The 57,671-nt window shown below is 48.8% G+C and carries 54 protein-coding genes and 3 pseudogenes (2 of these 57 only partly in view); 47 read left to right on the forward strand and 10 right to left on the reverse strand.

Annotated features, from left to right (window positions below):
• The 4 genes from ACTHSN_RS00780 to ACTHSN_RS00795 all read left to right on the forward strand — a co-directional run.
• Positions 1-900, forward strand: the 3' portion of a protein-coding gene (locus ACTHSN_RS00780; RefSeq protein WP_049331560.1) for a Glu/Leu/Phe/Val family dehydrogenase. 366 nt of this gene lie to the left of the window's left edge; only the last 900 of its 1,266 coding nucleotides appear in the window; its start codon lies beyond the left edge, outside the window; it ends in the stop codon at positions 898-900.
• A 160-nt stretch (positions 901-1,060) separates the two neighbouring features.
• Positions 1,061-1,876, forward strand: coding sequence for an FKBP-type peptidyl-prolyl cis-trans isomerase (locus tag ACTHSN_RS00785; RefSeq protein ID WP_107792402.1), 816 nt, complete (start codon positions 1,061-1,063; stop codon positions 1,874-1,876).
• Positions 1,877-1,972: 96 nt separating this feature from the next.
• Complete coding sequence (gene purN / locus ACTHSN_RS00790) at positions 1,973-2,599, forward strand: phosphoribosylglycinamide formyltransferase (protein ID WP_107792403.1); 627 nt, start codon at positions 1,973-1,975, stop codon at positions 2,597-2,599.
• A gap of 30 nt (positions 2,600-2,629) precedes the next feature.
• Positions 2,630-3,298: a DUF3108 domain-containing protein gene (locus tag ACTHSN_RS00795; RefSeq protein ID WP_107792404.1), complete on the forward strand. Its 669-nt coding sequence runs from the start codon at positions 2,630-2,632 to the stop codon at positions 3,296-3,298.
• Positions 3,299-3,355: 57 nt separating this feature from the next.
• On the opposite strand, the gene ACTHSN_RS00800 is transcribed toward ACTHSN_RS00795, so the two are convergent.
• A complete protein-coding gene (locus tag ACTHSN_RS00800; RefSeq protein WP_070461398.1) occupies positions 3,356-4,849 on the reverse strand; it encodes an Rne/Rng family ribonuclease in 1,494 nt (497 codons plus the stop codon).
• 237 nt (positions 4,850-5,086) lie between these two features.
• Between ACTHSN_RS00800 and grxC the strand changes: the two genes are divergently transcribed.
• The 4 genes from grxC to recG all read left to right on the forward strand — a co-directional run bounded on the left by grxC (position 5,087) and on the right by recG (position 11,396).
• The gene (gene grxC, locus ACTHSN_RS00805; protein WP_003684090.1) at positions 5,087-5,344 is read left to right on the forward strand and encodes a glutaredoxin 3; all 258 of its coding nucleotides are present in this window, start codon (positions 5,087-5,089) and stop codon (positions 5,342-5,344) included.
• 21 nt (positions 5,345-5,365) lie between these two features.
• Positions 5,366-5,800 (forward strand): protein-export chaperone SecB, encoded by a 435-nt coding sequence (secB, locus tag ACTHSN_RS00810; protein ID WP_070461399.1) that lies wholly within the window; start codon positions 5,366-5,368, stop codon positions 5,798-5,800.
• Between the two features lie 262 nt (positions 5,801-6,062).
• Positions 6,063-9,107: a TonB-dependent siderophore receptor gene (locus ACTHSN_RS00815; RefSeq protein ID WP_070461510.1), complete on the forward strand. Its 3,045-nt coding sequence runs from the start codon at positions 6,063-6,065 to the stop codon at positions 9,105-9,107.
• 249 nt (positions 9,108-9,356) lie between these two features.
• Positions 9,357-11,396, forward strand: a complete 2,040-nt coding sequence (gene recG, locus ACTHSN_RS00820; protein WP_440365028.1) for an ATP-dependent DNA helicase RecG — start codon at positions 9,357-9,359, stop codon at positions 11,394-11,396.
• Between the two features lie 64 nt (positions 11,397-11,460).
• Here the strand turns inward: recG and gdhA are convergent, their stop codons facing one another.
• Positions 11,461-12,795 (reverse strand): NADP-specific glutamate dehydrogenase, encoded by a 1,335-nt coding sequence (gene gdhA, locus ACTHSN_RS00825; protein ID WP_003745850.1) that lies wholly within the window; start codon positions 12,793-12,795, stop codon positions 11,461-11,463.
• A 414-nt stretch (positions 12,796-13,209) separates the two neighbouring features.
• On the opposite strand from gdhA, the gene ACTHSN_RS00830 reads away from it, so the two are divergent.
• Entirely contained in the window at positions 13,210-14,004 is a 795-nt protein-coding gene (locus ACTHSN_RS00830) for a thymidylate synthase (RefSeq protein WP_296186757.1), read from the forward strand.
• A gap of 59 nt (positions 14,005-14,063) precedes the next feature.
• Here the strand turns inward: ACTHSN_RS00830 and ACTHSN_RS00835 are convergent, their stop codons facing one another.
• Positions 14,064-15,503: a transferrin-binding protein-like solute binding protein gene (locus ACTHSN_RS00835; protein WP_440365010.1), complete on the reverse strand. Its 1,440-nt coding sequence runs from the start codon at positions 15,501-15,503 to the stop codon at positions 14,064-14,066.
• A gap of 361 nt (positions 15,504-15,864) precedes the next feature.
• Here ACTHSN_RS00835 and smc point away from each other — a divergent pair, with 361 nt between their 5' ends.
• On the forward strand, positions 15,865-19,350 hold the full coding sequence (smc, locus tag ACTHSN_RS00840) for a chromosome segregation protein SMC (protein ID WP_070461402.1): 3,486 nt from the start codon (positions 15,865-15,867) through the stop codon (positions 19,348-19,350).
• A 93-nt stretch (positions 19,351-19,443) separates the two neighbouring features.
• Here the strand turns inward: smc and ACTHSN_RS00845 are convergent, their stop codons facing one another.
• From ACTHSN_RS00845 to pmbA, 3 genes are all read right to left on the reverse strand, one after another.
• On the reverse strand, positions 19,444-19,953 hold the full coding sequence (locus tag ACTHSN_RS00845) for a cold-shock protein (RefSeq protein ID WP_070461403.1): 510 nt from the start codon (positions 19,951-19,953) through the stop codon (positions 19,444-19,446).
• 153 nt (positions 19,954-20,106) lie between these two features.
• The gene (locus tag ACTHSN_RS00850; RefSeq protein ID WP_070461404.1) at positions 20,107-21,276 is read right to left on the reverse strand and encodes a glycosyltransferase; all 1,170 of its coding nucleotides are present in this window, start codon (positions 21,274-21,276) and stop codon (positions 20,107-20,109) included.
• Between the two features lie 87 nt (positions 21,277-21,363).
• Entirely contained in the window at positions 21,364-22,695 is a 1,332-nt protein-coding gene (gene pmbA, locus ACTHSN_RS00855) for a metalloprotease PmbA (RefSeq protein ID WP_070461405.1), read from the reverse strand.
• A gap of 124 nt (positions 22,696-22,819) precedes the next feature.
• Here pmbA and yjgA point away from each other — a divergent pair, with 124 nt between their 5' ends.
• From yjgA to ACTHSN_RS00875, 4 genes are all read left to right on the forward strand, one after another.
• A complete protein-coding gene (gene yjgA / locus ACTHSN_RS00860; RefSeq protein WP_070461406.1) occupies positions 22,820-23,353 on the forward strand; it encodes a ribosome biogenesis factor YjgA in 534 nt (177 codons plus the stop codon).
• A gap of 71 nt (positions 23,354-23,424) precedes the next feature.
• Positions 23,425-24,135 carry a hypothetical protein gene (locus ACTHSN_RS00865; protein WP_070607903.1) on the forward strand — a complete coding sequence of 237 codons (711 nt, stop codon included), beginning with the start codon at positions 23,425-23,427 and terminating at the stop codon, positions 24,133-24,135.
• A gap of 102 nt (positions 24,136-24,237) precedes the next feature.
• Positions 24,238-25,938 (forward strand): single-stranded-DNA-specific exonuclease RecJ, encoded by a 1,701-nt coding sequence (gene recJ, locus ACTHSN_RS00870; protein ID WP_070461407.1) that lies wholly within the window; start codon positions 24,238-24,240, stop codon positions 25,936-25,938.
• 18 nt (positions 25,939-25,956) lie between these two features.
• Complete coding sequence (locus ACTHSN_RS00875; protein WP_070461408.1) at positions 25,957-26,892, forward strand: DMT family transporter; 936 nt, start codon at positions 25,957-25,959, stop codon at positions 26,890-26,892.
• A 94-nt stretch (positions 26,893-26,986) separates the two neighbouring features.
• On the opposite strand, the gene ACTHSN_RS00880 is transcribed toward ACTHSN_RS00875, so the two are convergent.
• Complete coding sequence (locus tag ACTHSN_RS00880) at positions 26,987-28,468, reverse strand: aldehyde dehydrogenase family protein (protein WP_070461409.1); 1,482 nt, start codon at positions 28,466-28,468, stop codon at positions 26,987-26,989.
• 340 nt (positions 28,469-28,808) lie between these two features.
• On the opposite strand from ACTHSN_RS00880, the gene adhP reads away from it, so the two are divergent.
• Complete coding sequence (adhP, locus tag ACTHSN_RS00885) at positions 28,809-29,852, forward strand: alcohol dehydrogenase AdhP (protein ID WP_199900394.1); 1,044 nt, start codon at positions 28,809-28,811, stop codon at positions 29,850-29,852.
• Positions 29,853-29,921: 69 nt separating this feature from the next.
• Here adhP and ACTHSN_RS00890 read toward each other — a convergent pair whose 3' ends face one another.
• On the reverse strand, positions 29,922-30,845 hold the full coding sequence (locus ACTHSN_RS00890; RefSeq protein ID WP_107768833.1) for an RluA family pseudouridine synthase: 924 nt from the start codon (positions 30,843-30,845) through the stop codon (positions 29,922-29,924).
• Between the two features lie 211 nt (positions 30,846-31,056).
• Here ACTHSN_RS00890 and ACTHSN_RS00895 point away from each other — a divergent pair, with 211 nt between their 5' ends.
• The gene (locus ACTHSN_RS00895) at positions 31,057-31,359 is read left to right on the forward strand and encodes a hypothetical protein (RefSeq protein ID WP_107768832.1); all 303 of its coding nucleotides are present in this window, start codon (positions 31,057-31,059) and stop codon (positions 31,357-31,359) included.
• Between the two features lie 55 nt (positions 31,360-31,414).
• On the opposite strand, the gene ACTHSN_RS00900 is transcribed toward ACTHSN_RS00895, so the two are convergent.
• A complete protein-coding gene (locus ACTHSN_RS00900; protein ID WP_225905490.1) occupies positions 31,415-31,858 on the reverse strand; it encodes a hypothetical protein in 444 nt (147 codons plus the stop codon).
• A 29-nt stretch (positions 31,859-31,887) separates the two neighbouring features.
• Between ACTHSN_RS00900 and ACTHSN_RS00905 the strand changes: the two are divergent.
• From ACTHSN_RS00905 to ACTHSN_RS01040, 28 genes and pseudogenes are all read left to right on the forward strand, one after another.
• Positions 31,888-32,184, forward strand: a pseudogene (locus tag ACTHSN_RS00905) (hypothetical protein); the annotation flags it as partial.
• Between the two features lie 15 nt (positions 32,185-32,199).
• Positions 32,200-32,442, forward strand: a pseudogene (locus ACTHSN_RS00910) (class IIb bacteriocin, lactobin A/cerein 7B family); the annotation flags it as partial.
• Positions 32,443-32,709: 267 nt separating this feature from the next.
• On the forward strand, positions 32,710-32,997 hold the full coding sequence (locus ACTHSN_RS00915; protein WP_070461413.1) for a hypothetical protein: 288 nt from the start codon (positions 32,710-32,712) through the stop codon (positions 32,995-32,997).
• A gap of 293 nt (positions 32,998-33,290) precedes the next feature.
• Positions 33,291-33,518 (forward strand): hypothetical protein, encoded by a 228-nt coding sequence (locus ACTHSN_RS00920; protein ID WP_070461414.1) that lies wholly within the window; start codon positions 33,291-33,293, stop codon positions 33,516-33,518.
• Positions 33,519-33,631: 113 nt separating this feature from the next.
• Entirely contained in the window at positions 33,632-33,910 is a 279-nt protein-coding gene (locus tag ACTHSN_RS00925) for a hypothetical protein (RefSeq protein WP_070461415.1), read from the forward strand.
• Positions 33,911-34,490: 580 nt separating this feature from the next.
• A pseudogene (locus tag ACTHSN_RS00930) lies at positions 34,491-34,759 on the forward strand (hypothetical protein).
• 138 nt (positions 34,760-34,897) lie between these two features.
• Positions 34,898-35,554, forward strand: coding sequence for a C39 family peptidase (locus tag ACTHSN_RS00935; protein ID WP_070461513.1), 657 nt, complete (start codon positions 34,898-34,900; stop codon positions 35,552-35,554).
• Between the two features lie 117 nt (positions 35,555-35,671).
• On the forward strand, positions 35,672-36,967 hold the full coding sequence (gene hisS / locus ACTHSN_RS00940) for a histidine--tRNA ligase (RefSeq protein WP_440365011.1): 1,296 nt from the start codon (positions 35,672-35,674) through the stop codon (positions 36,965-36,967).
• Positions 36,968-37,597 (forward strand): YfgM family protein, encoded by a 630-nt coding sequence (locus ACTHSN_RS00945; protein WP_070461416.1) that lies wholly within the window; start codon positions 36,968-36,970, stop codon positions 37,595-37,597. It begins immediately after the preceding gene.
• Positions 37,598-37,738: 141 nt separating this feature from the next.
• Positions 37,739-39,196: a ribosome biogenesis GTPase Der gene (gene der, locus ACTHSN_RS00950; protein ID WP_070461417.1), complete on the forward strand. Its 1,458-nt coding sequence runs from the start codon at positions 37,739-37,741 to the stop codon at positions 39,194-39,196.
• A gap of 297 nt (positions 39,197-39,493) precedes the next feature.
• The gene (hfq, locus tag ACTHSN_RS00955; protein WP_036493792.1) at positions 39,494-39,790 is read left to right on the forward strand and encodes an RNA chaperone Hfq; all 297 of its coding nucleotides are present in this window, start codon (positions 39,494-39,496) and stop codon (positions 39,788-39,790) included.
• Between the two features lie 78 nt (positions 39,791-39,868).
• Entirely contained in the window at positions 39,869-40,438 is a 570-nt protein-coding gene (locus tag ACTHSN_RS00960) for a tRNA (mnm(5)s(2)U34)-methyltransferase (protein WP_070461418.1), read from the forward strand.
• Positions 40,439-40,493: 55 nt separating this feature from the next.
• Positions 40,494-40,868 carry a SirB2 family protein gene (locus ACTHSN_RS00965; RefSeq protein WP_003681989.1) on the forward strand — a complete coding sequence of 125 codons (375 nt, stop codon included), beginning with the start codon at positions 40,494-40,496 and terminating at the stop codon, positions 40,866-40,868.
• 15 nt (positions 40,869-40,883) lie between these two features.
• Positions 40,884-41,372 carry a 2-amino-4-hydroxy-6-hydroxymethyldihydropteridine diphosphokinase gene (folK, locus tag ACTHSN_RS00970; protein WP_070461419.1) on the forward strand — a complete coding sequence of 163 codons (489 nt, stop codon included), beginning with the start codon at positions 40,884-40,886 and terminating at the stop codon, positions 41,370-41,372.
• A 97-nt stretch (positions 41,373-41,469) separates the two neighbouring features.
• Positions 41,470-42,105, forward strand: a complete 636-nt coding sequence (locus tag ACTHSN_RS00975) for a deoxynucleoside kinase (RefSeq protein WP_070645075.1) — start codon at positions 41,470-41,472, stop codon at positions 42,103-42,105.
• A gap of 36 nt (positions 42,106-42,141) precedes the next feature.
• Positions 42,142-42,585: a peroxiredoxin gene (locus tag ACTHSN_RS00980; RefSeq protein ID WP_049335498.1), complete on the forward strand. Its 444-nt coding sequence runs from the start codon at positions 42,142-42,144 to the stop codon at positions 42,583-42,585.
• Positions 42,586-42,660: 75 nt separating this feature from the next.
• The gene (gene xerD, locus ACTHSN_RS00985) at positions 42,661-43,539 is read left to right on the forward strand and encodes a site-specific tyrosine recombinase XerD (protein ID WP_079453676.1); all 879 of its coding nucleotides are present in this window, start codon (positions 42,661-42,663) and stop codon (positions 43,537-43,539) included.
• A gap of 227 nt (positions 43,540-43,766) precedes the next feature.
• Positions 43,767-43,967 carry a (2Fe-2S)-binding protein gene (locus tag ACTHSN_RS00990; RefSeq protein WP_003681978.1) on the forward strand — a complete coding sequence of 67 codons (201 nt, stop codon included), beginning with the start codon at positions 43,767-43,769 and terminating at the stop codon, positions 43,965-43,967.
• 131 nt (positions 43,968-44,098) lie between these two features.
• Complete coding sequence (locus ACTHSN_RS00995) at positions 44,099-44,332, forward strand: glutaredoxin family protein (RefSeq protein ID WP_070461515.1); 234 nt, start codon at positions 44,099-44,101, stop codon at positions 44,330-44,332.
• Between the two features lie 69 nt (positions 44,333-44,401).
• On the forward strand, positions 44,402-45,010 hold the full coding sequence (gene scpB, locus ACTHSN_RS01000) for an SMC-Scp complex subunit ScpB (RefSeq protein WP_004519443.1): 609 nt from the start codon (positions 44,402-44,404) through the stop codon (positions 45,008-45,010).
• A 288-nt stretch (positions 45,011-45,298) separates the two neighbouring features.
• Complete coding sequence (recN, locus tag ACTHSN_RS01005) at positions 45,299-46,960, forward strand: DNA repair protein RecN (RefSeq protein WP_070461420.1); 1,662 nt, start codon at positions 45,299-45,301, stop codon at positions 46,958-46,960.
• Between the two features lie 115 nt (positions 46,961-47,075).
• Entirely contained in the window at positions 47,076-48,032 is a 957-nt protein-coding gene (gshB, locus tag ACTHSN_RS01010; RefSeq protein ID WP_070461421.1) for a glutathione synthase, read from the forward strand.
• A gap of 68 nt (positions 48,033-48,100) precedes the next feature.
• Entirely contained in the window at positions 48,101-48,484 is a 384-nt protein-coding gene (locus ACTHSN_RS01015; protein ID WP_070461422.1) for a diacylglycerol kinase, read from the forward strand.
• 131 nt (positions 48,485-48,615) lie between these two features.
• Positions 48,616-49,095, forward strand: coding sequence for a copper chaperone PCu(A)C (locus ACTHSN_RS01020; protein WP_070461423.1), 480 nt, complete (start codon positions 48,616-48,618; stop codon positions 49,093-49,095).
• Between the two features lie 126 nt (positions 49,096-49,221).
• Positions 49,222-50,325: a tRNA 2-thiouridine(34) synthase MnmA gene (gene mnmA / locus ACTHSN_RS01025; protein WP_070461424.1), complete on the forward strand. Its 1,104-nt coding sequence runs from the start codon at positions 49,222-49,224 to the stop codon at positions 50,323-50,325.
• A gap of 93 nt (positions 50,326-50,418) precedes the next feature.
• On the forward strand, positions 50,419-52,074 hold the full coding sequence (locus tag ACTHSN_RS01030) for an AMP-binding protein (RefSeq protein WP_070461425.1): 1,656 nt from the start codon (positions 50,419-50,421) through the stop codon (positions 52,072-52,074).
• A 124-nt stretch (positions 52,075-52,198) separates the two neighbouring features.
• On the forward strand, positions 52,199-53,833 hold the full coding sequence (locus tag ACTHSN_RS01035; protein WP_049348005.1) for a CTP synthase: 1,635 nt from the start codon (positions 52,199-52,201) through the stop codon (positions 53,831-53,833).
• A 392-nt stretch (positions 53,834-54,225) separates the two neighbouring features.
• Positions 54,226-55,341, forward strand: coding sequence for a porin (locus tag ACTHSN_RS01040; protein ID WP_070461426.1), 1,116 nt, complete (start codon positions 54,226-54,228; stop codon positions 55,339-55,341).
• A 63-nt stretch (positions 55,342-55,404) separates the two neighbouring features.
• Here the strand turns inward: ACTHSN_RS01040 and ACTHSN_RS01045 are convergent, their stop codons facing one another.
• Entirely contained in the window at positions 55,405-56,016 is a 612-nt protein-coding gene (locus ACTHSN_RS01045; RefSeq protein WP_070461427.1) for a CNP1-like family protein, read from the reverse strand.
• A gap of 109 nt (positions 56,017-56,125) precedes the next feature.
• Here ACTHSN_RS01045 and ACTHSN_RS01050 point away from each other — a divergent pair, with 109 nt between their 5' ends.
• From ACTHSN_RS01050 to pyrC, 3 genes are all read left to right on the forward strand, one after another.
• The gene (locus ACTHSN_RS01050) at positions 56,126-56,350 is read left to right on the forward strand and encodes a sulfurtransferase TusA family protein (RefSeq protein ID WP_003681929.1); all 225 of its coding nucleotides are present in this window, start codon (positions 56,126-56,128) and stop codon (positions 56,348-56,350) included.
• Positions 56,351-56,362: 12 nt separating this feature from the next.
• On the forward strand, positions 56,363-56,956 hold the full coding sequence (locus ACTHSN_RS01055; RefSeq protein WP_070461428.1) for an NMCC_0638 family (lipo)protein: 594 nt from the start codon (positions 56,363-56,365) through the stop codon (positions 56,954-56,956).
• A 95-nt stretch (positions 56,957-57,051) separates the two neighbouring features.
• A protein-coding gene (gene pyrC, locus ACTHSN_RS01060; RefSeq protein ID WP_440365012.1) for a dihydroorotase crosses the window boundary here: on the forward strand, positions 57,052-57,671 show its 5' portion. Its footprint extends 415 nt past the window's final position; only the first 620 of its 1,035 coding nucleotides appear in the window; its start codon is at positions 57,052-57,054; its stop codon lies beyond the right edge, outside the window.

Consider the following 57,671-nt stretch of genomic DNA (forward strand, 5'->3'; position numbering starts at 1 on the left):
GAAGCAGAATTAGAACGCATTGCCCGCGCTTATTCCGAAGCCATTTCTCCGCTGATCGGCGAGAAAATCGATATTCCTGCACCTGATGTGAACACCAACGGCAAAATCATGTCTTGGATGGTTGATGCCTATGAAAACGTGGTAAAACATTCCGCACCGGGCGTATTCACCGGTAAACCGGTTGAGTTTGGCGGCTCTTTGGCGCGTACCGAAGCCACCGGTTACGGCGTAAACTTCGCCGCCGTCCAAGCTTTGGAAAAACTGGGCAAAGACGTGAAGGGTGCCACTTACGCCATTCAAGGTTTCGGTAATGTGGGCTACCACACCGGTTACTATGCACACAAAGCCGGTGCGAAAATCGTTGCCGTTTCTACCGTTGACGTTGCCATCTACAACGAAAACGGCTTGGATATGGAAGCAATCATCAAAGAATTCCAAACCAAAGGTTTCATCACCAACGAAGCCGGCTACGGCAAAGAAATCAGCAATGCCGAACTTTTGGCTTTGGAAGTGGACGTACTCGCCCCTTGCGCGCTGGAAAACCAACTGACTTCTGAAAACGCTGGTAAAGTCCGCGCGAAAATCGTGGTTGAAGGTGCAAACGGCCCGACTACTCCAGAAGCCGACGTTATCCTGCGTCAAAATGGCGTATTGGTTGTTCCTGATATTTTGGCAAACTGCGGCGGCGTGGTGGTATCCTATTTTGAATGGGTACAAAACCTGCAAGGCTACTACTGGGAGTTTGACGAAGTTCAAGAGAAAGAAACCGTTGTCCTGCGCCGTGCGTTCCGCGATATTTGGAACTTGGCTCAAGAATACGATGTCGACCTGCGTACCGCTTCTTACATGATGAGTATCCGTCGTGTTGAAAAAGCAATGAAGCTGCGCGGCTGGTATTAATCGTTTGAGCGATAGCTAAGAGCAGGCCGTCTGAAATCTGTTTTCAGACGGCCTTAATGTTTTTGATAAGAGCCTTTACAAATTTTAATCCACCTTGATTCCATTTCAATCAAACTCAGCTATAATCCCCTTTTTTGACCTTTCCGGAAAAGACATAATCATGAACAAAACTTTCAAATTCAGCGCATTGGCTTTGTCTGCTTTGTTAGCACTGACTGCTTGCAACCAAAAAGACACTGCCGCTAAAGACGCCCCTGCTGCTTCCGCAGCTTCAAATGCGACTGCAGATGCTTCTGCCATCGGTTCTACTGCCCAACAAGCCAGCTACGCAATGGGTGTGGACATCGGCCGTTCATTGAAACAAATGAAAGACCAAGGTACGGAAATCGATTTGAAAGTCTTCACCGAAGCCATGGAAGCCATGTTTGAAGGCAAAGAAGTTAAAATGACTGAAGCCCAAGCTCAGGAAGTGATGATGAAGTTCCTGCAAGAGCAACAAGAAAAAGCGGCTGCCAAACGTGCTGAAGATGCCAAAGTAAACTTGGAAAAAGGCGAAGCGTTCTTGAAAGAAAACGCGACTAAAGAAGGCGTGAAAACCAGCGCTTCCGGTCTGCAATACAAAATCACCAAAGAAGGCGAAGGCAAAAAACCGACTAAAGACGATGTGGTTACCGTTGAATACGAAGGCCGTCTGATTGATGGTACCGTATTTGACAGTAGCAAAGCCAACGGCGGCCCTGCAAGCTTCCCTGTAAGCCAAGTGATTCCAGGTTGGACTGAAGGTATCCAACTCTTGAAAGAAGGCGGCGAAGCAACATTCTACATCCCGGCCAAACTGGCTTACCGCGAAGTTGGCGCCGGCGATAAAATCGGCCCGAACGCTACTTTGGTATTCGACGTGAAACTGGTTAAAGTCGGCGCGCCTGATGCTGCTGCACAACAACCAGTACAAGTTGACGTACAAAAAGTTCAATAATCCGAATCAAGGCTTACGCCCTTAAACAACGGATAAAAGGCCGTCTGAAAAATTCCGTTTCAGACGGCCTTTGTTCCAAACAAACAAGGAATTATGATGAAAAATATCGTCATCCTTATTTCCGGACGCGGTAGCAATATGCAGGCGATTGTGAATGCCAATATTCCCGATGCCAACATTGCAGCCGTATTGAGCAACAGCGAGACCGCTGCCGGATTGGCATGGGCGGCAGAGCGCGGTATTGCCACTGACAGTTTGAACCATAAAAACTTCGACTCGCGTCTGGCATTTGATCAGGCTATGATGGAAAAAATCGATGCCTATCAGCCCGATTTGGTTGTATTGGCGGGCTTTATGCGCATTTTGACTCCCAAATTCTGCGCCCATTATGAAAACCGCCTGATCAATATCCATCCGTCCATCCTGCCTTCTTTCACCGGTCTGCACACCCACGAACGCGCATTGGAAGCAGGTTGCCGAGTGGCAGGCTGCACCATCCATTTTGTGACGCCCGAGCTGGATTGCGGCCCAATTATTTCACAAGGCATTGTTCCTATTTTGGACGGCGATACCGCTGACGACGTTGCCGCACGCGTGTTGACGGTTGAACACCAGCTTTTCCCGCAAGCCGTTGCCGACTTTGTTGCAGGCCGTCTGAAAATCGAAGGCAACCGCGTTTTGAATGCACAACGCAATGCCGCCGGTCAAAGCCTGTTGGCTTAATTAAAACACGATACACACAAGGAAAACATCATGAATCCGATTAAAACAACCCTGCTGACACTTTCCCTGCTCACTGTCTCCATCGGCGCACAAGCCGCTGAATTGCCGCAATCTGCCGTTTTGCAATACTCAGGCAGCTACGGTATTCCTGCGACCATGACCTTCATACACAGCGGCAACCAATACAAAATCGTCTCTACCATCAAAGTACCGCTTTACAATATCCGCTTTGAATCAGGCGGCAGCATCAACGGCACGACCTTGAATCCGTCTTACTACAAAGATGTACGCGGCGGTAAATTGTATGCCGAGGCCAAATTCTCCGGCGGCAACATCACTTATGGTAAAGCAGGTGATTTGAAAACCGAAAAATCCGGCCCGGCCATGGACTTGTTCACTTTGGCATGGCAACTGGCCGCCAATGACGTGCGCCTGCCGTCAGGTTTGAAAATTACCAACGGTAAAAAACTGTACACCGTCGGCAGCATGAACAAAATCGGCAGCGAAAGCTATAAACTGAACGGCGGTACAACGCCTGTGAGCAAATATCGCGTCCGCCGTGGCGACGATACCGTGACTTACTCGTTTGCTTCCGATATCGACAATATCCCTGCGCAAATCAGTTATACCGATGACGGCAAAACCTACAACTTGAAACTGACTTCCGTCAAAATCAACGGTAAAGTAGTGAAACCGTAATCTTTATTTGCTCAAACAAGAAGGCCGTCTGAAAAGTTTTCAGACGGCCTTTTATCTTTATAGCAACACAATATCGTATTGTTCCTGCGTGTAGGCGGTTTCGACTGCCAGCGAAATCGGCTTGCCGATAAAGTCTATCAACATCGCCAGCGATTGCGATTCTTCGTCTAGGAACAAGTCGATGACATTCGGAGCAGCCAAAATGCGGAAGGCTTGGACATCGTAGCGGCGCGCTTCGCGGACGATTTCGCGTTGGATTTCGTAGCACACGGTTTGCGGCGTTTTCAGACGGCCTCGGCCTTGGCAGGAAGGGCAGGGTTCGCAGAGGATTTGGCTTAAGTTTTCACGCGAGCGTTTACGGGTCAGTTCGACAAGGCCCAGACTGGTAAAGCCGTTGAGGGTGACGCGGGTGCGGTCGAAACTGAGGGCTTTGGCAAGCTCTTGCAGGACGGCTTCGCGGTGGACTTCCTGCGCCATATCGATGAAGTCGATGATGATGATGCCGCCGAGATTGCGCAGGCGAAGTTCGCGGGCGATGGTGTGGCAGGCTTCGAGGTTGGTGCGAAAGATGGTTTCATCAAAATTGCGCGCGCCGACAAAGCCGCCGGTGTTGACATCGATGGTGGTCATGGCTTCGGTGGACTCGATGATGAGGTAGCTGCCGAAGTTGAGGTTGACGCGCGGTTGGAGGGCGCGGGCGATTTCCTGCTCGATGTTGTGGGTTTCAAATAGGGGGCGTTCACCTTTGAACAGCTCGATTCTGCCCAATGCACCTTGAACGTATTGTTCGGCAAAATGGGTCATGCGGCGGTGGTTTTCGGTGGAATCGACCAGGATTTTGTGCGTATCGAGGCTGAACATATCTCGTAATACGCGCAGGCTTAATGGCAAATCTTGATAGAGCAGGGTTTCGGGCGGCTGAATTTTTGCCTGTTTTTGAATGTGTTCCCACACTTTGGTCAGATAGTTGATGTCTGATTGCAGTTGGTCATCGGAGGCGTTTTCAGCATTGGTGCGGATAATATAGCCGTGGCAGGCGTTTTCGGGCAGCAGATTGTTGAGACGCTCCCTCAAACTGCTGCGTTCGGCATCGTCTTCAATGCGTTGGGAAATGCCGATGTGGTCTTCTTGCGGAAGATGGACGAGGAAACGGCCGGCCAGCGAGATTTGTGTAGAAAGGCGCGCGCCTTTTGTATTGATGGGGTCTTTGATGACCTGAACCAAGACGGACTGACCTTCAAAGAGCATGTGTTCGATGCGTTGGGTTTCGTCCGGGTTGCGGCGTTGTTCGAGGACATCGACGATGTGCAGAAACGCGGCGCGTTCCAAACCGATATCGATAAACGCGCTTTGCATGCCGGGAAGGACGCGTTTGACGACGCCCAAATAAATATTGCCGACCAAGCTATGACCGCTGTTGCGCTCGATGTGCAGCTCGCAGATATTGTTCTCTTCCAAAACAGCCACACGCGTTTCTTGCGGCGTGATGTTGACGAGGACAGTTTCGGGCGGACGCACGGCGTCCTTGGGGATGGGGATTCCTGAAAGCATGGGGATACCTGATTTTGAATAGAAAAACTTTTGCGATGTGTTCTTCTCCAAAAAACAAATGGCAAAAGTCATTCTGCGAAAGCGCTTATCATACTTTAATTATGGTTTTTCCGCATCTGCACAAATGTTTATGGTCAGAAGGCCGTCTGAATGTTTTTTACAACCGTACGGCGGGAACACTTGTAAAATAGCACCTATGCCCATATAGTCATGAACATTGGTATTCTGGAAGAAATCATGCAAACCGTTACTGTTTATACCGGTCCATATTGCCCATACTGCACCATGGCGAAAAGGCTGTTGCAGGCGGTGGGTGTGAAAGAAATCAACGAAATCCGCATCGACGGCAATCCGGAAGTTTTTGCCGAAATGCAGCAGCTTTCCGGCCAGCGCAGCGTGCCGCAGATTTTTATCGGCGACACCCATGTCGGTGGCTTTACCGATTTGTACCGCTTGCAGCAGGAAGGCAAGTTGGACGAATTACTGAATCCTTAACCCTTAACTTAGGAAAATAAAATGAGCGAAGAATTGCAACCCGTATTCAGCGTTGAGCGTCTGTATGTAAAAGACTTGTCTTTGGAAGTGCCTCACGCACCACAAATCTTCTTGGAACAAGGCGCGCCTGAAGTGGATATGCGCGTTTCTACCGGCAACACCAAACTGGAAGACGGTTTCTACAGCGTTGACGTTACCGTGACCGTGACTGCCAAACTGAACGAAGAGCGCACCATGTTCTTGAACGAAGTTACCCAAAGCGGCATCTTCCGTTTGGAAAACATTCCTGAGGAAGACGTACAACTGCTGTTGGGCGTTGCTTGTCCGAACATCCTGTTCCCTTACGCACGCGAAGCCATTTCCAACAGCGTAACCCGCGCCGGCTTCCCACCTGTACTGCTTGCTCCGATCAACTTCGAAGCAATCTACCAAGAACAACAGGGAGCTAACGCTTAATCGCGTTATACCTAAATTAAGGCCGTCTGAAACATTGTGTTCAGACGGCCTTTTTTTATCTAAAAATCAGGATATAAGAAAAAATCTATAACAAAAAGTTCATATATTAATGCATCAGGTATATAATGATTCCGCCTATCATTACTATTATATTTTAATTTTATAGATTAAATATCATTTAAAATTAATAAATTATAATTTTTATCAAGTAGGTAAGTAGATTCTATTAATTAAGGAAATAGTTGTGAAACCTGATTTTCAAATGAAAACAATTTGTTTGTTATTAGTACTGCCTTGCCAAACTGTTTTTGCAGATACAGGACATCAAGAAGTTGAACATGTAGATATGGATACGGTCAAGGTCAGTGGCAAACGGCAGGCACAAAGGAATACCGAGCGCAGTCAGTCTTATACAATCGGAACGATGGCAACGGCGACTGGGTTGCGTATTTCAGGCAAGGATACGCCGCAGTCGGTGAGCGTAATGACGCGTCGGCAGCTAGATGATAAAGCAATATATTCTTTAGAAGATGCAATGAAAAACACTACGGGAATCAACGTGGTTCGGGATTCGGGCCTACAAACTCGTTTTTTGTCTCGTGGTTTCTATGTTGATCAGATTGGTGAAGACGGTATTACCACTAATGTGTCTGGACGTTCGGGTTATACGGCAAAAATCGATGTCTCACCCAGTACAGACCTTGCTGTTTATGATCACATTGAGGTTGTCAGAGGTGCAACCGGTCTTACTCAGTCCAATTCAGAACCGGGTGGAACCATTAATTTAATCCGTAAGCGGCCAGCAGCTCTGTTTAAGCATACAGGTGAAATCAGCACTGACCATAGGGGCAGCAAGCGTTTGGCTTTGGATGTATCTGGAAGCTTGAATAATGAACATACGGTACGCGGTAGGCTGGTTGGTGTTCATGAGGACCACCGTTCTTTTAAAGAGGGTGTATGGAACAAGAAAGACATGGTTTATGGCGTGATCGATACGGATTTGAGTGATAACAGTATGCTGACTTTTGGGGGTACTTATCAGAAAAATAAAGATATTCCCGATTTTGCCGGCGTGATTTTACCTTGTGAGGATCAAAAAACTGCGGCCTTCAGCTCCAGTCCGGCCTGTAACAATCCTTTGAAATTGCCACGTAATACTTATTTGGGTGAAACCTCATGGTCACGCCTGAATGCTGATAAATACAATATTTTTTCCGGTTTCAAACATGTCTTTGACAATGGATGGCAACTCAATGCCGAAATTTCTTATACGCGTAATGATTCAGATGCCAAAGTCGGACAATTTTTTCTGAAAAACGAACACGCGGCAGGTATTTCAGCATCTGCGGCAACGGGTTTCCTAACTGAAAAGGGAGAGGTTATCCCTTTTGAGCCTAAAGACAAGGCGTTGGCAAAATTAAAAGAATATCGTGATGGCGTCACGAAAACATATGAAGAGAAAAAAGCAGATTATGTTGCCCATCATTTCGATTCATCTGCTTTTGAACAATATCGCTCCCAAAGGGCGGCAGCACGTCGGGCAGGTTTCGATCAATGTATGCAGGACATTGGTTTGGATTTCCTATGCAACGACTGGCAGGATCCGGGTGTAGAAGTAGATAAAAAAGAGTTTATTGATAAGGAGCTTGCAAAGCAAGGAATTATTAACAATGCAGAAGGCCTGTTTCCCAACCGTCTATACGACTCAGCATACAATCTTCGCCACACATACAACCGCCGTTACAACTTCATGCCGTTGCACTATACCAAACACGATGTGCAATGGGGCTTTAAGCTGGATCTGACAGGTAATTACCGCCTGCTTGGGCGTGAACATGATTTCTTTGTCGGTTATGCGTATAACAATGAAAAAATTCGTTCTGCTTATACGGAAATATATCAAAACCGTTATTTTGTCCGTCCTCAAGGTTATGCAGGTGCAGGCAGTTGCGGCATTCATCCCGATGGTCCGGAGCGTAATCCTTTAGAAAAAGGTATTGTCGAACCAGATTGGCATATTTATAACGAAAAAGGTAATAACAAGATCTATGTGCCGGAATGCAGTGGCGCGCATGTGACCAAATATACTCCTCGTTTGGATGCAGAGGGTAAGCCTGTCTGGACAGTCAACGACAATGGTGAGCGCGTAATGGTGCAAGATCCTGTTTACGAATTGGATGCAAATGGAAACAAAATACAGGAGCGGGATGAAGAGGGAAATTTGAAATGGGCAAACCAATATCTGAAAACGCCGCTGTGGAAAACTGTTCAGGTTGCAGATGATCATGTTCCGGCGTTATACAATTATTCGAAATACCTTAACACGAATAAAACACATTCTTTGACTGTCAGTACCCGCTTTAATGCAACCAACCGTCTGCATCTCTTGGGCGGTATGCACTATACGCGCTATGAAACCACACAAGCCAAAGAAATGCCTGTACGCTATGGCCAGCCTGCTACGGCATTTCAAACTGAGAGCAGTAACAAAATCGACAAAGAACACTACACCTCAAAAATGCAAAGTCATAGGTTCACGCCATATGCAGGCATTACCTACGACCTGACACCGCAACAAAGCTTGTATGCCAGCTATACTAAGATTTTTAAACAACAGGATAACGTTGATGTAACCAGCAAATCCGTTCTTCCACCACTCATCGGGACTAACTATGAAATAGGTTGGAAAGGGTCGTTCTTGCAAGGCCGTCTGAATGCTTCGCTTGCCTTATTTGTTTTACAGCAGAAAAACCGAACCGTTGTCGATTTCGGATTTGTTCCCGATACTAGTCGTAACGGAGGTTCATTCCAAACCATCGCCAAACCTGTGGGTAAGGTTAAGAGCAGCGGTGCAGAACTTGAATTGGCTGGCGAATTGTCGGAAAACTGGCGTATTTTTGTTGGCTACACATATAACAAAAGTAAGTATAAAAATGCTGCAGAAGTCAATGCGGAGCGGTTGGAGAAAAACACGACTGCCGACCCATATAACTTCAGTAACTTCACGCCGGTACATATGTTCCGCCTCGGTACAAGCTACCGCTTGCCTCAAACTAAGTTGACCTTGGGTGGTGGAATATCCGCGCAAAGTCGCACAAGTAGCCTTTACAATATTCGCCAAGGAGGCTACGGACTTATAGATGGCTTTGTTCAATATGACTTTCACAAACACGGCAGAATCAGCCTGATCGGAACGAACCTGGCTGACAGGACGTATTTTGAAAACAACTACAACCGTACGCGAGGTCAAAACAATTTCTATGGCGAACCGCGGACAGTCAAATTGAAATTGGATTGGCATTTCTAGAGCGAATGGATCATTATTTGGTATGTGAACATTATTGGCCAAATTCCTGATAAAAGTATGGATTGAACATCCTTCTTTTTTGAAAGCTGTTTTCTAACAATGGCTGAAGTTGATTCGATAGCCGGCGTATTTTCAAATATTCATTTGTTTCAAGTATTCAGCTTTGAAGGCCGTCTGAAACATTGCGTTCAGACGGCCTTTTTGTTTTCGGATAAAATACAGCAAACTTTAAATCAGCTGCCTTTTAAGATGACGCCCGAAACCCAAAAACAGCTCAAAATTACCGATGTTTCCGCTAAGAAGCTCGAGAAACTCAACCTCCATACCGCATGGGATTTGGTGTTGCACCTGCCGTTGCGTTATGAGGATGAGACGCACATCATGCCGATTAAGGATGCACCAATCGGCGTGCCGTGTCAGGTTGAGGGCGAAGTCATTCATCAGGAAGTGACATTTAAGCCGCGCAAGCAGCTGATTGTCCAAATCGCCGACGGTTCCGGCAGCGTCCTTTTTCTGCGCTTTATCCACTTTTATGCCAGCAACCAGAAACAGATGGCGGTCGGCAAGCGCATCCGCGCCGTGGGCGAAATCAAGCACGGGTTTCACGGCGACGAGATGATTCATCCTAAAATCCGCGATGCCGAGAGCAGCGGTTTGGCAGAAAGCCTTACGCCGATTTATCCGACCGTAAACGGTTTAAATCAACCCACTTTGCGCCGTATTATTCAGACGGCCTTGGACGTTACGCCGTTGCACGACACCTTGCCTGATGCTTTATTAGGCCGTCTGAAATTGCCGCACCTTGCCGAAAGCCTGCGCCTTTTGCATTCGCCGCCGCCAAGCTTCACCATTCATCAACTTTCAGACGGCACGCTGCCTGCATGGCAACGGCTCAAATTTGACGAACTTTTGGCGCAACAGCTTTCTATGCGCTTGGCACGGCAGAAGCGCGTCAGCGGCTCGGCCACGGCATTGGGTGGCGACGGCACATTGACTCAAGCCCTGCGCCACGCTTTGCCGTTTGCCCTGACTGATGCGCAAGAAAGAGTTGTTTCCGAAATCTGCCACGATATGGCGCAAACCCACCCCATGCACCGCCTGCTGCAAGGCGATGTTGGCAGCGGCAAAACCATTGTGGCCGCCTTGTCTGCTTTGACTGCTATCGAATCCGGTGCGCAGGTGGCTGTAATGGCGCCGACCGAAATCCTTGCCGAACAGCACTTCATCAAGTTCAAACAATGGCTTGAGCCTTTAGGGCTTGAAGTCGTTTGGCTTTCCGGCAGTCAGCGCAAAAAAGCCAAAGATGAAGCCAAAGCCAAACTGGCTGACGGCGCTGTCAAAATCGCGGTCGGCACGCACGCTCTGTTTTCAGACGACGTTGAGTTTCAAAACCTAGGTTTGGTGATTGTGGACGAACAACACCGCTTCGGCGTCGCCCAACGCCTCGCCCTCAAAAACAAAGGACGCGACGTACACCAACTGATGATGTCTGCCACCCCCATTCCGCGCACGCTCGCCATGAGTTTCTTCGCAGACCTGGACGTGTCCGTCATCGACGAATTGCCGCCCGGACGCACGCCGATTAAAACCCGTCTTGTTAACAACGTCCGTCGCGCTGAAGTCGAAGGCTTCGTCCTTAATATTTGTCGCAAAGGGCAGCAGGCATACTGGGTTTGTCCGCTGATTGAAGAAAGCGAAACCTTGCAACTGCAAACCGCCACCGAAACCCTCGAGCAGCTTCAGGCAGCCTTGCCCGAACTCAACATCGGCTTGGTACACGGGCGCATGAAAGCCGCCGAAAAAGCCGAAGTCATGGCGGAGTTTGCCGCAGGCCGTCTGAACGTCTTGGTCGCCACCACCGTCATCGAAGTCGGCGTAGATGTGCCCAATGCCGCTCTGATGGTGATCGAACACGCCGAGCGCATGGGCTTGGCGCAGCTGCACCAATTACGCGGGCGGGTAGGGCGTGGCGCGGCAGAAAGCGTGTGCGTCCTCTTGTTTGCCGAACCTTTGAGCGAACTCGCCAAAGCACGGCTGAAAGTCATCTACGAACACACCGACGGCTTTGAAATCGCCCGCCAAGACCTCAACATCCGCGGCCCCGGCGAATTTCTCGGCGCGCGCCAAAGCGGCGTCCCCATGCTGCGCTTCGCCAACCTCGAAGAAGACCTGCACCTCTTGGAACAAGCGCGCGAAATCGCGCCCATGTTAATCGAACAAAACCCCGAAATCGTCGAAGCGCATCTGGCAAGGTGGCTTTCCAGCAGGGAAGGTTATTTGGGCGTATAAAATTTGCATGAAAAGAAAAAGGCCGTCTGAAAACAGACGGCCTTTGGTTTGGCTGGATAGAGGTTTAGAAACCTTGTGCCAACATGGCATCGGCTACTTTGACAAAACCGGCAATGTTCGCACCATTGACATAGTTCACTTTGTCGCCGACTTTGCCGTATTTCAGGCAGGATTCGTGGATGTTGTGCATGATGTCGAACAGGCGTTGGTCGACTTCTTCACGGGTCCAAGACAGGCGGATGGCGTTTTGGCTCATCTCTAAACCTGAAGTCGCTACGCCGCCGGCGTTGGAGGCTTTGCCCGGAGCGTAGAGGATGCCGGCTTTGATAAATTGTTCGACCGCGCCCAAAGTTGACGGCATGTTCGCACCTTCGGCAACCACATAGCAACCGTTTGCCAGCAGGATTTTGGCAGCGTCTGCATCCAATTCGTTTTGGGTGGCGCAAGGCAGGGCGACTTCGGCCGCGATGTTCCACGGTTTTTGGTTTTCAAAGTATTGCAGGCCTTGTTCTTTGGCGTAAGTAGCCACGCGTTCGCGGCGTACTTCTTTCAGCTCGATCAAAGCGGCCAGTTGCGCTTCGGTCATACCGCTGTCAGGGAAGAGGACAAAGCCGTTGGAGTCGGAGACGGTCAATACTTTTGCACCCAGTTGGATGGCTTTTTCGGCAGCGTATTGCGCCACGTTGCCGGAGCCGGAAATCAATACGCGTTTGCCTTCAATGCTGTCGTTGCGGGTTTCCAACATGGCTTGGGCAAAATACACGCAGCCGTAGCCGGTGGCTTCAGGGCGAATCAGGCTGCCGCCCCATTCGAGGCCTTTGCCGGTCAGGACGGAAGCAAATTCGTTGCGGATTTTTTTGTATTGGCCGAACAGATAGCCGATTTCGCGGCCGCCTACGCCGATGTCACCGGCAGGGACGTCGGTGTCGGCGCCGATGTGGCGGTAGAGTTCGGTCATAAAGGCTTGGCAGAAGCGCATTACTTCGGCATCGGATTTGCCTTTAGGATCAAAGTCGGAACCGCCTTTGCCGCCGCCCATAGGCAGGGTGGTCAGCGCGTTTTTGAAGACTTGTTCAAAAGCGAGGAATTTCAACACGCCCAAATCGACGGTCGGGTGGAAGCGCAAGCCGCCTTTGTAAGGGCCGATGGCGGAGCTCATTTGAATGCGGTAGCCGCGGTTGACTTGGACTTGGCCTTTGTCGTCCATCCAAGTGACGCGGAACATAATCACGCGCTCCGGTTCAACAATACGCTCAAGCAGGCTTTGTTGGGTGTATTTCGGGTTTTTCGCCAAAAACGGATCCAAACTCATGAACACTTCTTCAACGGCTTGATGGAAGGGTTCTTGGTTGGGGTTGCGTTGTTTGAGATTGGTAAACAGGGTGTTCAGGTCAGTCATTTTTCTACTCCTATTGAGTGAGATATTTCAATATTTATGTTTTGAAATATAGCTGTAAAAATTTTACTTGCCAAGAAAAATTTTACCTAGATTGTTGACATTATTTTTTTACTAATTTGTAAAAATGGAATTATATTTTAAATTTAATTAAAAATATCTAAAAATATTTCATTAAATAGATTTAAATAAAAATAAAATGCCGAGTAATTAAACTAGGAAATATTGAAAATTTTTTTGTAAAAATTTAATTCAGCTCATGAATTTGTGTAAATTAGAGCTGAATTGTCAACATTGTTAATGAGTGTACTACGCGAATATGGGGAAGGCTGGCCTATTGAAGACAGAGAGGCAGGCCGTCTGAAAATTCGGTACAATACACACGAAATTCCCACAACACATACATTAAGGAAACACATGAAAGCCTATCACGACCTTATGCGCCATGTTCTCGACAATGGTATCGACAAATCCGACCGTACCGGCACCGGCACGCGTTCCGTGTTCGGTTACCAAATGCGTTTTGATTTGAGTGAAGGCTTTCCGTTGTTGACTACCAAAAAATTGCATCTTCGCTCGATTATTCATGAGCTGCTTTGGTTTCTCAAAGGTGATACCAACATCAAATACCTGAAAGAGAACAACGTTTCCATTTGGGACGAATGGGCGGACGAAAACGGCGATTTAGGCCCGGTTTACGGCTACCAATGGCGCAGCTGGCCCGCACCCGACGGCCGCCATATCGACCAAATTGCCAACGTGGTGGAACAAATCAAGAAAAATCCCGACTCGCGCCGTCTGATTGTATCGGCATGGAATCCCGCTTTGGTCGACGAAATGGCCTTGCCGCCTTGCCATGCGCTGTTTCAGTTTTACGTTGCCAACGGCAAACTGTCCTGCCAACTTTACCAACGCAGCGCCGATATCTTCCTTGGCGTACCGTTCAACATCGCCAGCTATGCATTGTTGACCATGATGATGGCGCAAGTGTGCGGACTGGAAGCCGGTGAGTTTATCCATACGTTTGGCGATGCGCATTTGTACAGCAACCATATCGAGCAGGCCCAGCTGCAATTAAGCCGCGATTTCCGAAAACTGCCGACCATGAAAATCAACCCTGAAGTCAAAGACTTGTTTGCCTTCAAATTTGAAGACTTCGAATTGGAAGGCTACGATCCACATCCACATATCAAAGCAGCCGTATCGGTGTAAACCAAGTTAAAAAACAAAAGGCCGTCTGAAACTTCAGACGGCCTTTTGTTTAGGCAGGGTTATTGACGTTTCGCGCCATAGCCACCGATTAAGTGTTCGGTTGCATCTTTGTTTTTTAAGCCGTAAGTGCCGCCGATTTCTGCAGCATTGGGGCCGTAGAATTTGCCGTTCAGGTTGCCGCTTAACTTGTCATCGGCCGTGCTGACTTTACCGGAGAAGAGGTTGCCGTCTTTCCAGCTTGCCGTACCTTTGAAATCGTAGTTTTTATCTGCTTTGGATACGCGCTTACCATTTTCCAAAGTATGGAAGTGTGAGTTTGATGTTTCAAAACGGACACCTTTGAGGCCGAAATCAATGATAGCCATGACATTGGAAGTCAACTGACGATTGTTATTGTCGGTAACCACATAGGCAGTGGAAATACCTTTGTAGGTGGCTGTACCTTTAGCAGGCAGGGTAGTGAAGACAGTCTCATCGCCCAAGCTTTGGTAGCCTTGGTATACATGTCCTTTAGGATCGGTGTAATGCGCGAAGGTTTGATATGTCCAGCCGGCCGCAGAAGGATCATGCAACACAATTTTGGTTTTGTCATCAAAATTGATGACATAGACACCGTCGAATTGTTTGTCAAAAACTAAGCCATCTTGGTCTGGACGGAAATAGGCTAGATTCTTGCTGGCTTTTTCATTCATTTCTGCTAGTTTAGCCCGAACTTCAAGATTTTTAGCGTGTAAGGTATTTAATTCTTCAATTTTAGCTTTAATTTCCTTTATTTTGTCATGATCAACTTGACCAGACTCTGAGTTTTGTTCTTTTTTTAGATTTTCTTTTTCAGCTTCTAACTTCTTATAAAGTTCAACAATACGTTCATCCAAAGTTGATTTGCCGTATGCGAATTCGGTATTTTTCTCTTTGCCCGTTTGTTCGCTGACATCAGTTTGAGTATTGCCTTTTGAATATACTTTGGCAATAACAGAAGCGTAGCTTGTCCATGTAGTTTGGGTTGCGTTGCCATCAGTGGTCTTGTTAAATAACACAACGCCGTCCATTTTGACTTCATCATTGCTGTTAAAGTCAATAGAACTGATCAGGCCATTTTGGTTACGGTCTTGATTGTCTGTTTGGAACATTTTGCCTGCGGCATCTTTGCGGATTTGTACGTTAGGGTTGGATTGCTGTGCACCTTTGGAGGAGATGAAATGTGTGTGCAAAGGCTGGGTAACGTTGGCCGGATCGATTGGATCTTCATCGGTCAGTTTGGCGAGGTTGTCGGCACTGTTGGTAAGCGTAGTAGACGGCGCTTTCGGAGTGTTGACATTGCTGTTATTGTTGGCAGGATTGCCATTATTGCCAGTAGAGTTGCCGGTATTATTGGTAGGAGTCGCGCCGGTGCTTAAAGCAGATGAACCGCCGCCTCCGCCACCACCGCATGCGGACAAGATGGCTGCGCTGATGGCTGTAAAAACGATGGTTTTAAGTTTGGTTTGGATGTTTGACATGAGATTCCCTGTATCGTTATTCGCTTGATGAAAAGGTCGGAGATATCGTTTATCTGATTTTTAAACCTTTAAAGCCCGATAATAACCATAAATCATAAAAAAATAAACAGATTGTTTGCATTTCTGTACAAAAATTAATCAAAGGGCAGGTGGTTGGGCAGGTGTTTTTTTAGTTAATTGTTTTATATGAATTTCTTTTAAATAGTTTAGTGAGTTCAATACTAGTCTGTTTCTTTTTAACAAACTTTTCAGACGGCCTTTTGAAGATAAAAAAGCAGTCGGACTTTATGGATGCTTTTCTCTCAACGGATCAGCGTATTTCCGTTAAAATACGCCTTCTTTTCAGATTCGAAACATTGCCATGCGCCTTACCCACATTAAACTCTCCGGCTTCAAATCTTTTACCGACCCGACCACGATTCATGTTCCGGGGCAGCTTGTTGCGGTTATCGGGCCGAACGGCTGCGGCAAGTCGAATGTGATTGACGCGGTGCGCTGGGTGTTGGGAGAGGCTTCGGCGAAGCAGCTTCGCGGCGAGAGTATGCAGGACGTGATTTTTAACGGTGCGGCAACGCGCCGTCCTGCGCCGAGAGCTTCGGTGGAGCTGGTGTTTGACAACAGCGACCACAGTTTGCAGGGGGCGTGGGGGCAGTATGCAGAGGTGAGCATCAAGCGGCAGCTGACGCGTCAGGGCGAATCGACTTATTTCATCAACAATCAGACCGTGCGCCGCCGCGACATTACCGATTTGTTTCTGGGTACGGGCGTGGGCGCGCGCGGTTATGCCGTTATCGAACAGGGGATGATTTCGCGCATCATCGAAGCGCGGCCGGAGGAGTTGCGCGCCTATATCGAGGAGGCGGCGGGCGTGTCCAAATATAAGGAACGCCGCAAGGAGACGGAAGGTCGTCTGAAAGACACGCGCGAGCATTTGCAGCGTTTGGGCGATTTGCAGAACGAGTTGGCGCGTCAGGTGGAAAAGCTGGAAAAACAAGCGGAAACCGCCGAACGCTACAAATCCCTGACCGCGCAGTTAAACCAACAACAGGATTTGCTTGATTACGCGCAATGGCAGCAATCGCTTGCCGCCGCCGACAAGGCGACCGCGCAGCATCAGTCTTTGCAGGCGCAGCAGGACGAAACCGCCGCGCAGGTTCAGGCGTTAAACGACGAAGTACACGCCTTGCAGACCGCCGAGCAGTCGCAGCAGCAGGCGGTACACGAATTGAGCAACAAACGCGGCGTGTTGCGCGAGCAGATTGCCCGTTTGGAAGAACAAATCCGCCATCAGCAAAACCTGCACCAACGCATCGAACGCGACAAGCAGGCGGCGCAGGCGCAGTTGCAGCGCATCCATCAAGAGCAGCAGCAAATCTGCGTCAAGCTGGAAGAAAACGAGTTATACGTCGAAGAAAAGCAAACCGAATTGGCGGAATGGGCGATGCAGGTTGCTGAACACGAAGAGCGTCTGCCCGAATTGGAAGAAGCCCAAGCCACGCTTAACGCCGCCTTCCAAACCCAGCAGGACGAGGCAAACCGCATCCGCCGCGAACTGGCGTTGAAGCAGCAGCAGCTTGCCCATGCCGAACAAACCGTTGCCAAGCACGAAGAGCGCAAAGGCCGTCTGAAGCAGGAAAACCAAGCCCTGAACCTGCCCGACGAAGCCGAAACCACAGCCGCGCAGGAAGCCGCCGCCTTGTTGCAAAGCCAGCAAGAGCATTACGAAGAGCAAATCATTGCCGCCGAAGAAGCCTTACACGCCGCCCGCGAGGCGTTTCAGACGGCCTCAAACCGCTTCCAAAGCCTGAAGCAGCAACACATCACCTTGCAGGCGCAGCAGCAGGCATTGTCGCAAATCCTGTCGCAACAGCAGGAAGCCGCCGACTTCTGGCAGGCAACCGACCACGCCGCCGCGCCGCAGCTGTGGCAACACATCACCGCGCCCGCCGAGTGGCAGCACGCCTTGTCCGTCATCCTTGCTGAACGCCTGCATGCCCGCGCCGTGCCGCACGGCTTCGTTCCCCCCGCACCTTTGCCGCAGGGGCAGGCGGCATGGCTTTCAGACGACCTCTCCGGCGGCTTCAAAAAATCCCTGCCCGTACAGGCATTGTTGAACCAAATCCAAGCGCAGCCGCCGTTTCAGACGGCATTGCACCACTGGCTCGACGGCGTATTGTGCGCGCCCGATTTGAGCTACGCCCTCGCGCATCAAAGCGATTTGGGCGCCCACCAAATCTGGCTCACGCCCGAAGGCCATCAGGTCGATAAAGTCAGCGTCCTGCTCTATGCCAAACCCGCGCAGGAAAGCCTGATTGCCCAAAAAGCCCGTCTCGACGGCATTGCGTCCGAACTGGAAAACCTCGCCCCCGAACTCTCCGCCGCCGAAGCCTCGTTCAAACAGGCGGAGGCAACCGTGCGCTCGTCCGAAGTGCAACATAAAAACCTGATGCAGCAGCAACAGCAGCATACGCGCCAATACAGCCAAGCGCAGCAACGCGCCGCCGAACTTTTAGCGCGCACCAACCAAGGGCAAATCCGCCGCGAACACATCGAGCGCGAACTGGCGCAGTTGGCGGAAGAGCAGACCGTGTTGCAACATACTTCAGACGGCCTTGCAGACGACATCGTTACCTTGCAAGAGGCCGCCGCTGAACTCGAACACCAGCAGCAAACCACCGCACACAGCCGCCAAGAGCAGCAAGGCCGTCTGAAACAGGCGCAGCTTGCCCTGTTGGAAGCCAACCGACAATACGGGCTGGCGGAAGTCGCCGTTCACAAGCTCAACCAGCAAAAACAAAACTACCAACAGCAAATTGCCCAGCTTGAACAGCAAACATTCGACTGGCAGGAACGCCAGCAAGAGCTTGCCCTCGCCTATGAAACCGAGTTCCAAAACGACGAGCAGCACATCAAGCTTGAAGAATTAAGCGAAGCCGTACAGACCTTGGACGAAGAATATATTGTTGTACAGGAGAAACTCGCGCAGATTCAGGAGCAGGGCAGGGAGCAATACGCTAAAGTGCAAACCCTGCAAACCAAGCTGCCGCAGCTTCAGGCCGCCACCCAAACCGCCCTGTTGCAGCAGCAGGAAGCCCTGATTAACGCCAAACGCTACCATCAAAACCTGACTGAACGCGCCGCCGATTTGGACGCGCTCGAAGCGTTGGCGAAAGAATCACCAAAAGTATTGAACAACAGCATCGGCAGCCTCACCCAGCAAATCGAAGCCCTCGGCGCCGTCAACCTCGCCGCCCTGCAAGAACTCGAAGAAGCGCGCGAACGCGACGGCTACTACCGCAGCCAAAGCGAAGACGTACAGGCCGCTATCGTGCTTTTGGAAGAAGCCATCGCCCAAATCGATGACAAAACCAAAGAGCGTTTCAAAGAAACCTTCGACGCTGTCAACGGCAAAGTCCAAACCTTCTTCCCGACCCTGTTCGGCGGCGGCGAAGCCACCCTCAAGATGATAGGCGACGACCTCCTGACCGCCGGCGTGTCCATCATGGCGCGCCCGCCCGGCAAGAAAAACAGCACCATCCACCTCCTCTCCGGCGGTGAAAAAGCCCTCACCGCCATGAGCCTCGTGTTCGCCCTGTTCAGCCTCAACCCCGCCCCCTTCTGCCTTCTGGACGAAGTCGACGCCCCGCTGGACGACGCCAACACCTCGCGTTTCTGCAATCTGGTCAAAGAAATGTCAGCGCAAACCCAGTTCCTCTACATCTCCCACAACCGCCTGACCATGGAAATGGCAGAGCAGCTCGTCGGCGTAACCATGCAGGAAAAAGGCGTCTCGCGCGTCGTCGCCGTGAACATCAAACAGGCGTTGGAAATGGCGGAGCCGAATTGAGGTAAGAACAAAGGCCGTCTGAAAGAATGAGGAAGAAATCTATAATTTCATCTTCCCATTTTTTCAGACGGCCTTTTTGTATTGGATACAGCGTTATTGTTTTGAAGTATTATCTTTGGAGCGTTGAGGTTGCCCCGAGCGTTGGTTGTTGCCGTTGACGGCATCGCGCCATGCTTTGCGTTCGGCTTCGATTTTGGCGGCTACTTCGTGAACCATGGTTTCTTGTTTTTTGACGACAGGCTCTTCCGGTGTGTTGTCGGAAAAGTGGAGGCCGTACCACAAGACGGCGAAAATGCTGCAGACGAAGATAACGGCAATCAGGCCGACGATAGCTTGTTTGCCGGCGAGGGGTTTTTCAGGGGGAGGGACGAGGACATCGAAGCAGTCGGCGCAATCGAGGGCGAAGCAGACGTTTTCGGCTTCTTTGCGGCCGCGTCGGCCTTCTGTGATGTTGAAGGAGATGTGTTGCCCTTCGGCCGGAAGGCGGGTAAGGGTGGTGAAGGCGGCAAGGGCAAGAAAGATTTCTTGGCCTGTGTCTTCTATGGTAGCGGCTCCGAAGCCGCGCTTGCTGTTCCAGCGAGTAATCGTTCCGTAATAGCGCATAATATATGTGGGATATTATTGTAGGTAACAATTTTTCCTTCGACTGATTTTAAATCAAAAAGTTTAGTTATTGTCTTAAATTTACACTAGATTTGTCTTGTTGGAAGCAGGCAGGCCGTCTGAAGGATTTCAGACGGCCTGTATGGTTTATGCCTATTTATTAAGCACTTTTTGGAAGGTGTCGATCAGGTGTTGCGCAATGGCACGGCTGCCGAATTGTTGCAGGCAATCTTGGCGCAAACGGACGGGATCGTAGTGTGCATGGTTTTCGTAGAGGGTGAGCAAAGCTTTGGTCAGTTCCGGTATGTTTTCAATTGGTACCAACAGGCCATTGTCGGATGTGACGATGGATTGGGGGCCGCCGCAACGTGTGGCGATAACGGGCAAACCTTGCGACAGTGCTTCGATATAGACGACGCCGAAGGTCTCGGTACGGCTGGCGAGGACGAATGCGTTGCTGTGGCGCATGAGATCCAGGGTTTGGTCGGTGGTTAATGCGCCGGTAAAGGTAACGGCGTGGTTGATGCCCAAGTCGCTTGCCAGTTGTTTCAGACGGCCTTCTTCTACGCCGCCGCCGCCGATTTTGAGTTTGAGCTGCGGATAGGTTTTGAGTGCTTCGGCAAAAGCAGGCAGGAGCAGGTCGTGGCCTTTGAGGTGGCGCAGGTGGGAGACGCTGCAGAAGGTGAAGTCTTGATTGTTTTTTTCGGGGAACTCGAAATCCTGTTCAAAATTGCCGCCCAGCATATTGGGCAGGTATTGCCAGTCTGTACCGGCGTAGGTTTTTTCGAGAATGCGGCAGAAATCACGGCTGACGGCGAATCGGGTCGCGCTGTGGCGCACGGCTTCGTGCATGGACGGCCATTGGTTTTTTCGGACAAGGCCGCGTGAAATGGCGCTGCTGTGTTCGGTAATTACATAGGGAATGCCGTATTTTTTGAAGATGGCACAGGCCAAAATGGCGGCATAGTTGACGCAATGGGCGTGAATTACGTCGGGTTTGCCGTTGTCGGCGATATAGGCTTCAAAAGCTTTCATGCCTGCATTGACCCAGCGGATGCGGTCGATGTCGACAACCGGGCAGCGCGGGAAGAAATACATGCTGTCGTAGGCGTAAGTGTTGAGTCCGCCTTGCTGATGGCGGCGCAGGCCGTAGAAGCGCGAGAAGATGGTTTTCGGCTGACTTCTCAAGTAGCGGAACATGGGTACGACCATGCCGATTTTCATGCCTTCACGTTGCAGGGCTTGGGCTTGGAGACGGAAAAAGATTCCGTCCACGTCAGTTTCGGAAGAAGGATACCAAGAGGGGATAACGACAATATGCATGATGTGTTTTTTATGGAAGTAGATAACGGCGAGGCCGTCTGAAAAGAAAAGATATCTTTCAGACGGCCTTTTGTATATTTAGTTCAATCAGTTGCCGGCAACCGTCATTTTAGAAACCAAGATGGAGCCGATTTGATTGGATGAACGGCGTAATGCGTCGTCTGCCACGCCGGTGATGTCGCGGTACATATCCTGCAAACGTCCGGCAATGGTGATTTCCTGAACCGGATAGGCAATGACGCCGTTTTCCACCCAAAAACCGGCCGCGCCGCGCGAGTAGTCGCCGGTAATGCCGTTGACGCCTTGTCCCATCAATTCGGTAACCAGCAAACCTGTTCCCATTTCTTTCAACAGGTCGGCCTGCGTGGCGTGGGTGTGGTTCAGATACAGATTGTGCGCACCGCCGGCGTTGCCCGTTGTCTGCATACCGAGTTTTTTCGCGCTGTAACTGCTGAGGAAATAGCCTTCGACGATACCGTCTTTCACCACAAAACGCGGCTGCGTGGACACGCCCTCGGCATCGAAATAAGTGCTGCGGAACGAGCGCAGGATATGCGGTTCTTCGCGAAGGCTGAGAAATTCGGGAAGCACCTGTTTGCCGATACTGTCAATCAGGAAGCTGCTTTGGCGGTAGAGCGCGCCGCCGCTGAGTGCGCCGATAAGGTGGCCGATTAAGCCGACTGCGACAGTGGTATCAAACAGTACGGGATAGCTGCCGGTCGGAACGCTGCAGCTATTCAGACGGCGTAAAGTCCGTTCGGCTGCAGTTTGGCCGATGAGTTCGGGCGCGTCCATGTCTTCTTGACGGCAGGAAGAATCATACCAATAGTCGCGCTGCATGCCGTGTTCGTCGCTGGCGACCACGCTGCAAGAAATGCTGTGGTGCGTGCTTTGCTGGTGTGCGGCAAAGCCGTGGGTGTTGCCGTAAACATATTGGTAATGGCCGGTATGAACCGATGCGCCTTCGGAATTTTCAATGCGTTTGTCCGTTGACAGAGCGGCCTGTTCGCATTGCTTGGCCAAATCAATGGCGGATTCGGTACTCAAATCCCATTCGTGGTAGCGGTCGAGGTCGCCGATATGGGTTGCCATCAAGGCAGCGTCGGCAAGGCCGGCGCAATCGTCTTCGGCGGTATAGCGTGCAATATCGATGGCGGCTTTGACCGTATCTTGCAGGGCGCGTTCGGAAAAGTCGGCAGTGCTGGCTCGGCCTTTGCGTTGGCCGACATAGACCGTAATGTCTAAAGATTTGTCTTGTTGGAACTCGATTTGTTCGATTTCGCCCAAGCGCACGCTGACGCTTTGACCGAGCGACTCGCTGAAATCGGCTTCGGCCGCGGTGGCGCCGGATTGTTTGGCCAAATCCAGCGTGTGTCCGCACAAGCGCAACAGCTCGTCCGGTGTGTGGTTAAACAGCATAAAAAGGTTTCCTGACAGGGTTTTGCGGCATTTTAACCGTTTCAGACGGCCTCTGCAAAAATCGCACGGAAAGGCCGTCTGAAAACTGATAAAATAGGCAGATTCAGAAAATCAGGGAAACACAATGTTTGAACAAGAAGACGAATGGGTCAGCAAAACCCAAATGAAAAAGCAGATGAACGATTTGCAGGCTTTGGGTATGGAATTGACCAAGCTCTCCAGCGATACGCTGAAAAAAATCGGCTTGGACGAAGAGCTGTTCGAAGCCATTGCCACCTATAAAAAAATCACGTCCAACAGCGCGCTCAAACGCCAAGCCCAATTTATCGGCCGCCTGATGCGCGATACCGACCCTGCGCCCATCGAAGCTTATTTGGCCAAACTGCGCGGCGACAATACGGCACATAATGCCTTTTTGCAACGTGTCGAGCAGGCGCGTACACGACTGTTGGCAGACGATGGCGCGATTACCCAATTTATGGCCGATTTTCCGCAAGCCGACGCCGGCAAATTGCGTACCTTGATCCGCAACACCAAAAAAGAGCAGGAACAAAACAAACCGCCGAAAAACTTCCGCGCGTTGTTCCAAGAAATTAAAGCAGTGATGGAGGCCGGTCAATCCGACGTTTCAGAAGAAGGGAAGGATTGGGAAGAATAAACCTTAAGGCCGTCTGAAAACGGATTGCGGTTTTCAGACGGCCTGTATCGTAATACCGAAGGAGGATGACCATGAAATTTCGCCACTCTGCAATCGCCTTGCTGGTTGGTGTATTGACCCTCAATGGATGTACTACCGATCTTTGGGAAAGAAATAGCCCTTTCCATCAAACCACAACCGAAAAAACCGTCGCTAAAGACAATATTCAAGCATTTGGCGTGGTTGCCCAAGACAATACGCAACTGGAAACAGGCAGCTTGGTCATGATGGGCAAAAAATATTGGTTTGTCGTTAATCCTAAAGATTCGGCCAAGTTGAAGGCAGTTTTGGGCGCTAAGCTGAGTAAACGCTTTCAAATGGTTCAGCAAAACCCAAAACAGGTGTATGAGGCTTTGCCGGTTGAATTGAAATCTCCTGAAGCGCAAACTTTTCGCTCGAATTTCTGCCTGCGTTACGATACTCAAAAAGCTGCCGAGATTGCCAAGTTAAAACAGTTGGCGTTCAAGCCGGTTGAACTCGATGGTAAAACTGTCTACACACGGTGTATTTCTACCGAAGGTCATTATTATGCGACGCCGAAAAATGTTGCCGAAGACCGCCGTTTTGACACTGCCGTCCCGGTCAGAATTTATTATACGGAAACCAAAAAAAGCACCGACGTTTGGAAGTTGACGGGGAATATCCTGAAAACGCCATTTACATTGGCTTTGGACGCAGTCGGCGCAGTGATAGCAGGCTCATATGTCGTAGTCAGTGAAATTATCGATGCTTCACGCAAATAATATCCAAGGCCGTCTGAAAACGGATTGCAGGTTTCAGACGGCCTCCTCCTTAAAATAAATGTTTCAAAAAATTAATTTTTTCTCTATTTAATCCCACACACTATGTCCGTCAAAATTCAAACACGTTCCATTAATCCGACTGTTTTCAACGACTTGCTCACTGCCGGTACCGATCCTTTGATTGCGCGGCTGTGTGCTGCGCGTGATGTGCAAAGTCCGGCCGAGTTGGACGACAAGCTTGCTGCGCTTTTGCCGTATCAATCGCTGACAAACTGTGAAGCCGCCGCCGGACGTTTGGCGGATGCGATTGAGCGTCAGGAAAAAATCCTGATTGTCGCCGACTATGATGCCGACGGCGCAACGGCGTGTTCCGTCGGTATGAGCGGTTTGGCGGCGATGGGGGCGAAAGTGGATTTTCTCGTGCCCAACCGCTTTGAACACGGCTACGGCTTAACGCCCGAACTCGCCGAACTCGCTGCCGAGCAAGGTGTGGATTTGTTGGTGACGGTGGATAACGGTATCGCCAGCATTGCAGGCGTGGCGCGTGCGCAGGAGTTGGGTTTGGATGTGATTGTGACCGACCACCATCTGCCTGCCGAGACCGTGCCCGACTGCATCATCGTCAATCCAAACCAAAAAGGCTGCGGTTTCCAAAGTAAAAGCTTGGCGGGCGTGGGAGTAATTTTTTATGTATTGATGGCTTTGCGTGCCGAGCTGCGCCGCCGCAATTATTTTTCAGACGGCCTGAAAGAGCCGAATCTGGGCGACCTTTTGGATTTGGTCGCACTCGGTACCGTCGCCGACGTCGTCACTCTAGACCACAACAACCGTATCCTCGTGTCTCAAGGGTTGAAACGGATGCGTTTGGGCAAAATGCGCCCCGGCATCCGCGCCTTGTTTGACGTGGCGCGACGAGATTGGCGCAAGGCTCAGCCGTTTGATATGGGCTTTGCGTTGGGACCGCGCATCAACGCGGCCGGACGGCTGGACGATATGTCGGTCGGCATTGCCTGTCTGTTGGCGCGAGATGACACCGAGGCGCAGGAACTGGCGGCTCAGTTAAACAACCTCAATATCGAGCGCCGCGAAATCGAGCAGTCTATGCTGCAAGACGCGCTGAATGCTTTTCCTGAAACCCTGCCTTCAGGTCAGACGACGTTGGTGGCGTATCGCGACGACTTCCATCAAGGCGTGGTCGGCATTGTTGCCAGCCGCCTCAAAGACCGTTTTTATCGTCCGACCATCGTATTTGCGCCTGCCGACAACGGCGAAGTGCGCGGTTCGGGACGCTCCATTCCCAATTTGCACCTGCGCGATGCTTTGGACTTGGTATCCAAACGCCATCCCGATTTGATTTTGAAATTCGGCGGACACGCAATGGCGGCGGGTTTGAGCATACTCGAACACAATATTCCTGCGTTTCAGACGGCCTTTGAAGAAGCCGTACGCGAGATGGTGTGCGAAGACGATTTGTCGCAAACCTTCATCACCGACGGCAGCCTGCCCGCACGCGACATTACGCTGGAACAGGCGCAAAACCTTGCCCGACACGTTTGGGGGCAGGGCTTCGCGCCGCCGAGTTTTACCGATGAATTTCACGTTGTCCGCCAGCAGCCTCTGGGCGCGGAGGGCAAACATAAAAAAGTCTGGCTGCAAAAAGACGGCTACGAATTTGAAGCCATGTTCTGGCGTTGCAGCGAAGACATTCCCGAATACATCCGTACAGTGTACCGTCCCGTTGCCAACGAATGGCGGAATAATCTCGAATTGCAGCTTTATATCGACTACTGGGAAGCCGCGTAAATAAAGGCCGTCTGAAAAATGAAGAAACAAAAAACTTGGCTCGGCTTTTCATTGGCGCTGCTTGCCACCATGACTTGGGGCTCGCTGCCGGTAGCGGCGCAACAGGCCTTAAAAGCCGTCGATGCGCCCACGCTGGTGTGGATACGCTTTTTAGTGGCGTCGCTGGTGTTGTTTGCGTTGTTGGGACTGACCGGCAAGCTGCCGAGGCCGTCTGAATTTTCCAAGCAAACCTTATTTTTATTGGTGCTGGGTATTGTCGGCATTTCCGCCAACTTTGTGCTCGTTGCCATGGGTTTGCACTATATTTCGCCGACAACCACGCAGGTGTTGTGGCAACTCTCGCCCTTTACCATGATTTTGGTCGGCGTTGGCGTGTTTAAAGAAGCCTTTACGCATTGGCAAAAAATCGGCTTGATGCTTTTGCTGACGGGTTTGGTCATGTTTTTCAACGATAAATTCGGCGAACTTTTCAGCTTGGGCAGCTACGCGGTCGGCGTGATGATGGCGGCTTCGGGCAGCATGATTTGGGTGTGCTACGGCGTGGCGCAAAAACTTCTGTCCAAACATTTCAATTCGCAACAAATCCTGCTCATGATTTATTTTTGCAGCAGCTTTGTTTTCCTGCCGTTTGCCGAACCGTCGCAAATCGCCCATATCGGCAATCCGTTTTTATGGGGCTGCTTTATCTATTGCTGCCTGAACACGCTGATCGGCTACGGTTCATTCGGTGAAGCGCTCAACCATTGGGACGCTTCAAAAGTCAGTATCGTTACCACGCTGATACCTGTATTTACCATGATATTTTCCACCATCGGCCATCATCTCGCCCCCGATTATTTTGCCGCTTCGGATATGAATCTCGTCAGCTATGTGGGTGCCATGGTGGTTGTGGCCGGAGCCTTGCTGGCGGTGGCCGGAGAGAAAGTAATGGGGCTTTTTTTGAGAAAGATATGAAGCTTTATTGAGAAACAGAATAAAACAAGGCCGTCTGAAACAGGTTTCAGACGGCCTTTATATTTTCTAAATCAGATTAATGTGGAACGGCGGATTAATAGAAGCCTTCGCGTTCTTCACGGGTGCTGATGTAGATGTTTTTCACTTGGGTGTAGGCGGCGAGCATCATTTTGTGGGTTTCGCGGCCGATACCTGAAGTTTTGTAGCCGCCAAACGGTGCACCGGCAGGCAGGCGGTTGTAGCAGTTTACCCAAACGCGGCCGGTTTCCAATGCATTGGAAACGCGCAGGCAGCGGTTGATGTCGGTACTCCAAACTGCGCCGCCCAAGCCGTATTCGCTGTTGTTGGCCATTTTGATGACTTCTTCTTCGGTTTTGAATTTAATCACGGTGGCAACAGGGCCGAAGATTTCTTCTTGGGCAACACGGGCTTCGTTGCTGCTGGCCTCAATCAAAGTAGGCTCGACAAATTCGCCTTTGCCCAATTCGCCTTCGATTTTTTTACCGCCGGTAATGATGCGGCAACCTTCTTGTTCGCCGATTTTGACGTATTTCAAAATGGTCTCGAGTTGACCGGCATTGACTTGCGAACCCATTTGGGTGTCGTCTTCCCAAGGCAGGCCGACTTTGATTTTTTTGAACTCTTCCGCCAAGGCATTGACGAATTTATCGTAAATACCTTCCTGAACGAAGATACGAGAACCGGCGCAGCAAACTTGGCCTTGGTTGAACAAAATACCTTTTTGCGCGCCTTCGAGGGCTTTGTCGAAAGGCATATCGTCGAAGAAGATGTTGGCGGATTTGCCGCCCAACTCCAAAGTGGACGGAATCAGTAATTCGGCAGCGGCGATGCCGACGCGACGGCCGACTTCGGTTGAGCCGGTAAAGGCCAGTTTGTTGAAGCCTTTGTGGTGCAGCATGTATTCGCCGGATTTGGAACCGCGGCCGGTAATCACGTTCAACACGCCTTTAGGCAGCAGGTGGTTGATTTTTTGAGCGAGGGACAACAGGCTCAATGAAGTGCTGGAAGAAGGGTGGATGACGATGGTACAACCTGCGGCCAATGCCGGAGCGATTTTCCATGCGGCCATCAAGAATGGAAAGTTCCAAGGAATGATTTGGCCGACAACGCCGATCGGTTCGCGCAAAACGATGGACAGGTCTTCGGCGTCAAGCTGGGTCGCAGTGCCTTCTTCGCCGCGGATCACGCTGGCGAAATAGCGGAAATGGTCGGAAGCCAATGGTACGTCGGCGGCGCGAGTTTCGCGGATCGGTTTGCCGTTGTCCAAGGTTTCTTGCAGGGCGAACAATTCGGCGTTTTCGTCAATTACATCGGCGATTTTGTTCAAAATGGCCGCGCGTTCGGTAGTCGTGGTTTTACGCCATGTTTTGAACGCTTCTTGTGCAGCGGCTACGGCAGCATCGACATCAGCATCGGTTGCGTCTGTGAACTTGGCCAACTCATCGCCATTAGCAGGGTTGTAAGAGGATAAAAGTTTGCCTTCGCTACCTTTCGTCCATTCGCCGTTGATTAAAAGACCATATTCTTTATCAAACACATTTAAATCTTTTGCCATAATGCTGTCTCCTTAATGAGTGGGAAGGCGTGTTTCTGCGCCATAAAAACAGCTTATGCTTTTTTCTTTTTAAGTTCAAGTACTAAAAATGAGAATGTTCTCAAAATTTACGTTTGCAATGTTGTTTCATGTAGCAGGCCGTCTGAAAAATAAAGGATTTGATTGAAATGAAATTGCATTTGTTAATGTATTTAAAGATTTATACGGCTTAAATAGATCCTGTTATGATATAACATTATAACTATTTGTTTTTAAAAAGATTATGGGTTGACGGCTTCGGATATGGGGAGTATTCTCATTCATAGCTAAACAGTTTTTCAACACCCTAGGAGACTCTCTCATGAAAATGCATGCTGTGGTAGTAAATAAAGATGTAGCAGGTGATGTAGAAGTTGTTGAACGCGAACTGCGTCCGCTGGAATATGGCGAGGCGTTGGTGGAAGTCGAGTGTTGCGGCGTGTGCCACACCGACTTGCACGTTGCGGCAGGCGATTACGGCGACAAACCGGGTCGCGTGTTGGGACACGAAGGCATCGGTTTGGTTAAAGAAGTTGCCGACGGTGTGAAAAATCTGAAAGTCGGCGACCGTGTCAGCATCGCATGGCTGTTCCAAAGCTGCGGTTCTTGCGAATATTGCAATACCGGCCGCGAAACCTTGTGCCGCTCTGTATTGAACGCAGGCTATACTGCCGACGGCGGCATGGCGACCCACTGTATCGTGAGTGCCGATTACGCGGTCAAAGTCCCTGAGGGCTTGGATCCTGCGCAAGCTTCGAGCATTACTTGTGCCGGTGTGACCACTTATAAAGCGATTAAAGTTTCCGGCGTTCGTCCGGGTCAATGGATTGCGATTTACGGCGCAGGCGGTTTGGGCAACTTGGCGGTTCAATACGCGAAAAAAGTGTTTGGCGCGCACGTTGTTGCCATTGACGTCAACGATGACAAACTGGCTTTTGCCAAAGAAACCGGCGCTGATTTGGTAATCAATGCCGCCAAAGAAGATGCGGCTCAAGTCATCCAAGAAAAAACCGGCGGCGCACACGCAGCCGTGGTAACAGCCGTATCCGCTGCAGCGTTCAATTCAGGCGTTAATTGTGTCCGCGCCGGCGGCCGTGTCGTTGCAGTCGGCTTGCCACCTGAGTCTATGGACTTGTCTATCCCACGTTTGGTATTGGACGGCATCGAAGTGGTCGGCTCTCTGGTCGGTACCCGCAAAGATTTGGAAGAAGCATTCCAATTCGGCGCAGAAGGTTTGGTTGTGCCTAAAGTCGAATTGCGTGCTTTGGATGAAGCGCCTGCCATCTTCCAAGAAATGCGCGAAGGTAAAATTACCGGCCGTATGGTGATTGATATGAACAAAGAGTGCAGCTGCATTCATCACTAATCGAATGATTCTGTGACAAAAAGGCCGTCTGAAAAATTTCAGACGGCCTTTTTCATTGGATTGGATAATTTAAAGCGTAAAGCTGCTTTCAAATACGCGGATTTCTCCGCTGACAGGATCGGTAAACTCTATTTTTTTAGCCAGAAGTTTTAAAGGTTTGTCGTAGTCTTCATCACCGGCCGCCAATGGGGTAGGGTAAAGCGCATCGTTCATCAGCGGCATATTCAAACTCATCATATGCACGCGCAGCTGGTGTTTCTTTCCTGTATGCGGCGTGAGGCGGTAGAGGCTGAATGCACCGCGGTTTTCGATAAGCTCGATGGTCGTGTGGGCATTGGGTTCGCCTTCCGTTTCCCGCGTGAGAAAGAATTTTTCGCCGCGTTCCATTCGTGACGAAATATCCAGCGGATAGTCCAAATCCGTCCGCGTCGGCGCCACCGCTTCATAGGTTTTTCGGACGGTTTTTTCTTGGAACATGGTCTGATAACCACGACGCGTGGCAGGGTTGAGCGAAAGCAGCATAACGCCTGCCGTATCTTTGTCCAAGCGATGAATCGGCGTAATGTCTTCAACATTCAAATGCTGCAATTCCGGCCGCAGACGCAGGCGCGTGAGCAAGGTTTCCCGCAAAAACCTGCCGCTGGGGATGACGGGCAGAAAATGCGGTTTGTCCACTACAATCAAATGCTCGTCAATATGCAAAATCTTTTCTTCAAACGGAATACGCGGCTCGCTCTCACGGCTGGTTTCACGGTAATAAAACATCGTCTTGCCGGGTTCGAACAAGGTATTTTCATCAAACGGCACGCCATCCGCACCCACCACAAAACCGCTGTTCAGCCGCCGCCGCCAGTTTTCTTCGCCGACAAAGGGAAAATGAGCGCATAAAAAATGCAGCAGCGGCAAGCCGTAAAACTGCTTTTCATGCGGTAAAACCAAGTAGCTGGGTTTGACACCGTTTAAAAGGGGTAGGGGATTGGTACGTTTTTTCATGCGGCGGATTGTACTCGGTTTTTAGGATTTTTTCAGACGGCCTTGTTTATATGGAAAATAAACTTCTAATAACGGATATGTATTGATGCAGGTTTTGTGTTTAAATAGCCTCTATAAATGGAATCAGATAAACTGGTTTTGTTTGAACTTGCTTTTATGGCATGAATTAAAGAAATGATAAAGAAGCAATATTTGAGAAAAGGAGAATATTATGCAGAGAAAAATCGGCATAATCATCATGTTATCCGCGTTTTCCGTATCCGCTATGGCGGGAGGGGAAGTTCGGCTTGGCAAGAGTAAGGCATACGATAATGAGTATGAACTTGTGGCAGAGCATGAAGTCAATGAAGAAGTTTCACAATTAAATCAAGACGAGTATGCCGCACATCCAATACGCAACGATAGCGGCGTCATGCAGTCAGGAAAAGTGGCTTCAGACAGACAAGCCGTTTCCCAATACGGAAAACCTAATTTGCCGCCTGTCCGCTTAAATCCGCATCCTTCACGACCTTGATTTCAAAATCAAAGGGCTGCTCCATTTGTTTGGGCAGCCCTTTTGTTTTGTCGGCTCACTCACATTTTTGTTTGCGCAAAACAAGTTTGTAATCGGTTTTGATGCCGGTTTGATCGCCAATCATCTTAAAATCATCTATCAAACAACGGTTTTCTGTACATTTCAACGTGAAATCTGCACCGACCCTATGGCCGTCAAATTGTTTAAATGTTGCCCGGACGGTATGGGGAGAAGTGACCTTGACTTGCAAAGTTTTATGGAAGTTGTCAGGATGATCCTGACCAAAACCCAAGTAGTAATGTATCGGCATGTCACATCCCATCTCCATATCGGGTTGCTTACGGATATTTGTGTCGAATTTATTGAATTGTCGGATAATTTTTTGTAGTTCAGGCGTGGTAACACGATTGTGTTCAGAGCCTAAATCCACTTTGGTCAGGTAAACCTTTTTGACTAAATCTATTTTTGCTTGATTATTTGTGGCGTTATCTGCAGCCATCGCTTGAGAGAAAAAGGGAGGGCAGCTTTTTCATATCGGGCAACTATTGGCTGCTCAACTTCAACATCTCATTTGCCGCCAACTACAGGATCAGCCTCACGGGCGACATCCAATGGCTGGGCAGGAAGCCCGACCGACTGGACGGCGAACGGGAATGCTCCGGAAATACATCCATCTACGCCCATCTCGGTGCAGGTTTCGGTTTCACCAAAACCACGGCTTTAAACGCATCCGCACGTTTCAACGTTTCAGGGCAAACCAGTTCCGAACTGAAATTGGGCGTACAGCATACATTTTCAGCAGTTTTTGATTTTCCAACGTTGTAATCCAAAGGAGTTGTTATGAGAAAACAAATTACCGCAGCCATGATGATTCTAACGATGATTGCCGCTCCGGCGATGGCAAACAGCATGGAAAATCAGGTATTTGAAAACCAAGTGTTCCACACGCAGGCAGATGCGCCGATGTAGTTGGCGGAACTATCGCCGCAGGAAATGAAAGACACTGAGGGGGCTGTTGCTCCTTGGGTAGCCGGTGGTATCGTAGGAGGCATATGGGGAGGTGCCGGCTATATGCATGGGGCGTCTATCAAGGTCATTACAAATGGGACAATGCCAAATTTGCAGATAACGTAGCAACAGGTGCTGTCATTGACGCATCATTTGGTACTGCGGGGGCAATTGCCAGTGGAGGAGTCAAATTTATTCCCAGCCTGACAAATGCAGGAGCAAACATATGGAGAGTAAATAGCACACTTGCCAACAATGGTGCAAATCGCGTATGGCGTAGATAAATCATAACAAGCAGGTAATGAATTAAAGACATTACCTGTTTTTACAGAAATTTTTAAAATGGATGATTTGATTGCAGCTTTTTTAGGCTATTTATCAGGTAAATATAGCGAAGGGAAAATAAGCAGATTAAAAATATCTCTAACGGCAGGAAGTATTTTCTTTGCAGTATTCTTTATTCATGACCTGATAATTTTTATTATTGATGGAAATAAGGAAAATCTTTGGAATTTTATTACTAAGATAATGAAAGATTTATTTTTATTTTCCTGTTCTGTTATCTTATTATGCTATTTTTTGTTATTTATTGCCGAAAAAGTTGGGGAAATAATAAATAAAATTAAATAAGATATTTGAATAATAAGCTAATCGATATGGCTATTAAAACAATTTAATCATTTAATTTTAATAATTTTTTAATATTTATCTTGGATTTGAAATACTGCAATCAGGAGGCTAAAACTTCCATTATAATGGTAAGTATATATTTCATTATTTTAATTTCATCAAAAAACGAAATTCAAGATTATACATGCCGCCAATAGTTTTCTTGATTGTTTTGTGTATTTATCTGATATATCAACATCTCTCTATTTTATTTCGAATTTTATTGTTGAGACTTGCATTGAAAATCATACAAGATGATGAAAAATAAATATATTTTAATAAAAACAGCAATCAGTATAACTGCCATATTTATATTTTATCTTCTAATTCAAGAAAGCAGCGGAAAAACTGAAAAACCATCATATTTCTTGATGGCCATGTTTCTAAACTCGCTTTGGTTTGATAAAGAAAATAAAACAGTTATGGCTGCCGTTACGGCAATTATTGCCGCCTACTTTATATTTGTCGCACTATCCGATTAATAAGCAAACAAAAAAGGCTGCTTGGAAATTTCAGGCAGCCTTTTAGGAGGATTTTGATGGAACATTATCTCCTCCCCAAGAATTTGTTATGAAAAAAACAAATCACCGCAGCCATGATGATTCTGACGATGATTGCTCCCGCAATGGCAAACAGCTTCGACAATCAGACATTTGAAAGCCAAGTGTTCCACACGCAGGCAGATACGCCTATGCAGTTGGCGGAGCTTTCTCAGAAGGAGATGAAGGAGGCTGAAGGGGCCATGGCGCCGTTGGTGGCACTTGGGTATTTAACTAGGATAGGTACTTTTGTTGCTGCAAGATATGCTACCCCAGTAGTTCGAGGGCTCATATTTTTTATGGACGCCAATTGGCTAAGACTCCAAAATAATTAGAATTTGTTGCGGGCTTGGGCAATAATTGCCCAATCATATTGTGTATTTTATGAGGGGTGGTGATGATAATTGAAGTTGAAATTGATAGTACTAATAACGAGCAGATTTCTTTTTTAAAAAAATAGCCGTTGGTCAAGCTCTGAAATTATAAGAAAATTTCCAAATAATAAATTATTTTTTTCAAAAAATACGCTGCATTATAATAATGCGGACAAATTACTGTGCAGGACAGTCATTTTTCCGGAAGGGACGATTCTTTCCTACGAAGAAAATTCCAAAAAATTTAATTTACAGGTAAAAAATGCACAAAAAAATAATATTAAGTTGCAAGGTGTATATACACCTTCCACCGAACTGGTTCATGTAGTTCATAATCTTTGCCTGTTAGGAAATGTAGTTCTCCGTATCATAGGAGATAATACTGATTTGAATAATATAGAAAAAATAGAACTTAATTTTGAGAAGTTTGATAAGTATTTTTTTTATATCGGAAGATATGGAAATAATGTTTATAAATAAATAAACCAATTTCCAACCAAGCCTGCTATCGGTTTGGTTGGAAGTAAGAGGAGGTAAGGTAGTGTTTCCTGTTATTTTCTTTTCGACATTGGGCTGTATTTTAGTATGGATAAAAGATATGCCTAAAATAAAATCAAAAAAAATTTTGGGAATATCCTTATATATTATAGGAATAATAAATGTAATAATCGGCTATGTATTAATTAAAAATATATTAGTTTCTGTTTCGGATGAAATTGGAATAAAATATCTTGCAATATATTTATCAAATATTTTTTTTGGACAATCCTGATGATGGTATTCGTAAAAAGACTGTCTAAGAAGCGGTAAGGGCAGTAGGTCATGGTGCAACATGGTTTGCCCCTAATACCTGTTATATCCCTTACTATTTATACTATTAAGAATAATTATGTAAGAGGTCGTCTGAAAGCTTTTTCAGACGACCTCTTACATATATCTTTAGAAGGTATGATGATATTAAAACGTATTTGTCTGTCAGTGCCGATTGCCGTTTCTTTATCCGGTCTTCTGAATGCTGCACCTATGTTTAACGATAATCCTGTTGTTTACGGAAAAATCAAAGTGCAAAGTTGGAAAGAGAGGCGCGATTTCAATATTGTAAAACAGGATTTGGATTTTTCCTGCGGGGCGGCTTCGGTGGCGACGCTTTTGAACAATTTTTACGGGCAAAAGCTGACGGAGGAAGAAGTGTTGAAAAAACTGGATAAGGAGCAAATGCGCGCGTCGTTTGAGGATATGCAGCGCATCATGCCCGATTTGGGTTTTGAGGCGAAAGGCTATGCCCTGTCTTTCGAGCAGCTCGCGAAGTTGAAAATCCCCGTCATCGTGTATTTGAAATACCGCAAGGACGATCATTTTTCGGTATTGCGCGGTATAGACGGCAATACGGTTTTGCTTGCCGACCCGTCGCTGGGTCATGTTTCCATGAGCAGGGCGCAGTTTTTGGATGCTTGGAAAACTCGTGAGGGAAATTTGGCAGGTAAGATTTTGGCTGTTGTACCGAAAAAAGCGGAGACGATTTCAAATAAATTGTTTTTTACACATCATCCCAAGCGGCAGACGGAATTTGCAGTCAAACAAATCAGGCTACGGCGTGTAGAGTGAGTCAAAGGCCGTCTGAAAACTTTTTCAGACGGCCTTTTGATTTGTTCCCAACCTCACAAACCCTTAAAAATCAGCTATAATGCCCAACTATTTGATTTTCGCTTATCCCATATTGAAATGGCACAAAAAATTCAATCTGTAAAAGGTATGAACGACCTTTTACCTGTCGAACAAAAAGATTTCAAACTGACGGCTGCGTTTTGGCAGGCGTTTGAAGATACGGTCGGCCGTTGGACACGCGCTTACGGCTATCAGCAAATCCGTACGCCGATTGTCGAGCAAACCGGTTTGTTTGTCCGCTCCATCGGCGAGGAAACCGATGTGGTCGGCAAGGAAATGTACACCTTCTCCGATTCAAACGATTCTTTGAGTTTGAGCTTGCGTCCTGAAGGTACGGCTTCTTGTTTGCGTGCGGTGGTCGAACACAACCTTCTCTACAACAGCCCGCAAAAGCTGTGGTATATGGGGCCGATGTTCCGTCGCGAGCGTCCGCAAAAAGGCCGTTATCGTCAGTTCTATCAAGTCGGTATCGAGGCTTTGGGTTTTGAAGGGCCGGATATTGATGCGGAAATCATCGCGATGTCTGCCGACTTATGGGAAAAATTGGGTATTCGCGAATACCTGACTTTGGAAATCAACAGCTTGGGCAACCGTGAGGAACGTGCGGCACACCGTGCTGCATTGGTTGAATATTTGACCCGCTATGAAGCGCAACTGGACGAAGACAGCAAACGCCGTCTGAAAACCAATCCTTTACGCGTTTTGGATACGAAAAACCCTGATTTGCAGGAAATCTGCAACGCGGCGCCGCGTCTGGTAGATTACTTGGGCGAGGCTTCGCAAAACCACTATGCACGCTTCAAGGCGATGTTGGATGGTTTGGGTATTCAATATATTGAAAATCCGCGCTTGGTCCGCGGTTTGGATTATTATAATCAGACGGTTTTTGAGTGGACGACCGACAAACTCGGCGCGCAGGCGACTGTGTGCGGTGGTGGCCGTTACGACGGTTTGATTGAAGAGCTTGGCGGTAAACCTGCGCCGTCTATCGGCTTTGCGATGGGTATTGAGCGCCTGCTGCTTTTGGTGAGCGAATACGGCTCTCTGGAAGTGAACGCCGCGCCTGATGTCTATGCAATGCACCAAGGCGAAGGTGCGGACTTGCAGGTGATGAAATACGCGCAAGCCTTGCGCGCTCAAGGTTTCAATGTAATGCAGCATTCCGGCTATCAAAGCCTGAAGGCGCAAATGAAAAAAGCAGACAACAGTGGCGCACGCTTTGCCCTGATTGTAGCTCAGGATGAGCTGGTAAACGGTACGGTTACCCTGAAAGATATGCAGGGCAAACGCGAACAACAAACCGTTGCCGCCGCTGATTTGACAGACACTTTACAACAATGGAAGAACGCATAAATGGCAGCCCATTTGGAAGAACAACAAGAGTTAGACAACTTTAAATATTTTTGGAAAAAAACCGGCCGTTGGATCTTTGCCTTGCTGATTGTGGCGGCTTTGGGGTATTTGGGTTACACCATTTACCAAGGCCAAAAAGCTTCAAAAGATCAGGAAGCCGCCGCCGTATTGGCGCAAATGGTGGAAAAGGCGCAGCAAAAAACCGACCAAAAAGCCATCAACGCCGATTTGGCCGAATTGCAAAAAAACTATCCTGATTCCATTTCGACAGCCCAAGCTACTTTGATGGTAGCAGCAACCGAGTTTGATGCCGGCCGTTATGATGTGGCGGAAGGTCATTTGAATTGGGTGCTGAAAAACCAAAATGCACCGCTGGTTCAAGCTTTGGCAGCCCAGCGTTTGGGCGTTGTCCTGTTGCAGCAAAAAAAATACGATGCCGCCATCAATGCCCTGAATACTCAGGTTGAGGCTGATTTCGAGCCTTTGATGCTGGAAACTAAAGGCGATGTTTACGTTGCCCAAAATAAAACCAAAGAAGCCGTACAAAGTTACGAAGCTGCTTTGAGCAAAATGCCGCAAACCGCAGTAGGCCGCGAATTGCTACAAATGAAAATCGACAGCTTGAAATAAGTTTGTTTGAAATCAAGGCCGTCTGAAGTTGCAATGACTTTTCAGACGGCCTACACTTATCCTTATCAACCGTGTTTTTAAAACACCTGCTTGTGTTCCGCTCCCGTTTTTAGGCGGCACTTGACACAGAAAGACTCAATCATGAAACCAACCATCGCGCTTGTCGGCCGCCCCAATGTCGGCAAATCTACTTTATTCAACCGTTTGACGCGCACCAAAGACGCGCTCGTGCATGACCTGCCCGGCCTGACGCGTGACCGACATTACGGTCATGGCAAAGTCGGCAGCAAACCTTATTTGGTCATCGATACCGGCGGCTTTGAGCCGGTTGTGGACAGTGGCATTTTGCACGAAATGGCAAAACAAACCTTGCAGGCTGTCGATGAAGCCGATGCAGTGGTGTTTTTGGTGGACGGCCGCACCGGTTTGACGCCGCAAGACAAAATCATTGCCGACCGTTTGCGCCAAAGCCCGCGTCCTGTTTATTTGGCCGTGAATAAAGGCGAGGGCGGCAATAGGGCCGTACTTGCCTCCGAGTTCTACGAACTTGCTTTGGGCGACCCTTATGTTATTTCAGGTGCGCATGGCGATGGTGTGTATTATCTGATTGAAGATATTTTGGAAACCTTCCCCGAGCCTGAAAAGGAAGAGGAAGAAGCGAAACATCCTGTTTTTGCTGTAATCGGCCGTCCAAATGTCGGTAAATCGACCTTGGTAAACGCTATTCTCGGCGAAGAGCGCGTGATTGCCTTCGATATGGCAGGCACAACACGCGACAGTATCCATATCGATTTTGAACGTGAAGGCAAACCGTTTACCATCATCGATACCGCAGGTGTGCGCCGTCGCGGCAAAGTGGATGAAGCGGTGGAAAAATTCTCCGTTATCAAAGCCATGCAGGCGGTTGAAGCGGCAAATGTTGCTGTTTTGGTATTGGACGCGCAACAAGATATCGCCGACCAAGATGCGACGATTGCAGGTTTCGCTTTGGAAGCAGGCCGTGCCTTGGTGGTGGCGGTCAATAAATGGGACGGCATCAGCGAAGAGCGCCGCGAGCAAGTGAAACGCGATATCAACCGCAAACTGTATTTCCTTGATTTTGCTAAGTTCCACTTTATTTCTGCGTTGAAAGAGCGCGGTATAGACGGTTTGTTTGAAAGTATTCAGGCTGCCTACAATGCGGCGATGATTAAGATGCCGACGCCGAAAATCACGCGCGTATTGCAAAGCGCGATCGAGCGTCAACAGCCGCCGCGTGCTGGCTTGGTGCGTCCGAAAATGCGCTATGCCCACCAAGGCGGCATGAATCCGCCGGTAATTGTGGTACACGGCAATTCGCTGCACGCCATTTCCGACAGCTACACACGCTATTTGACCCAAACGTTCCGCAAAGCCTTCAATCTGCAAGGTACGCCGCTCAGAATTCAATACAATGTTTCGGAAAACCCGTATGAAAATGCGGAAGACAAACCGAAGAAAAAACCGCTGCGCCGTGTCAGCTTGAGCAACCGTATTGAGAAACGCGAAGGCCGCAAGGAAGAGAAAAACCGCTTCAAGAAGAAAACCAAAGTCAGCGTGAAAAAACAATTCAGCAAATAAACACAAAGGCCGTCTGAACAATTTCAGACGGCCTTTTTATAATGAAAAACAGATTGTTAGAGCTTCATGGCATATTTTTGATAGGGTTTGTCGAATTTAAAAAAACATCAAATTTGAATTGGGGATTGTTGTGAATATGGAAATGAAACAGTCGGTTTGACGTGAAGTTCCCTTATTGCTGGATTCCTAAACGGTGTGATAGAAAAAAATAGTTGGTAATTTATCCTATTCGGGGCTACAATCCCATCAAACGCCGATTTTGGCGTCTTTACAATCATAATAATGGAGCTCAAGAATATGACAGCTAAAGGACAAATGTTACAAGATCCTTTTTTGAATGCGTTGCGTAAAGAGCACGTTCCGGTTTCAATCTACTTGGTAAACGGCATCAAGCTGCAAGGCCAAGTGGAATCATTCGACCAGTACGTTGTTCTGCTGCGTAATACTTCCGTCACTCAAATGGTTTACAAACACGCTATCTCAACAATCGTTCCTGCACGCGCAGTCAGCCTGCAACACGAAAACAAACAACCTCAAGCCGCTGCCGCAGCTGCTCCGGTTCAAGTTGAGACAGTGCAACAACCTGCCGAATAAATGATGTAACGCATTCCTGTTTTTCAATACCTTACCGCTTTTGCGGTAGGGTATTTTTATTTTCAGACGACCTTTATCATGCTGCTTGAGAACATTCTTCCCTTTGCCCACTCCTTGTTACGACAAGCCTTAAAAGCAGGCGGCCGCGCTTTGGATGCGACGGCCGGAAACGGGCATGATACTTTGCTGTTGGCGCAGTCGGTTGGAGAGACGGGTAGGGTGTGGGCGTTTGATGTGCAATCCAAAGCACTGGAGCAGACTCAAGGCCGTCTGAAAGAAAATGGCGTAGATGGTTGGGTAGCCCTGATACATGACGGTCATGAAAACGTTTTATCTTATATCGACGAGTCTTTAGATGCCGCAGTATTTAATTTCGGTTGGCTGCCGGGGGGCGATAAAAGCTGTACGACTGAGGCGACAAGCAGCATCCGTGCGCTGACGGATACTTTGGGTTTGCTGAAAGAGGGCGGGCTGGCCGTAGCGGTATTGTATCCGGGACATGAAGCCGGCCGAATAGAGGCTGAAGCGATTGTGCAATGGGCGGAAACTTTGCCGCAGGAAGCATTTGCCGTGTTACGCTATGGCTTTGTCAACCGCCGCAATGCGCCTCCCTATCTGCTGGCGATTGAAAAGTTGCGTCAGAAATAGATGTTTGCGGTAAAATAGCTGCTTTGTTTTTCAACCCTCAACATAAGAAACTGCCATGCAATATCTGTTTGTAAAATACAGCCATCAGATTTTCGTTGCCATTACCATCCTGTTGTTCAACATCCGTTTTTTCCTGCTCTGGCGTCATCCTGAGAAGCCGTTGGCTGGCATTTGGAAAGCCATGCCACATTTGAACGACACCATGTTGCTGTTTACCGGCTTGTGGCTGATGAAGATTACCCATTTTTCGCCGTTCAATGCGCCGTGGCTCGGCATGAAAATCCTGCTGTTGCTGGTTTATATTGTGTTGGGCATGATTATGATGCGTTCGCGTCCGCGTTCGCCAAAATTCTATATCGTCTATGTTTTAGCCATGTCGTGTGTTGCCACGATTGTTTTCCTTGCCAAAACCAAAACGCTGCCGTTTTAAAAGAGGCCGTCTGAAATGTATCCGCATTTTGCCGTTATCGCTTTGGGTAGCAATCTCGCCAATCCTGCCGAACAGGTTCGCGCCGCTTTGGCTGAATTGGCCGCGCATCCACATATTCGGCTCGAAAAGGCTTCTTCCCTGTATCTGACTGCGCCGGTTGGCTATGATGATCAGCCCGATTTTGTGAACGCCGTTTGTGCGGTGAGAACTTCATTGGACGGCGTAGCGTTGTTGGCAGAGTTAAACCGCATCGAGGCCGAATTTGGGCGCGAACGTACCTTCCGTAATGCGCCGCGCACTTTGGATTTGGATATTATTGATTTTGACGGTATCCGCAGCGATGACCCGCATCTGACCTTGCCGCATCCGCGCGCGCATGAGCGCAGTTTCGTTATGTTGCCTTTGGCCGAAATCCTTCCGGATTTCGAGTTGGGCGAGTATGGCCGTGCGGCTGATTTGGCTCAGGCTTTGGGCGGGCAGGGTATTCTCCTGTTGAAAGAATAAGGGCCGTCTGAAAAACGGACTAAAACAAGAAAGGGCGTGTTGGACACGCCTTTTTTGCTATAAAATATTGTTGGGAAACACATTACAAAGAGTTACTATGAATCCTCGTTATATTGTTGTCGAAGGCGCCATCGGTAGCGGCAAGACCGCTTTGAGCCGCCGCTTGGCAGAGCATTTCAGCGCGTTGCTGTTGTCGGAGAATCCGGATCATAATCCGTTTCTTATGAAGTTTTACAGTAATGTTTCCAATAATGGTTTGGCTGCCGAGCTTTTCTTCCTGACGCGCCGCGCTGAAAGCGTGAATATTATTGAAGACCAATGTGCGCAAGGCGGAATGGTTGTGGCTGACTTTTTATTGGAAAAAGACCGTATTTTTACGCCTATCGTTTTGAATAATGACGAGCAGCAGCTTTTTGCCGATATGAAGCAACGTATTTTGCCGCAATACGCGGAACCCGATGTGGTGATTTATCTGCAAACCGCCGTCGAAAACAACCGCAAACGCCTGCAAAAACGTCACGAAGGCATTATCAGCTTGTTTCCTGAAGGCTATTTGGGACGGGTGCATGACGAATACAGTCATTTCTTCCATTTGTATCAAAGCGCGCCTTTGCTGACCGTCAATGCTGATGAGTTGGATTTGGCCGGCAATGACGACCACTTCCAGCTTTTGTTGCGCGCATTGGAAGATTTTCAAGGTACGCGCAGTTATTTGAATTTAAGCGAAAAATAAACGAAGGCTAGGTTTAGGCCGTCTGAAAGGAATAATATGTCAAAATATCAATTCACACTCCCATCTTCTTCCGGCAGCGATTTTAACTCCGCCGAACATTTGCCGTTGGTTGTCTATTTTTATCCTAAAGACAGTACTCCCGGCTGTACCACCGAAGGCTTGGATTTCAATGCCCGATTGGAGCAATTCAAAGCATTGGGCTATACCGTTGTCGGCATTTCGCGCGACGGTGTCAAATCGCATCAGAATTTCTGCACTAAACAAGGCTTCCAGTTTGAATTGTTGAGCGACAAAGAAGAAACCGTCTGCAAGCTGTTTGACGTGATCAAGCTGAAAAAGCTTTACGGCAAAGAATCCCTCGGCATCGAGCGCAGCACCTTTGTGCTGGACGAAAACGGCGAAATCGCTCATGAATGGCGCAAAGTCAAAGTGGCCGGACACGCGCAGGAAGTGTTGGATACAATTTCTCAAGTCTCTTGATAGGGCTTTGAAAACCTAAGGCCGTCTGAACGGATGTAAAGTCATGCCGTTCAGACGGCCTTTCAATACAGTTTGATGAATATGGACGATTTAATAGACAAGCTGCTTGAATCCCTTTGGCTGCAAGACAGGCTCAGCCACAATACGCTGCAAAGTTACCGCCGTGATTTGGTCAAAGTCGCCGCGCGGTTGGCCGAGGGCGGGCAGGATTGGTTGAGTGCCGATGAGTTTGCCCTGTCTGATGCCGTGTATGCGGAAGGGGAAAAAAACACGTCCCAAGCGCGGGCATTGTCGGCTTGCAAGCGTATGTACGGCTGGTTGGAAGAAACAGGCCAAAGAGCAGACAATCCCACCCGTTTTCTCAAGGCGCCGAAATCGGAACGCAAACTGCCCACGCTGATTACCGAAGCTCAAATCGACGCGCTGCTGGCTGCACCGGATGTGGAAACGCCGCATGGACTGCGCGACAAAGCCTTGCTTGAAGTCATGTATGCAACAGGTTTGCGCGTGACCGAAGCCGTCAAATTGACGCTCAGCGATATCGATTTACATCGCGGCAGTATCCGTACCATAGGCAAGGGCAACAAATTGCGTCTGGTTCCGCTGGGTCAGGAAGCGGCATATTGGGTGGAACGCTATTGCAACGAATCGCGCCCGTTGTTGCTGAAAAACAAAATCTGCGACGAAGTGTTTGTCAGCCAGAAACGCAGCGGCATCAGCCGTCAACTTGCATGGATGATAGTCAAAGAATATGCCGAAGCGGCCGGTATTGCTTCGCTCAGTCCGCACGGTTTGCGCCATGCTTTTGCCACGCATTTGGTTAATCACGGCGTCGATTTGCGTTCGGTCCAGATGATGTTGGGACATTCCGATATCAACACCACACAGATTTATACCCATGTTGCTAATATTCGTTTGAAAAACATGGTCGATGAACACCATTCCCGTTCATGAATAGAGGCGGCATTTCGAAGATGCCGCCTTTTGTTATCGTGGCCGTCTGAACGGTTATAAAGTTTACTATTTATAAAATAACAATCAAAATACAAATTTACATAGAAAAATTTCAAAACAAAAGGACAATGCCAATATTGCAATGCAAACCGTTTTTATTTATATTTACGTTCAAGAATAAATCCTACTCTCAATTACAGAGGGTAACAAAATTATTGGAGCACATCATGTTTGTCTGCATCTGCAACGCCATTACTGACCACGACATCAAAGAGACCATCGCCGCCGGTGCAACCACCATGAGCGATTTGCAGGCTCAATTGGGCGTGGCGACTTGTTGCGGTTGCTGCGGCGAATTGGCTGCATCGTTTTTGACTGCAAGCAGCGCCCAAAATACCGTGACTGCAGGTATTAACGTTCAGTCTTAATTTCAGAATACACACAAAGGCCGTCTGAAGGCGTTGTTTCGCGCCTGTTCAGACGGCCTTTGTCATGCCTGTATAGTTTAGCGGCATTTTGCTATACAATGGCCGCTTTTGTCCCTCCGAGAGTAACCGCCATGAAACTGACCTTGATGTTTCGGGAATATTGCAGCCTGTGCCACAAAATGCGCGAACAATTAAAGCCTTATCAGGAGCAGTTTGGATTTGAGCTAGATATTGTCGATGTTGATGCTGATCCGGTTTTAGAAGAAAAGTACAATGAGCTGGTGCCAGTTTTGCTGGATGGCGATACTGAAATTTGCCATTGGTTTTTGGACGAAGAAAAACTGAAAGCGCATTTGAGCGCATAACAAACCGTTGACCATATTATCTTTCAGACGGCCTTCGGTTGTTCATGCCGTCTGAACATTGATTTTATTATGACTGAAAAACTTTCTCCCGATGCGCTGATTGAAGCGGCGCTGTTGACGCAAGTCGAACCCTTAAACGAAAAAGCCATGCGAGAATTGTGCGTGCCGCCATTGTCGCAAGACAAGTTGATTGATGTGTTGGCGCAACTGAAGGCCCGTTGGCAGGGCAGGGCTTTGCAACTGGTGCATACCCATGAGGGCTGGCGTTTCCAAATCGCCCAAGCTGCCTTTGAACGACTGGGCAGCCTGCAAGAGCAGCGCGCGCCGCGTTATTCCCGCGCCGTGATGGAAACGCTGGCGATTATTGCCTATCAGCAGCCGGTAACGCGTGGCGATATCGAAGGCATACGCGGCGTAGCGGTGTCGCAAAATGTCATGCAAACCTTGCAGGATAGGGGCTGGATTGAAGTCATCGGCCACCGTGATTCTGTCGGCCGTCCGGCTTTGTGGGCGACAACAGCAACATTCCTAAGCGATTTGCGTTTGGAAAGTTTGGAAGAATTGCCGCCGCTGACTGAATTGGGCGAGCTGGTGTTGCCTGATTTGATGGAAACGCCGCCGACAGGCGATGAGGAAGCTGAAGAAGCAGTAGAATCAGGAAGCAGACTGATTAACTGATTTGAATGTAAAGGCCGTCTGAAACAATCGTGTTTCAGACGGCCTTTATGTTAGTTATTCTAGCGTTTTATAGCATTAAATGAACGCTTTATATCATTGAATAAGCCAGCCAGGGTAACAATATGGCGTGGTGCGTTTAGCAGTTTCTTAAAAAATAATTTGTTTAAAATAAATATCTTAGATAAACCATAAGAAAAATCTGATTTAAACTATAAAAAATCTTAGTTATAATCAGCTTATCTAAAGCTATTCCGCATAGTTGCGGGTAATTTACTAAGGAATACTGCAATGCTGTTGGCACTTTCTTTGCGTGATTTTGTCATTGTTGAAAACCTGAATCTTGATTTTCAAAACGGCTTTACCGTATTGACGGGCGAGACCGGCGCAGGCAAATCGATTACTCTGGATGCGATTGGCCTGTTGTTGGGCGATAAAGCCGATTACAGTCAAGTGCGAAGCGGCGCCAAAGAAGCGCAGTTGTCGGCTTTGTTCGATATCAGCGGTTTGCCTGAACTGAAAGCGCAGCTGCAGGAGCAAGGCCTTTTGGAAGAAGATGCCGAAGAGCTCAGCATCCGCCGTATTATCGATGCCAAGGGTAAAAGTCGCAGTTATATCAATAATCAGGTAGCAACATTGGCGCAGCTGAAAGCTATTGGCGAGCAGTTAATCGATATTCACGGCCAAAATGCCCATCATTCGTTGAATCAAGAGTCTGCGCAACGCGAGTTGTTAGACGCATTTGCTGGCAGCAAAGAGCAGGCAGAAACGGTCAAACAGCTTTATCAAAATTGGGTCAATGCGAAAAAAGCCCTGCAAGAAGCGCAAGAGCAGGCAGAAACCATGGCCATCGAACGCGAGCGTTTGGAATGGCAGTTTAATGAATTGAACCAATTGGAGCTCAAACCCAACGAATGGGAAACCTTAAGCCAAAGCCACGACAGCCTGGCGCATTCGGCCGAGTTGCTGCAAACCGCCGAGCAGGTGAGCGACAGTATAGACGGAGACAACGGCATCCAACGTCAAATCTACCAATGCCAAAAACTGCTGGGCAATCTGCAAAACATTGAGCCGCGCTTTGCCGAAAGTCTGAATATGCTGGCAAGTATTGAAGCTGAGTTGGGTGAAATCAGTGCCAATATGCGTGATGTGGCCGGTCGCAGCGACATCGATCCTAATGAATTAGCCGCACAAGAAAGCCGTATGGGCGAATTGATGAGCATGGCGCGCAAATACCGCATTGAGCCGGAAGAGTTGCCGCAAAAGTTGGCAGAAATTGACGAGCGCCTGCAAAACCTGCACGCGGCTGCCGATTTGGAAGCCTTGGAAAATACAGTCGCACGCAATCTTGCCGAATACCACGAAGCCGCGCATATTCTCTCCGCCATGCGTCATCAGGCGGCTGGTCGTTTGGGCGAAGAGACCACCGAGCATATGCAACATTTGGCCATGAAGGGCGCACGTTTTGACATCGTCTTGTTGCCGTCTTCGCCGACCGCACATGGTCTGGAGCAGGTACAATTCCAAGTGGCGGCGAATAAAGGCAATCCGTCCCGACCTTTGAATAAAGTGGCTTCCGGCGGCGAATTGGCGCGTATCAGCTTGGCTTTGCAAGTGGTTGCCAGCCAATACACGCAAGTGCCGACATTGATTTTCGACGAAGTGGATACCGGTATTGGTGGCGGCGTCGCCGAAATGGTCGGTAAAGCTTTGCGTGCCTTAGGTAAAAAACATCAAGTCTTGGCGGTAACCCATCTTCCTCAAGTCGCCTCTTGCGGTGAAAACCATTGGCAGGTCCGCAAGCATAGCGAAGGGGAGCAAACCGTCAGCGAAATCAGCGTGTTGAACCATCATCAGCGCATTGAGGAAATCGCGCGTATGCTGGGTGGCGAAATTATTACTGATACTACACGCAGCCATGCCGCCGAACTCTTGCATTTGGCAGCCGCCTAAAAGCCTCAAGGCCGTCTGAAAATAGGATTCAGACGGCCTTTTCTATATTTTGCCACCTTTTCAGGCAGGCAGAATACAAGGTATGATTATATCGTCTATTTACAAGGAAATTTTGATGAAAGTCCTGTTTATCGCCGATCCAATGGCAAGTTTTAAAACCTATAAAGACACTACTTACGCCATGATGCGTGAAATGGCAAAGCGCGGTTGGCAGCTTTTTCATACCTTGAGCGGAGAATTGTCCGTCCGTGAAGGCTTGGTGGTGGCTCAGGCGGCGGCATTTGAGTTTGTCGGCGCGAAGAACGATGACGATCATGAATGGTTTAAAGCAGAGGCAAAAGTTCAGACGGCCTTGAAAGATTTCGATGCGGTCATTATGCGCACTGATCCGCCGTTTGATATGCAATATCTGTACGCAACCCAGTTTTTGACGTTGGCACAGCAGCAGGGTGCAAAAGTATTTAACAGCGGACAAGCAATGCGCGATTTCAATGAGAAATTGGCGATTTTGAACTTCAGCCAGTTTACCGCGCCCACTTTGGTTACCACACGTTCCGCCGATGTCCGTGCCTTTTTGAAAGAACACGGCGACATCATCATCAAACCGTTGGACGGCATGGGCGGTATGGGCATTTTCCGCCTGACCGAATCCGACCCCAATATCGGCAGTATCCTTGAAACCCTGATGCAGCTTGATTCACGCACCATCATGGCACAACGCTATATTCCTGAAATCGTACATGGCGACAAGCGCATTTTGATTATCGGCGGGGAAGTTGTTCCGTATGCTTTGGCGCGTATTCCGCAAAACGGTGAAACGCGCGGCAACTTGGCTGCCGGCGGTCGCGGCGTGGCACAGGAATTGAGCGAGCGCGACCGTGAAATTGCAGAAACCCTTGCGCCTGAATTGAAACGCCGCGGCATCTTGCTTGCCGGTTTGGATGTCATCGGCAGCAACCTGACCGAAGTCAATGTAACCAGCCCGACCGGCTTCCAAGAGATCATGAAGCAAAAAGATTTCGACGTTGCTGCCATGTTCGCAGATGCCGTGGCATCTTGGGTAAAACAATAAATCCAAAGGCCGTCTGAAAATTGACCCGACCGTTTCTTTTCAGACGGCATTCTAATGTTGAGTATATGATGAAACCATCTTCCTATGCTTCTGAGAAAAAAGGCAAAAGCGGCATCAAGCGCATTATCAACGCGTTTGGTTATTCCAAAGACGGACTGGCTGCCGCGTATCGTTATGAAAGCGCATTTCGCCAAGTTTTTTGGTTGAACCTGATTTTAATTGTCTTGGCGTTGTTTCTTGATTTCGGCTCGGTCACCAAAATGGTGCTTGTTGTCGCATCGTTTATTTCATTGATTACCGAATTGTTTAATACCGCCGTCGAGGCAGCCGTTGACCATACCTCTACTGAAAAACACGAGCTGGCCAAGCGTGCCAAAGATGCCGGTTCGGCCACGCAACTGATGGCTTTGTTCATGTTATTTATTGTTTGGATTATTGCATTAACTGCTTAAAAATGTGGTAATATGGTAATTCGTTAGGATTAGATAGTATTAATTAATCTATATCAAAGTTTTCAGACGGCCTTTGGTTGTAAGATGAAGACTGTATATCCCAGCCATTTGGCAAACACAAGGAGCAAAACATGAAAAAATTAATGGCAACCCTGATTCTGGCAGGCTTGGCAACTTCCGTATCTGCAGCCGGTATCCATATTGAAGACGGTTGGGCACGTGCCACTGTCGAAGGTATGAAAATGGGTGGCGCATTCATGAAAATCCAAAACGATGAAGCCAAACAAGACTTCTTGGTAGGCGGCAGCAGCCCTGTTGCAGAACGCGTTGAAGTACACACCCATATTAACGACAACGGCGTTATGCGTATGCGCGAAGTTAAAGGCGGCGTGCCTTTGGCTGCAAAAGGCGTAACCGAGCTGAAACCAGGCAGCTACCACGTTATGTTCATGGGTCTGAAAAAACCGCTGAAAGAAGGCGAAAAAGTACCTGTAACCCTGAAATTCAAAAACGCGAAATCTCAAACTGTCGAGCTGGAAGTGAAAACTGCACCACAATCCGGCATGGATCACGGTCACGGCCATGGTCACGGTGGCGCGCATCAGCACTAATTGCTTGAATTTGCATATAAAGGCCGTCTGAAAGTCATTGGGCTTTCAGACGGCCTTTTCTGTCGTTAAATCAAAATGTGCTAAAATCAAGCTTTAAAAAATATATTTGAAACCCACATTCCCCTCATGAATACTACCAACACACCAACAAACATCATCGTCGGCCTTTCCGGCGGCGTCGATTCATCCGTTACCGCAGCCCTGCTCAAACAGCAAGGCCATCAAATCAGTGGCGTGTTCATGCAGAACTGGGAAGATGACGACAACGACGAATATTGCAGCATCAAACAAGATTCCTTTGATGCTATTGCCGTTGCCGATATCATCGGAATCGATATCGACATCGTCAATTTTGCTGCGCAATATAAAGACAACGTATTTGCCTATTTCCTCAAAGAATACAGCGCGGGCCGCACGCCAAATCCGGATGTCTTGTGCAATGCTGAAATTAAATTCAAATGCTTTTTGGACTATGCCATAGAGCAGGGTGCCGATACCATTGCCACCGGGCACTATGCCCGCAAAGAAGTTCGCAACGGAGTGCATTACCTGCTCAAAGGCTTGGATCAAAACAAAGACCAAAGCTATTTCCTGTACCGCCTCAAACCTTTCCAACTCGAGCGCGCAATTTTCCCATTGGGCGAGTTGGAAAAACCTGAAGTCCGCCGTCTTGCCGAAGAATTCAAATTACCGACCGCAACCAAAAAAGACAGTACCGGTATTTGCTTTATCGGCGAACGCCCGTTCCGCGAATTTCTGCAAAAATACCTGCCGACCAATAATGGCAAAATGGTTACCCCTGGAGGCAAAGTAGTCGGCGAACACGTCGGCCTGATGTTTTACACGCTGGGCCAACGCAAAGGCTTGGGTATCGGCGGCGCAGGCGAGCCATGGTTTGTTGCGGCCAAGGATTTGACCAAAAACGAACTGATTGTCGTCCAAGGTCATGACCATCCTTTGCTTTATACACAAAGCCTGATTATGAACGATTTGAGTTTCACATTGCCGGAACGTCCGAAAGAAGGCCGCTATACCTGCAAAACGCGCTACCGCATGGCTGACGCGCCTTGTACGTTGCGTTACTTGGATGATAAAACCATCGAGCTTGTTTTTGACGAGCCGCAATGGGCGGTAACTCCCGGACAGTCAGCGGTACTGTACGACGGCGATGTGTGCTTGGGCGGCGGTATCATCATGTCCACCGACAAGCCTGTCATTATTACTGCTTAATAAAAGGGCCGTCTGAAAACGAAGCGGCAGATTGAATAAAGCCTTTCAGACGGCCTCGATTTCAAAAAACGACTAAATAAAAGACTGATCAACATGGAAAAACTCTGGCTCAAAAGCTACGAACAAGGCGTCAACCCCGAAATCGATATCTCTCAATACAGCTCCATCAGCGACGTATTCCGTCAAAGTGTCGAGAAATTCTCGGATAAACCTGCTTTTCAAAACATGGGCAAAACGCTGACTTATGCCGAAGTGGGCAAGTTGGCGACCGATTTTGCGTCTTACCTGCAAAACGTATTGAAACTGCCGCGCGGTGAGCGTGTGGCAATTATGATGCCGAACGTTTTGCAATATCCGATTGCGCTTTTCGGTATTTTGCAGGCAGGTTTGGTGGCAGTGAATACGAATCCGCTTTATACGCCGCGCGAGTTGGAACATCAGTTGAAAGACAGCGGCGCGACAACGATTGTCGTGTTGGAGAACTTTGCCAATACGCTGGAATTGGTGTTGCCGCGTACACAAATCAAACATGTGATTGTCGCGTCGGTCGGCGAGATGTTCGGCATGATTAAGGGCGCGTTGATGAACTTCGTCATCCGCAAAGTGAAAAAAATGGTGCCGGAATACCGCATTCCCAATACCATCACTTTTCAGACGGCCTTGAAGCAAGGTGCGGCCAATACGTTCAAGCCAGTCGAGTTGACGCGCGACGATACTGCCTTGCTGCAATATACAGGCGGTACAACCGGTTTGGCGAAAGGCGCCGTCCTTAGTCACGGCAATATCTGCGCCAATATGCTTCAGGCGAAAGAATGGATTAAATTCCAACTGAGCGAAGGCGAAGAAACCGTCATCGCCGCGCTGCCGCTTTACCACATCTTTGCCTTGACGGTAAACCTGATGATTTTCGCCAATACCGGTTCTAAAATCATCCTGATTACCAACCCTCGCGATATGAAAGGATTTATCGGTGAATTGAAAAAAGAGCCGATCAGCGTATTCATCGGTGTGAATACCCTGTTTAATGCGATGGTCAACCGTCCGGATTTTGCCGAAGTTGATTTTTCCCGTTTGAAGCTGACTTTGGGCGGCGGTATGGCAACACAAAAAGCCGTGGCGGAAAAATGGAAAAAAATTACTGGTACGCCGATTGTGGAGGCTTACGGCTTGACCGAAGCCAGCCCGGGCGTATGTTGTAATCCTTTGAATATCGAAGCTTACAGCGGTGGTATCGGCTTGCCTGTTTCTTCAACCGAGGTCGAATTGCGTGATGCAGACGGCAAAGAAGTGCCTATCGGACAACCGGGCGAATTGTGGGTACGCGGCCCGCAAGTGATGAAAGGCTATTGGAACCGTCCGGAAGAAACCGCCAAAGCAATCGATGCGCGCGGCTTTTTGGAGACCGGCGACATTGCTGTTATGGATGAAAAAGGTTGGTTGAAGCTGGTGGACCGCAAAAAAGATTTGATTGTGGTATCTGGTTTCAATGTGTATCCGAACGAAATTGAAGAAGTGGTGGCTAGCAATGACAAGGTTTTGGAAGTCGCCTGTATCGGCGTGAAAAATGAGAAAACCGGCGAAGCGATTAAGGTCTTCGTCGTACGCAAAGATCCGTCTTTGACCAAGGAAGAGTTGATCGATTTCTGCCGTAAAGAGCTGACGGCGTATAAAGTGCCGAAAGACATCGAATTCCGCGACGAGTTGCCAAAATCCAACGTTGGCAAAATCCTGCGCCGCGAACTGCGCTGATATATAGAATCAGTATGATAAGGCCGTCTGAAAACGCTGTTTTCAGACGGCCTGAAGCTTTTGCCGTTTGCCAGAATATGCTGCTTCAAGTTAAAATCACACATTCCAACATGGGTATCACATCATGACTAAATTTATTTTCGTAACCGGCGGCGTTGTATCTTCTTTGGGTAAAGGTATCGCCGCCGCTTCTATTGCTACTATTCTCGAGTCGCGTGGCTTGAACGTGACCATGCTTAAGCTCGACCCGTATATCAACGTTGACCCGGGTACCATGAGCCCGTTTCAACACGGCGAAGTATTCGTGACCGATGACGGCGCGGAAACCGACCTCGACCTCGGTCATTACGAGCGTTTCATCAACGCCACCATGACCCGCCGCAACAGCTTCAGTACCGGCCAAGTCTATGAAAACGTGATTGCTAAAGAGCGTCGCGGCGACTATTTGGGCGGTACCGTACAAGTGATTCCGCACATTACCGATGAAATCAAACGCCGTATCCATGAAGGCGCGGCTGGTTATGATGTGGCGATTGTTGAAATCGGCGGTACAGTCGGCGATATCGAATCGTTGCCTTTCTTGGAAGCCATCCGCCAAATGCGCAGCCAGCTTGGCCGCAATAATACATTGTTTGCCCACCTGAGCTATGTTCCTTACATTGCCGCCGCCGGTGAAATTAAAACCAAACCGACCCAGCATACCGTTAAAGAAATGTTGAGCATCGGTTTGCAACCGGACATCCTGATCTGCCGTATGGACAGAGAAATGCCTGCGGACGAGCGTCGTAAGATTGCATTGTTCTGTAACGTTGAAGAACGCGCCATCGTGGGCAGCTACGATGTGGACAGCATTTACGAATGCCCTGAAATGCTGCACAACCAAGGCATCGACAGCATTATTACCGAGCAGTTGCAGCTGAATGTCAAACAAGCCGATTTGACCGAATGGAAGAAAATCGTTCACGCGATTCAAAATCCGAAACACACCGTCAAAATTGCGATGGTCGGCAAATACGTTGATTTGACCGAGTCCTACAAATCATTGATCGAAGCCCTGAAACACGCCGGTATTCACACTGAAACCGACGTACAAATTACCTTTGTCGACAGCGAAAGCATCGAGAAGAGCAATGGCGACGTTTCCATGCTCAAAGACATGGACGCGATTTTGGTGCCGGGCGGCTTCGGTTCACGCGGCGTGGAAGGCAAAATTGCCGCCGTACGCTATGCGCGTGAAAACAACGTACCATACTTGGGCATCTGCCTGGGCATGCAAATTGCCCTGATTGAGTACGCCCGCGATGTTGCAGGCTTGAAAGGTGCGAACTCTACCGAGTTTGATTTGAAATGCGCCGCGCCTGTCGTTGCCCTGATTGACGAATGGCAAACTGCCGACGGCAGCGTAGAAACCCGTGACGAATCTGCCGATTTGGGCGGTACCATGCGTTTGGGCGCGCAAGAAGTTGACCTCAAACCGGGCAGCCTTGCCGCAAAAATCTACGGCAGCGAACATATCCGCGAACGTCATCGCCACCGCTACGAGGTCAACAACAACTATGTTCCTCAGTTGGAAAAAGCCGGTTTGGTCATTGGCGGCGTATCTGCAGGCCGCGAGCGTTTGGTTGAAACCATCGAATTGCCAAATCATCCTTGGTTCTTCGCGTGTCAGTTCCATCCGGAATTTACTTCCAATCCGCGCAAAGGCCATCCTTTGTTCAGCGCGTTTGTGAAAGCCGCGTTGGGTAACAAAAAAGCCTGATTGATGTGATTGAAAAAGCACCCGTTTCCGGGTGCTTTTTTGTTTTCAGACGGCCTTAGAAGTTATTTGTCTTCATTGACTTCGCGGTCGTTTAAAGGTTGTACGGGACGGTTGTTTTCGCCGCCGATAATGTCGCGCATAGCTTTAAACTGCGCCGCATTTGCCTAAACCGGAGTTTTTAAGACAACCCAAGTCACGTTTTCGCTGCAAATAGGAAAGGCCGTCTGAAATTTCTTTCAGACGGCCTGTTTTATTTAAAAATGTTGTAAAAAGTCTAAACTCTAATGAATAAAAGTGTCTATCAAGATGAAAGTAGTTGTTTGTAGCGTTGGAAAACATTAATATTGCCAAACGTGTTTTCACGAGATTTTAACTTTGTTTTGGAGAGAATAATGAAAAAATCGATTATCGCTTTGGTTATTGCCGGTTTGCCGCTGGCTGCCTCTGCAGACGTCATTCTGTATGGTCAAATCAAAAGCAGCGTGACCGTCGGTCAAGTAAAAATCAAAGGTGATGCAGGTTCTGAAACCAGCTCTACCGCAACCAGCATCAATGACAATACCTCCCGTATCGGTTTCAAAGGCAGCGAAAACCTCGGCGGCGATTTGAAAGCTATCTGGCAAGTTGAACAAAAAACGGCCATTACCGGTGGTTCTCAAGGTTTTGCCAATCGCGATTCCTTCATTGGTTTGCAAGGTAAATTCGGTAAAGTCCGTGCCGGTAAACTCAGCAATATGCTGAACGAAATGGACACCATCGATCCATGGATGTACAAAACCAATGCCGCAGGCTTGGGCATCTTTACCCGTACCGGCAACCGTAACGCCGCTGTACGCTACGACAGCCCGGATTTCGGCGGATTCAAATTCAACGTGTCTTACGCACCGCGCGACAACCGCAATCCTTCAGACAAATACACGCACACCAAACCGGCCAAAGACCAATACACCGGCGGCGTGAGTTTCTCTAAAAACGGCTTTACCGCCAATGCGGCTTACGGCCACTACAACGGCGCGTACACCGACAAATCAGGCAAAGTCAAAGCGGCGCAAATCGCCAAAGTCGAAACTTATTACGATAAAGACAATCTCTTTGTCGGCGGCGGCGTACACTATGCCAAAGGCCATGAGACAGGCAACGAATATTTAGGCTATTTCACCGATGGTTTTAATGAGTACAAGGGTAGTGACATTACTGTCGATTCAGGCAAATCTGAAGCCGTGAAAGTAGTTGATGCAGCGGTAACAGTCGGCTACAAATTGGGCAATGTCACCCCACGCATTACTTACGCGCACGGCTGGCCTGCCAAGGGCGTGAACAGTGGAGAAAAATTGGTGGATAAATTCGACCAAGTCGTTGTCGGCGGCCAATACACCTTCAGCAAACGCACCGGCGTAGTTGCCCAACTGGCGTATCTGAAAGTCGGCAACAAAACCCGTCTGACTGCAGCCAACAAAGGCGGCGTTGAACAAAAAGCCGCTTCTGTGGGCCTGTATCACAAATTCTAAGCTGTCTCTAAAGACAAGGCCGTCTGAAAAATTTCAGACGGCCTTTTTGTTGATTAAAGCGGTTTATTTGTCGTGGTTGGTCAGCGTTGTGCCGTGACGACCGCCGCGTTCTTTCAAACGTTGTACCAAGCCTTCAACCGTTGTCGGCATACCGTCGATACAGAATGCCTGATACAGGGCGGTGTGCAGGGCGTCGTTGCGGCTGAACGCATTGCCGATCAGCTTCCAATCGCCTTTGCGCGGCTCGATCCAGCGGTGGTTTACTGTGTCGCCGTATGCGAATACTTTGTAAGACGAACGCTTGTCGTTGCTGTAAGTAAAGGACGTGCGGGCGCAATAGAGGCCTTCGACGGAGAGGTTGTCGTAGCCTTTGTCGGAGCGCACATTCAAGACGTAGCGGATGCTGTTGTCAGGCGCAGGCATGATTTGCAGGCTGCTGAGCAGGATTTTGGGCTGCTTGCCGTAGGTTTCGTTAACGTAGAGGTTGAACCAATCGCCCGATTGGGTATCGGGCAGGGGTGGCAACTCGGCTTTGTGTTCTTTAAATTCGCGTGCGGCAACTTCTTCAGGGCTTTCCTGATAACGCGTGTTGGTCAGCGTATCCTTTTGGCTGAAACCCAAAGCAAATGCTTGAGTCGCGGCAAGGCTGAGAGCGAGAAGGGCAAAACGGCGCATAGACAGCTCCAAAGTGAAAAACGGCTTTATTTTATGGGCTTGCAGGGTGGGGTGCAAGTAAGTGCGGTATAATTGACGTTAATTCTGATTAATATGACGAGTTTTCATCATGAATACACAAACTCTGGATGTCATCGGTTTGAAATGCCCGTTGCCGATTTTGCGTGCAAAAAAAGCTTTGGCGCAAATGCAGGAGGGCGAAGTGCTGACCGTATTGGCCACCGATGGCGGCGCGCCCGGCGATTTTGAAGCGTTTTGCCGTCAGACCGGACATGTTTTGTTGGAATCGAGCGAGGCCGACGGCGTGTTCAAGCTGGTGTTGAAACACAAATAAAGGCCGTCTGAAATGTCTAAAGCCGTCGCGTTGTCTGCCGTCGTATTGGCTGTTTGCCTGAGTGCATGCGGCAATGAAAGTGTTTCGCCGCAGAACGCTGCCGATTATGCCCAAAATGTAACCGACTTGTTCCGCCAAAGCTGTGTGGCTGCAGACGGCGATGCCGCCATTGTCGGCGAGTTCGCCAATGCCAACAAACTGGTTTTATTGTCGAAAAAAGATATGGCCGATTTGCCTGCCGGAATGATGGATTTGGAGGCATTGAGCATTTGGAAGAAAACGGTAAACGGCGCAGATTATTATTTGAGCCTGACCGAAGACAGTTGCAGCGTGCGTACGGCCAAAGCCAATGACCATCTGATTTTCAAACAATTTTTGGCTTTGGCAGAAAATCCGCCGCAAGGTTTGAACGCTGAATTGCGTGCCGATAATTTGTCGGAAGCCCCGTTGCCCATGCGTCAGATTTCCTACGCATGGCGCGCGTCCGGCAGTCCGAAAGAAACCTTGCTGACCGTCAAAACAACGTCGTTCGAGCATTTTCCGGTACAGGCTGTTTTTTATTTGACCCATCATTCTTACGACAATAAGGCCGCCGTTTTGCCTTAGACCGGTTGACGATTGAAACATCAAATTAATAGAAACCATTCCGCCGAATAAAGGCCGTCTGAACATTATCAAACCAAACCACTCGAAAGTAAGTTATGCAAACCCTGACCATCATCCGCCCCGACGATATGCACTTACACCTGCGCGACGGCGACGCGCTCAAAGCCGTTGCCCCGTACACCGCCCGACAAATGGGCCGCGCGGTTATTATGCCCAACCTCAAACCGCCCGTCGTCAGCGTTGCCGATGCCCAAGCCTACAAAGTGCGCATTATGGCCGCCCTGCCGGAAGGCAGCACCTTCCAGCCGTTGATGACGCTTTATTTGACCGACAACGCCACTCCCGAACTCGTGCGTGAGGCTAAGGCTGCCGGTATTGTGGCTTTCAAACTCTATCCGGCAGGCGCGACCACCAATTCTGATTCCGGCGTAACCGACCTGTTCAAACTGATTCCCGTGTTGGAAGAAATGGCGAAACAGGGCATTTTGTTCTTGGTTCACGGCGAAGTCACTGATCCTGAAATCGATATTTTCGACCGTGAGGCCGCCTTTATCGAGCGCGTGATGAAGCCGGTTTTGGCACAAGTGCCGAATCTTAAAGTAGTGTTTGAACACATCACCACTGCCGAAGCCGCCCGACTGGTATTGGAAGCAGGCGATAATGTGGCCGCGTCCGTGACGCCGCAACACTTGCTGCTCAACCGCAACGACCTTTT

Source organism: Neisseria sp. P0009.S010 (assembly GCF_051958545.1).
Lineage (GTDB): Bacteria > Pseudomonadota > Gammaproteobacteria > Burkholderiales > Neisseriaceae > Neisseria > Neisseria subflava_A.

Coding starts and splice junctions, on each gene's coding strand:
- ACTHSN_RS00785 (WP_107792402.1), top strand. CDS start 1,061: ATGAACAAAACTTTCAAATTCAGCGCATTGGCTTTGTCTGCTTTGTTA.
- purN (WP_107792403.1), top strand. CDS start 1,973: ATGAAAAATATCGTCATCCTTATTTCCGGACGCGGTAGCAATATGCAG.
- ACTHSN_RS00795 (WP_107792404.1), top strand. CDS start 2,630: ATGAATCCGATTAAAACAACCCTGCTGACACTTTCCCTGCTCACTGTC.
- ACTHSN_RS00800 (WP_070461398.1), bottom strand. CDS start 4,849: ATGCTTTCAGGAATCCCCATCCCCAAGGACGCCGTGCGTCCGCCCGAA.
- grxC (WP_003684090.1), top strand. CDS start 5,087: ATGCAAACCGTTACTGTTTATACCGGTCCATATTGCCCATACTGCACC.
- secB (WP_070461399.1), top strand. CDS start 5,366: ATGAGCGAAGAATTGCAACCCGTATTCAGCGTTGAGCGTCTGTATGTA.
- ACTHSN_RS00815 (WP_070461510.1), top strand. CDS start 6,063: ATGAAAACAATTTGTTTGTTATTAGTACTGCCTTGCCAAACTGTTTTT.
- recG (WP_440365028.1), top strand. CDS start 9,357: ATGACGCCCGAAACCCAAAAACAGCTCAAAATTACCGATGTTTCCGCT.
- gdhA (WP_003745850.1), bottom strand. CDS start 12,795: ATGACTGACCTGAACACCCTGTTTACCAATCTCAAACAACGCAACCCC.
- ACTHSN_RS00830 (WP_296186757.1), top strand. CDS start 13,210: ATGAAAGCCTATCACGACCTTATGCGCCATGTTCTCGACAATGGTATC.
- ACTHSN_RS00835 (WP_440365010.1), bottom strand. CDS start 15,503: ATGTCAAACATCCAAACCAAACTTAAAACCATCGTTTTTACAGCCATC.
- smc (WP_070461402.1), top strand. CDS start 15,865: ATGCGCCTTACCCACATTAAACTCTCCGGCTTCAAATCTTTTACCGAC.
- ACTHSN_RS00845 (WP_070461403.1), bottom strand. CDS start 19,953: ATGCGCTATTACGGAACGATTACTCGCTGGAACAGCAAGCGCGGCTTC.
- ACTHSN_RS00850 (WP_070461404.1), bottom strand. CDS start 21,276: ATGCATATTGTCGTTATCCCCTCTTGGTATCCTTCTTCCGAAACTGAC.
- pmbA (WP_070461405.1), bottom strand. CDS start 22,695: ATGCTGTTTAACCACACACCGGACGAGCTGTTGCGCTTGTGCGGACAC.
- yjgA (WP_070461406.1), top strand. CDS start 22,820: ATGTTTGAACAAGAAGACGAATGGGTCAGCAAAACCCAAATGAAAAAG.
- ACTHSN_RS00865 (WP_070607903.1), top strand. CDS start 23,425: ATGAAATTTCGCCACTCTGCAATCGCCTTGCTGGTTGGTGTATTGACC.
- recJ (WP_070461407.1), top strand. CDS start 24,238: ATGTCCGTCAAAATTCAAACACGTTCCATTAATCCGACTGTTTTCAAC.
- ACTHSN_RS00875 (WP_070461408.1), top strand. CDS start 25,957: ATGAAGAAACAAAAAACTTGGCTCGGCTTTTCATTGGCGCTGCTTGCC.
- ACTHSN_RS00880 (WP_070461409.1), bottom strand. CDS start 28,468: ATGGCAAAAGATTTAAATGTGTTTGATAAAGAATATGGTCTTTTAATC.
- adhP (WP_199900394.1), top strand. CDS start 28,809: ATGAAAATGCATGCTGTGGTAGTAAATAAAGATGTAGCAGGTGATGTA.
- ACTHSN_RS00890 (WP_107768833.1), bottom strand. CDS start 30,845: ATGAAAAAACGTACCAATCCCCTACCCCTTTTAAACGGTGTCAAACCC.
- ACTHSN_RS00895 (WP_107768832.1), top strand. CDS start 31,057: ATGCAGAGAAAAATCGGCATAATCATCATGTTATCCGCGTTTTCCGTA.
- ACTHSN_RS00900 (WP_225905490.1), bottom strand. CDS start 31,858: ATGGCTGCAGATAACGCCACAAATAATCAAGCAAAAATAGATTTAGTC.
- ACTHSN_RS00915 (WP_070461413.1), top strand. CDS start 32,710: ATGGATGATTTGATTGCAGCTTTTTTAGGCTATTTATCAGGTAAATAT.
- ACTHSN_RS00920 (WP_070461414.1), top strand. CDS start 33,291: ATGATGAAAAATAAATATATTTTAATAAAAACAGCAATCAGTATAACT.
- ACTHSN_RS00925 (WP_070461415.1), top strand. CDS start 33,632: ATGATGATTCTGACGATGATTGCTCCCGCAATGGCAAACAGCTTCGAC.
- ACTHSN_RS00935 (WP_070461513.1), top strand. CDS start 34,898: ATGATGATATTAAAACGTATTTGTCTGTCAGTGCCGATTGCCGTTTCT.
- hisS (WP_440365011.1), top strand. CDS start 35,672: ATGGCACAAAAAATTCAATCTGTAAAAGGTATGAACGACCTTTTACCT.
- ACTHSN_RS00945 (WP_070461416.1), top strand. CDS start 36,968: ATGGCAGCCCATTTGGAAGAACAACAAGAGTTAGACAACTTTAAATAT.
- der (WP_070461417.1), top strand. CDS start 37,739: ATGAAACCAACCATCGCGCTTGTCGGCCGCCCCAATGTCGGCAAATCT.
- hfq (WP_036493792.1), top strand. CDS start 39,494: ATGACAGCTAAAGGACAAATGTTACAAGATCCTTTTTTGAATGCGTTG.
- ACTHSN_RS00960 (WP_070461418.1), top strand. CDS start 39,869: ATGCTGCTTGAGAACATTCTTCCCTTTGCCCACTCCTTGTTACGACAA.
- ACTHSN_RS00965 (WP_003681989.1), top strand. CDS start 40,494: ATGCAATATCTGTTTGTAAAATACAGCCATCAGATTTTCGTTGCCATT.
- folK (WP_070461419.1), top strand. CDS start 40,884: ATGTATCCGCATTTTGCCGTTATCGCTTTGGGTAGCAATCTCGCCAAT.
- ACTHSN_RS00975 (WP_070645075.1), top strand. CDS start 41,470: ATGAATCCTCGTTATATTGTTGTCGAAGGCGCCATCGGTAGCGGCAAG.
- ACTHSN_RS00980 (WP_049335498.1), top strand. CDS start 42,142: ATGTCAAAATATCAATTCACACTCCCATCTTCTTCCGGCAGCGATTTT.
- xerD (WP_079453676.1), top strand. CDS start 42,661: ATGAATATGGACGATTTAATAGACAAGCTGCTTGAATCCCTTTGGCTG.
- ACTHSN_RS00990 (WP_003681978.1), top strand. CDS start 43,767: ATGTTTGTCTGCATCTGCAACGCCATTACTGACCACGACATCAAAGAG.
- ACTHSN_RS00995 (WP_070461515.1), top strand. CDS start 44,099: ATGAAACTGACCTTGATGTTTCGGGAATATTGCAGCCTGTGCCACAAA.
- scpB (WP_004519443.1), top strand. CDS start 44,402: ATGACTGAAAAACTTTCTCCCGATGCGCTGATTGAAGCGGCGCTGTTG.
- recN (WP_070461420.1), top strand. CDS start 45,299: ATGCTGTTGGCACTTTCTTTGCGTGATTTTGTCATTGTTGAAAACCTG.
- gshB (WP_070461421.1), top strand. CDS start 47,076: ATGAAAGTCCTGTTTATCGCCGATCCAATGGCAAGTTTTAAAACCTAT.
- ACTHSN_RS01015 (WP_070461422.1), top strand. CDS start 48,101: ATGAAACCATCTTCCTATGCTTCTGAGAAAAAAGGCAAAAGCGGCATC.
- ACTHSN_RS01020 (WP_070461423.1), top strand. CDS start 48,616: ATGAAAAAATTAATGGCAACCCTGATTCTGGCAGGCTTGGCAACTTCC.
- mnmA (WP_070461424.1), top strand. CDS start 49,222: ATGAATACTACCAACACACCAACAAACATCATCGTCGGCCTTTCCGGC.
- ACTHSN_RS01030 (WP_070461425.1), top strand. CDS start 50,419: ATGGAAAAACTCTGGCTCAAAAGCTACGAACAAGGCGTCAACCCCGAA.
- ACTHSN_RS01035 (WP_049348005.1), top strand. CDS start 52,199: ATGACTAAATTTATTTTCGTAACCGGCGGCGTTGTATCTTCTTTGGGT.
- ACTHSN_RS01040 (WP_070461426.1), top strand. CDS start 54,226: ATGAAAAAATCGATTATCGCTTTGGTTATTGCCGGTTTGCCGCTGGCT.
- ACTHSN_RS01045 (WP_070461427.1), bottom strand. CDS start 56,016: ATGCGCCGTTTTGCCCTTCTCGCTCTCAGCCTTGCCGCGACTCAAGCA.
- ACTHSN_RS01050 (WP_003681929.1), top strand. CDS start 56,126: ATGAATACACAAACTCTGGATGTCATCGGTTTGAAATGCCCGTTGCCG.
- ACTHSN_RS01055 (WP_070461428.1), top strand. CDS start 56,363: ATGTCTAAAGCCGTCGCGTTGTCTGCCGTCGTATTGGCTGTTTGCCTG.